Genomic DNA, 46,108 nt, shown 5'->3' with positions numbered 1-46,108 from the left:
CTTACCCCCGAACAGGTACATGCATCAAAAGTGGCGTAAATCATGAAAGAAAAAAAACGATAAGAACAAAAACAACTGTTAGCCTTTTTCAGGACAGGACAGTTTTTTTTCCGGCTGCGGCTTCGTCGAGACAGTAAACGAGGTTTCCGGCCGGCGCGACATGCGTAGCCGGCAACGCGAGGTTCTTCTTGTGTATCACCTCGTCGAGAATCGCCTGCTTGCCCGCTCCGGTGCAGAGGAAAACCACCTCTTTGGCACGATTAATCACGCCACCGGTCAGGGTGATGCGCCGCTGTCCGCTCTGCGGATGAGTAGCCAAAGCCACGACATCCTCCGTATCGAAAAGCGACAAGTTATCGGGGAAGATAGAGGCCGTATGACCGTCTTCGCCGATGCCGAGGATGATCAAGTCGAACTGCGGGAAACCGTCGGCAAAGGGTACTTGGTCACGGATGCTTTGGTCGTACGCGGACAGGGTGCGGTGCTCGTCAGGGTCGTACCAGACAGGGAAAGTCGATGTTTCGGGCACGATGCCCGAAGCGATCAGGATACGATGAAAGACGCCGAAGTTACTCTCGTCGTCGGTTTGCGGCACCATCCGCTCATCGACCCAAAAGAAACGTATCTTCGACCAGTCGGTTTGCGTGTATTTTTCTGCGATGGTACGAAAAAGAAGTTTCGGAGTGGAGCCTCCGGACAACGCGACGTTGGCTCCTTTTTCGGCCATACGTGACAGTAATTCGGCCAGATGCAGACACGTTTCTTCTGCCGTACGATAAATATTCAGTGTCATCAGAGTTCGCAATAAGAGTTATCGGATGTCAGATTTTTGCAGGGGTAGCGCCACTCGTAGCCGTCGGCAGCGAGCAACGCATCGGCCTGTTCGGGACCCCACGAGCCGGCAGGGTAGCCATACACGGGGATGGCCGGATTTTCATGCCAGGCGTCGAGGATAGGCTGCACAAACTGCCACGTAGCTTCTACCGCGTCACCACGCTGATAGAGGGTGGCATCGCCAGTCATGCAGTCGGACAACAGTCGTTCGTAAGCGTCGGGGATGTGGCGTTCGTCGAGCGACGAGTAACGGAAATCCATGCCGACCTGATCAACGTGGAAACCGGCTCCGGGCACCTTCATCCCGAACTTGAGCAGAATGCCTTCGTCGGGCTGGATACGTATCACGAGCTGATTTCCGATGTTCTCGATGCCGTTCTTACGAGCGAAAATCCGGTGCGGATTGGGACGGAAATGCACGACTACCTCCGTGACGCGCGTAGGCAGGCATTTACCGGTGCGGATGTAGAACGGCACTCCGCTCCATCGCCAGTTGTCGATGAAACATTTCATCGCCACGAACGTTTCCGTCTTCGAGGCCGGGTCGACTCCCTGCTCGTCGCGGTAAGCCTTTTGTGCGACGCCCCGAATCGTCGACGAGGTGTACTGGCCGCGCACCACGTATTCGGGCACCTGCTCCGTCGTCATCCGACGCAGGGAGAGGAAGACTTTCAGCATCTCGTTACGGATCGCATTGGCATCGGACGAAACAGGCGGCTCCATCGCGGCGATGGCCAGCAACTGGAGCAAGTGGTTCTGAAGCATATCGCGCAGTGCTCCGGCCGTTTCGTAATACCCCGCACGCGATCCGACTCCCAACGCTTCGGACGAAGTGATTTCGACATATTCGATGTAGTTCCGGTTCCACAGCGGCTCGAAGATACTGTTCGAGAAACGTGTTACCAGCATATTTTGAACCGTCTCCTTACCCAGATAATGATCGATACGGTAAATCTGCTCTTCGTCGAAATAACGAAGCAATTCGCGATTAAGCTGCACCGCGCTCGCGTAATCGTGTCCGAAAGGTTTTTCGATAATCAGTCGTTTCCATCCTCCCGTCTGACAGGCCAGCCCCGCGTGATGCAACGATTCCGCTACGGAGGCATACATAAACGGCGGAATGGCAAAATAATAAAGGTAGTTCGCGTCGCACGCGACCGTTTGCGAGAGCGATTCGAGGCGTGTTTTCAGCCCCTCGTAGTCGGTCGGATTGTTCGTGTCCATCGTATGATAGTGCAGGTTCGCGGCAAAACGTTCCACCGATTCGTCGTTGACGAACGAAGCCGGAGCGAACTGTTTCACTCCGCCGGCCATTTTGTCACGAAATTCGCCGTCGGTCAGCGATGCGCGTCCCACACCGAGTATGCCGAATTGTTCGGGCATCAGTTTCTGATAATACATATCGTAGAGCGCGGGGATCAGCTTGCGCCATGTCAGGTCTCCCGACGCTCCGAAGATGACTAATATAAAGTTTTTCTGTTCTTTTATTTCCATGTTGCTGTTTTCTTATCCTGTTATTTTTGACAAAGGTAGCATAAAATCCATAATTATCTCTCCCGTTGCGGTAGAGAATTACAAAGAGGGTATGCCCCAACCTTGCGTTTTGACATACCCTCATGTATAACGAAGCTGATAAGCGCCGATGCCCCATCGGCAGCCGGTCAGTTGGCTCCTTCGTAAAACTCCATAATCTTTTTACGCAGCAGATATTCGTACTTGGCCTGCGTACGGTTCGACATCGCTTTCGTCATGCTTGTCTTGGATTGATTATACTCATAGACCGTAGCGCGGCCGTTGGCAAACTTCTCATCCATGTAGCCGAACGATTTGCGCGCCGAGACGTAAGCCGCCTCCGAAGCCTTGTATTTCTCTCCGGCAGCCAATGCATTGTAGTAAGCCTGCTGAATGTCTTTATACAAGGCCTTCTTCGTATTCTCAAGCCGCAATTCCTGCATACGCTTGTCGAGCTTGGCACTGCGTACCCCGTTACGCGTAGTCCAACGGCTGAAGATAGGCACACTTACATTGAAACCGAAATACTGATTCCGGTTCTTCTTCAACTGTTCGGAGAACGAAAGATTATCAAAACCATCGGCAAAATAGTAGTTATTGCCATATCCGGCCCCGAACGAAAGGGTCGGATAATACGCGCTCCGGGCAATCCCGATATTCTTTTCGCTGCCTTGCAGGCGCAATGCATCCGCACGTACCGAGGCCCGTGTCGTCAAGGCCGTACGATAGATATCCTCCGGCCTACGTGCCAAGAGGAGTTCCACCTCTCCCGCCGGCTCTTCCACGGCAAATCCTTCGGGGCTGGGCAGTTCGAGCAGTTGGGTCAACCCCAGCAGAGCGATCTGTAAATCAGATTCTGCCTGTACGACCGATAACTCATCATTGGCCACCTGCGCTTCGACTTCGTAAATCTGCGCTTCCGAGGCACGCCCTGCCGCGTGCATGCTCCTGATGCGCTCAAGCTGCTCACGGCTGAGCGCAAGCTGCTCGTTCGAAACACCCAGCAGCTCTTTCTGATAGAGCACCTGCAAATAAGCTGAGGTGATGGAAATCTCCATATTCTCCTTCACCTTCTCCAGTTCAGCTGCCACCGCCTGCAAATTCAACTTAGCCGCCGCCACCTCATTCGTGATCCGAAAACCCGTGAAAACAGGAACGTTCGTAGACAGAGACCAGTTAGTCGAGCGAGCGTTCTGGTTCTTATACGTATTATCATAACCCGAAGGAGAGCGCCCGAAATTCCACCCCTGCGAAGCGCTCGCCGAGAGATCCGGCAGACGCTTGCTCCTGGCCGTGCTCAGTGTCACTTCCTGCTGTTGCACATTAATTTGCTGCATACGCACTTCAAGGTTATGCTCTTTCGCATAGTCGATACATTCCTGCAACGACCATTTCTTTACACTCACAGGTTCCTGTGCCGAGAGTACACCGGCAAACAATAGCAGCGACAGCCTTATCCTTATCGTTCGTTTCATCATTTCGTATCTTCCGTTTTTTCCGTTCTACCTACCTGACACTTCCTTCCGATCATTTCTCTTTATTGACAGCCGCACCACGTATCTTATCCGAAGATGTCAGCCCCTCTTTTACCTCGATCTTGATACCGTCGCTCAGTCCGGTTTTGATCAGATGCCTTTCAAAAACCTGCGTCGGCTCTTCCTGCTTCACCAGTTGCACAAAGGCCGAATCACCATGAAACTCGACGGTGCTTTCCGGAATCGTGAGGACGTTCTCGGCACGCTTCAGCACAATCTCCGCATTCGCGCTGTAGCCGGCACGCACAAAAGCAGTATCGGGCAAGGACACGGCCGCCTTGATCTCAAACTGAATCGCGCCATTCTTCTCCTCTCCCTTCGGCGAAACATATTCCAAGACGGCATTGAACGTCTGACTTTCCAGCGCACCGATCGTCAGTTTGATCGGCATGCCTTCGTTGATTTTCCCAATCTCCGTCTCATCTACATTGCCTCTGAAGATCATATCGTTCATATTGGCGACAGATGCTATCGTCGTACCTTCGTTGAAGTTATTACTTTGGATCACGGAATTGCCGACCTTCACCGGTACATGGAGGATCATTCCCGTAATGGTGCTGCGGATCTGCGTCGTACTGCTCACTTTCGAGTTCTTCGCGATGCCGTCGCGCACGATCTCGAGTGCGTTTTGCGCATTCGTGTATTCTTCTTTCGCCTTCATATAGTTCGCTTTCGAGACATCGTACTCCTCGGCCGTCATAATCCCTTGGTTGAAGAGTTGCTCATCGCGTTTGAACGTGCTCTCGATCTGCTTCAGGCTGATATCCGCCACATTGACACGCGACTCGGCGCTGTTCAACTGCACCATCTCCGGAATCACCTTGACGCGAGCGATAATCTCGCCGGCCGTCACTTTTTGCCCGGCTTCCTTCATCAACTCAGAAATGATGCCCGATATCTGAGGTTTAATCAGGACCTCGTAACGAGGTTCCACATGGCCTGTTGCCACGGTCTTGGTCTCCACAGTCCCCATTTCGGGCGTGACGATCTCATACACCGTTACCGCCGGTTGCGCCTTCTTCCACAAGAAAATAAATGTACTCAACACCAGTAGCCCCACAAACGAAAGCAGGACGATCCTCATAATCTTCTTTACCAATCTGTTTCTCATTTTTTTTATCTTTGCTTTATTTATTCGTCTCTAATCGCATCGATGGCTTTGATCTGCATCGCCCGCCAGGCAGGAATCAATCCAGCCAACATACCGCATACGAGCAGCACGATCGTCGCAGCAACAGCCGTCCCGATATGTACGCCGGGATGCAGGATCGCCGGATTGTCGCCCGGTTGAGCCGAGAGGATGCGATCGACCAGATCGAGCAGGAATACGCCGAAGCTCAACCCCAGCAGCCCGGCAAGAGCCGTCAACACAAGGCTCTCACTCATCACCTGCGAAACGATGTGCCACGGTTTTGCCCCGATGGCGCGACGCACGCCGATCTCGCGCGTACGCTCTTTCACGGTCACCATCATGATATTGCTGATCCCGATGACTCCGGCCAGTAACGTACCCATCCCAACCAGCCAAACTAACGCGTCGATACCTCCAAACAACATGTCGAACATCCGGAACTGCGCGGCCAGATTGATGACGAGTACCGCCTGTTTATCGTCCGGCGCGATACCGTTCTGACGTTTCAAGATTCCGGTAATGTCGTCGATGACTTTCTGAATCGGTTGCTTGGGATAAGCACTTACGCAAAGGAAATGCATGATGTCTCCCTGGTTCAGCGTTTGCTGCATCGTGGTGTACGGGAGAAAAACCGTTTCTTCCGACCGGCCACCAATGTTGATATTTGCAGAGCGCGCCTTCACCACACCGACTACTTGATAATAGATTCCATTGACGCGCACATATTTTCCGCAAGGATTTTCGTTCTTGAACAGCACCTCATTGATTCGTGTACCGATCAGGCAGACCTTGCGCTTCTCGCGGAAGTCGATCTCGTTCAACAAACGACCGAAATGCAACTGTTGCCTCTCGATTTTAAAATAAGAAGGATGAACTCCTTTGACGTTGTACGTGCCGGTAAGCTGGCCGTAGACCACGTTTTTCTCCTGACGGGAGCCCCAAAGCACCGGCGATATGGCTTCGAGGCCGTCCACCTCACGCAGTATCGTTTCCAGATCGCGATTACGCATGTTCCATTGTCGTCCCTTGTTGAAGCCGCGATACGGTTCGCCCGTTCGTTCGGCAATGAAGAATACGGAGTTGGTCGCGAAACCTTTGGTACCTTCGAACATCGCATTCTTCAGACCCGTTCCGGAGCCTAACAAGATGACAAGCATCAGAATTCCCCAGAACACCCCGAAGCACGTCAGCAAACTGCGGGTTTTGTTGCGGGTAATTGTCACCCATATCTCAACCCATCGATCCGTATCAAACATCATCCATCTTTTCATCATTCTACCCTCATCGCTTCGACCGCAGGGATCTTGACGGCCTTTCGCGCCGGAAAATAACCGGCTATCACCCCTGCGATAATCAGTAAAACCGTTGCCGAAACAGCGATACCTAAGTTCACGGTCGGATGGCGGAAAAGCGTAACACCTTCACCCGGAGCTCCATCCGCCGACCCGCTGTTGGCACCTGTCATCGTCATGATATAATCGACTCCCTCCGTCACTCCGATACCCATCACCATCCCGACATAGCCAAAAGCGGCCGTGATGAGAATCGATTCGATGATGATAAGCCGAAGGATCGACGAGGGCTTGGCGCCAATCGCTTTGCGGATGCCAAATTCGCGCGTGCGCTCACGCACCGTCACCAGCATGATGTTACTTACTCCGACAATCCCGGCCATCAAGGTACCGATGCCCACAATCCAGATGAAGAGAAGAATTCCGTTGGTCATCATCGTGAACATCCGGATGTTCTCTCCCATATTCCATATCCCCAAAGCCCCTTTGTCCGTCGGGTCGAACTGATGACGGCGTGCCATCCTTCCGCGAAAGCGCTCTTCAAAGGCTTCATTCTCGGCCTGTGTCGTAACCCCCTTCACCGTAAAGAGCAGTGAACTTAATCCTTCCCCACCCCTGTATAACTGTTGAGCCGTGGTGAACGGGAGATAGGCGGGCATGTTATTGCTCATACCCTTATCGTAATATACCCCGATAACCTGAAACATCATCTGCCCGATGCGGACATATTGCCCCAAAGGATTGGCCTCATGAAAGAGCACTTCGGCCATGCGCGGGCTAAGCACAATCACTTTGCGACGCTCACGCATATCGATCTCATTGATAAAGCGTCCTTTTCCCGAATCAATACGCACGAAATCGATCTTGGCGAAATCAGGAGACACCCCTCTCACCTCGCCTGTCTGGAACTCTTTGCCGTAAGCCAGCGTATCGTCGTGAAAGATAACTCCCGTGTAAAGGTCGACCTCCGGAAAGTCGGTTTTCAGATGAACAAGATCGTCATTCCTCAATCGCAGTCTCCGGTTCTCACGGTTGCCTTTCCACGGCTTGGTGGTATAGCGCGGCCAGACCTCGATACGGTTAGCCGAGAGATCGCGGAAGTTGTACATTACGCCATTATGGAGTCCGTTGCCGGCTCCCAACAGGATGACCAGCATAAAAATCCCCCACGCGACCGAGAAACCGGTCAGGAAGGTGCGGAGTTTGTTCTTCCGCATCGTGCTCCAGATTTCTCGCAAGTTATCGAAATCTAACATGGCCTCTGTTCTATCAGTCCGTCCTTTACATGCACAATCCGATCGGTCGCTTCGGAAACGGAGCGCTCATGCGTCACGATGATCATCGTCATCCCGGTTCGGTTGACTTCGCGCAATAACTCCATGACTTCTACCGTCGTCTTGCTATCGAGCGCCCCCGTCGGTTCGTCGGCAAGAATCACTTGCGGTCGCGCAATCAAGGCGCGGGCAATGGCTACCCGCTGCTTCTGCCCGCCCGACATCTCATTGGGCATGTGTTCCGCCCAATCTTTCAGCCCGACACGGTCTAAATATTCAAGTGCCAAAGCGTTTCTCTTCTTTCGTGAGACACCCTGATAGTACAGCGGCAATGCCACATTCTCCATGGCGTTCTTGAACGAGATCAGATTAAACGACTGAAACACGAAGCCGATCATCCGGTTGCGCAGCTCGGCCGCGCGGCTCTCTCCGAGGTTACGGATCAGCTGGTTATCGAGGTAATATTCACCCGTATCGTATGTATCCAGTATGCCGAGAATATTCAACAACGTACTTTTTCCCGAACCCGATGCTCCCATGATGGAGACCATCTCGCCGCGTTCGATGTCCAAATCAATCCCCTTGAGCACATGCAACGGGGCACCGTTATAATAAGTCTTATGAATCCCTTTCAGTCGAATTATCATCGTTTTTCAGTCTATTTCGATTCTATTTCTTTTCTATTAGACGCAACGCTTTCCTTTTTGTTACAAGAGAGCGTCCGTTTTTTTCTGTTATAAGCCTCGTACATGCGGCACAAGGTACACTCTTCACCATGTTTTTCAGCACCTTTCACCACCTTGTTTCCCATACGGTTATGGGCTGCATTTACTTACAGGAGCACCTCGGCTCTACCACGTTGTTTCCATCGGATCGATTCGGATTGATCGATGAGTATTGATTCGCTATCATCCTTTTAATCTGCCGGAAAAACGGGGGCAATATACAAATGTTTTTCAGAAAAAAGTAAGATGACATCAAATTTTATTCCGCCGATTTGTTTTTCTGATTATCGGAAACAAAGATCGAAGCAATATAAGCCGTAAAAGTACCGAACAATCCGACTCCCGAAACCATTAGAAACAAGGCGATCACTCGTCCTTCGGTGGTGACCGGATATTTATCACCGTACCCTACCGTAGTAATCGTAACAAATGCCCACCAAACAGCGTCTTCGGCCGTCTGTATATTGCTGTTCGGGGCTGTCTCTACCTGAAGGATCGCAACGGACGAAAAAACGATGAGCAGGACGGCTAAAACAGACGCGGAATGAAACGAACCTTGAACCTTATTCTGAAAAACATAGGTCAGAAATTGCTGTGTAGTATGAAACGCTCGGAGGATACGGACAAGCCGTACTAACCGGAAGATGCGTCCCAGCCGCAAGTAGTTGATCATGGGGATGCAGGAAACCAAATCAATCACCCCCCAGCGCATGAACTTCAGTTTATCGTCTGCCTGATGAAACCGGATGCAAAACTCAATGAAAAAGAACGCGCAAATGGCCATGTCGATATAGTTCAGTAACCGGGATGTTTCGGGCGAGAGGTCAAAAGCCGTATCGACGATCAAGGCTCCGAGTACATAGATCGACAGTACGAAAACCATCAGGTTTAAGAAACCGAATTTTTCGGCAGGATTGTTTTCCATCGTTATATCAAAAATTCGAACAGGTTAGAAAAAGCCGCAAGATACAATGTTTTCTCTTTATAAGCAATGACAGGCATAACTTTGTGGAACTTGCCGGCCGGTCACTGCCTCAAAGGCATCCGAGTATATGAAACAGCTCTTCACGTAGACTGTCGGCCCCATACGCTTCCACACAGTTTGAACCAACGGCAAGATAAGGCCTCCAAACGCATCAATCTATATAATCGGCAAGATAAAGCTACGCATGCCATGTTCCATGTTCGAGATCCTCATGTCTTCAAAACCGCCTCCATAAAATTGTAACAAGTACAATTGTGTCTCGGCTATAAAAAATATCTTTTTTTTCTTTTTTATTTGCAGAATTACATTGTAACTTTGCAGAAAAAAATGAACGCAACCGTTTTATACTATAGTCACAAGGGGAAAACAGCCGGCTATGCACGCGAGATAGCCATGTATCTCTGGTCGAAAGGGTTTAACGTGAGCCTTTGCGCGATCTCCGATTTCGACAGAACCAAGTTACAGCAAACCGACTTTCTTTTCTTGGGATGCTGGACCTGCGGATGGTTCGTGATCGGTCAGCACCCGCACCGGAAATGGACCACGTTTGTTCGTTCGGTTCAAGATCAACTGCCGGAAAAGGTGCTGTTTTTTACAACCTATAAGATCCGTACGGGAAGTATGTTCCGACGCATGCAACGGGCGGCCGGCCTCGCGCCTTCGGCAAAGGCGATGCGCCTTAAAAGCCGTACGGGAAAGCTAAGCGAGCAGGATAAAATCATTTTGAACCGCTTCACAGAAACAAGGAAACAATAAGACCCTCATTTAATAACAAAAATATGGAAACGAAGAAATTAACAAGTGCTTCCGGAGCTCCGGTAGCCGACAATCAGAACGTAGCGACGGCCGGCAAACGCGGTCCGATGCTTTTGCAGGATGTTTGGTTTATTGAAAAGTTGGCACATTTCGACCGGGAAGTAATCCCCGAGCGACGCATGCACGCCAAAGGCTCCGGGGCCTTCGGCACATTCACCGTAACGAACGATATTACATCGTACACCAAAGCGGCTTTATTCTCTACCATCGGAAAAAAGACCGATGTCTTTGTTCGATTCTCGACCGTAGCCGGCGAACGCGGCGCGGCAGACGCCGAACGGGACATCCGAGGCTTTGCCATGAAGTTCTATACCGAAGAAGGCAACTGGGACCTCGTAGGAAACAACACGCCCGTGTTCTTCCTTCGCGATCCGCTCAAATTCCCCGACCTGAATCATGCCGTAAAACGCGATCCACGTACCAACATGCGCAGCGCGCAAAACAATTGGGACTTCTGGACCCTCTTGCCCGAAGCGCTGCATCAGGTAACCATCACGATGAGCGACAGAGGTATCCCCTATTCCTATCGGCACATGCACGGATATGGCAGCCATACCTTCTCATTGATCAATGCCGACGGCAAACGTATCTGGGTCAAGTTCCATCTGCATACGCAACAGGGTATTAAGAACCTGACGGATCAGGAAGCCGAAGCCATCGTCGGGAAAGACCGCGAAAGCCATCAGAGAGACCTCTACGAGAGCATCGAAAAAGGCGACTTCCCCAAATGGACGATGAAGATACAGCTGATGACCGAAGAACAGGCAGCCGCCTGCCCCTTCAATCCGTTCGACCTGACCAAGGTCTGGAGCCAGAAGGAATATCCGCTGATCGAAGTCGGCGTACTTGAACTGAATCGCAATCCGGAGAATTATTTTGCCGATGTCGAGCAGGCCGCTTTCAACCCCGCCAATGTGGTACCGGGCATCAGCTTCTCACCCGACAGAATGCTGCAAGGACGCCTCTTCTCCTATGGAGATACGCAGCGCTATCGCTTGGGAGTAAACCATCACCAGATCCCGGTGAATCGTAGTCGCTGTCCTTTCCTGAACATGTATCATCGCGACGGACAGATGAGAGTAGACGGTAATTACGGCTCTACACTCGGATATGAGCCAAACGGCTATGGCCAATGGCAACAGCAACCCGAATATAAAGAACCGCCTCTGGAACTTGACGGAGCAGCTTATCAATGGGATTTTCGCGAAGACGATGCCGACTATTATTCCCAACCCGGAGCCTTGTTCAGACTTATGACCCCTGAACAACAACAAGTATTGTTCGACAATACGGCGCGGGCTATGGGCGATATTCCCGAAACCATCAAACTGCGCCACATCGGCAACTGTATGAAGGCGGACGAAGAATATGGTAAAGGAGTAGCGCGTGCGTTGGGTATCAATATCGAAGGGATGACCTTCTGATTTCAGTCCTTTCGTACAGAGGGATGGGTCAGCACAAAAAGTGTTGACTCATTCCTCATACATTAACAAAAGACATCAGCAGAAAGCCTCCACACAGGAAGCAATATTTCTGTTCATCAACTCTTCGGAGAACGAAGAGAAAAACATCGGAAAAACGCACCCATCCGTACGGTTTTGATAAGCAAAAGAAGTCTATCGACAGATTGCAGATAGAAATCTGAAAAGCAGGGTTAGCGCTTCGTGCTGCTTTGTCGTGTCTAATTGGTTAATGTTTTTTGGACGGCTTATAAGGCACATGCGAATCGTGCAGAATAATCTTAAGCACGCCTTCTTTATCTTTCGTATAAGCAAACGAATATTCTACCTTCACTTCGCCGCCGCCCTCAGCCGGTGTAAAGTAATAATTCCCCATGGCAACAGCCATATTTCCGTCAATCTTAGTACCGATATTTTCCCAACGCACGCTGCTCCACGGCTTAATGGCGAACCCGTGATCTTCGGGATAGCCTTCATTTCCAGCGATAAAGTAAGACAGCGCACCTTCGAAATCGGTACGAAACTGCTTGTCTGCCACCAAAGTCGGTTTAAACAGCACAACACCCTCCTGATAGTTATAGAAACGATTGATATGCTCCGTGGCGGCCGCTTTATAATCTCCTTTTTCCTGATATACTTTACCAATATTCACAATGCCTTCGCCCCATCCTTGCTGGGCATCGAGCACTTCCTGTTCCGTAATTACCGGCGTTACTTCTACCTGCGTAACTACACTGTTGGCTTGCTGTACCTTCTCTTTGCAGGAAGTCATTCCCGACGAGAAAATAAACGCACAAACGACTGCCATCACAGTCCCACTCATTCTCATGTTCATCTTTTTCATTTGCATACTTTTTTTTAAAAAACTTCCCTACTCTCTTTCAAGGATTTTCGGGTAACTCCTCACTTTTCTCAAGCACGAACGCTAACCCCTTGCTTTAGGCATCAAAAATACGATTTTTATCCGAATAAAAACAACCTCTTCGATAAAAGTCAAAGATTCAGAGATTTTTACCGCAAAAACTTCACGATCAGCGAACTTAGCGGTTTAAGATGTAGCGGATGGCCGACCGTAATATCCTCACCTGACAGCACATCTTTTCCTACCGGACGATAATGCCGCAACACTTCATGATAGCGCGGCCAGTCAAGGGTATGTGGCTCGTTCGAAGCATTTACGCAGACAAACACTGCCCCGTCATCATCGTAGCGGAAATAGGCATACATATTTCCCTCGACAGCGAAATGCATCGTTTGTCCATGATGAATAACGCTCTCCGTCTTGCGCCAGTTAAAAAGCCGGCTGTAATGCTCGAATACATCTTGCTGCACCGGAGAACGTTGCGAAACATCGAAAAGGTTTAGCGTATCACCCGGCCATCCTCCCGGGAAATCGACCCGCAGGCCGCCGTGCCCCTGCGTAAGGTCTTTCGATGCAAACATCAGCTCATCGCCACTAAAAATCTGCGGTACTCCGCGTAAAGTGGCCAGTAACGTAGCGACAAGTTTTGCCTTCTCAGGATTCTTACCGATTTCATCGGCCACACGCTCGGTGTCATGATTAGCCGCCATAATCAGCAGGCGACGCGGATCATCAAACAGAAAATCGTGCGAGAGCGAGCGATAAATGAGTTTCATTCCGCTGTCCCAGCCCGTATAATCGTCTGCCAGAGCCTTGCACAACACACTTTGGAGCGGGAAATCCATTACAGAAGGTAGATAAGAGCAAAAACCGTCTTTATTCTTTGTGCCCCCTTCCCAGTAGGCAAGTTGAGCCGACGAACTTGTCCAGCATTCCCCGACGATATTCACAGCCGGATATTCGGCTCGGAGGGCTTTACACCATTCGGCCATCGGCTCTTTCTCGTTGTAGAAATACGTATCGACACGCAGACCGTCCAAATCGGCATATTCCATCCACCAGACAGCCCATTGCTTGAAATATTGAAGCAAGTCGGGATGATTCAGATTCATGTCCGGCATGCTTGTGTCGAACCATCCGCTCTCGTGCACCATCCGGTCACGCGTCGACGCATTCGGATCCATATTCGCGGAAGATAGATGGTTAGACGAAGTATAGCGATCAAACTGATGCACCCAGTCTTGATAGGGCAAGTCACGCATCCACCCATGTGCGGCCCCGCAGTGGTTCGTCACCACGTCCATAATCACCTTCAAGCCCAGCCGGTGACACTCGGCGACAAACGTCCGGTAAAGCGCGTTATCACCCAAACGTGGATCGATACGGTAATAATCGGCACAGGCGTAACCGTGATACGACGACTTCGGTTCGTTGTCGAGCAGCAGCGGAGTAGACCATACAGCCGTAGCACCGACAGAAGCGATGTAGTCAAGCCGCTCGATCATACCCTGCAAATCACCACCGTGACGACCATAATAATCGTTCCGGTCAGGCTTCTCGACCGTGTCATCCGTAGCATCGTTTTTCGGATCACCGTTTGCGAAGCGGTCGGGCATGAGCAGATAAATCATATCGGCCGATGAGAAGCCCATTCGCTCGGCCGATTTCTCTCTGCGGCTCTCCAACTTATATGTATAAGTAAGCTTCTTCTTGCCTCTACGCAGTACCAAAGTGTACTGGCCCGGCCGTGCATCGGGAGCAATATCCATATCGGCAAACAGATAGTTCGGGCTTTCGGCATTGCGCACCTCGCGTACGGACATCCCTTGCTGATCGACCTCGATCGAACAGTCTCGCAAATCCTCCCCATAAAACATCAGGGTAAGTGGCGTATGCATCCCCACCCACCAACTCAGTGGCTCAACCCGCACAATCTTCTGCGCTCCAGCAGTGAATGAAAGAGAGACGGAAACAAATAAAAAGAGTAATGTTTTCATTGTGTATTTTTTGAACAAAAGAAACCCGCAATCCGACTTTTTCAACTTTTTATGAGATAAAATATAAACCAGATAAATAATAATTAGCTGTTAAAAATAAAATTAGACCTACTTCATAAAAAAATAATATAAAGCACAATGAACTTTTCTTGATGCATTTGTGTTTTTAATGTATAAGAATGATGTATTTTTGTAGCGTATTGGTTCGCCTGTCCGTTCGGAGATGGCGATTAATAGGGAATCAGGTGTAAATCCTGAGCAGTCCCGCTGCTGTAAGCTCACATAAAGGTATCGGACAATACTTTTTCCACTGTTCTCCAGGGAACGGGAAGGAGTCCGACAGCCGAGCAAGCCAGAAGACCTGCCATACGCTTAGCGTTTTCATCCACCGGGGTTTGGAGTGAAATCGGGAGACATAGATAATAAGCGATGAGCTGTTTTTAGCGTTTATCGTATCGTGTAAACGGTTTGTTTACAACCCGTCAGGAAGACAGACTCCTCTTCTTGACAGGAAGCATACACATAAACGTACCTAATATCATATAAAGCTTATACTTAATATCTAAAATTGAAGCATATGAAAAGATTTTTGCATTTATGTTGTGCAATCGCACTGTTTATTGGACAAGCGTCCGCTCAGCAACGCTTAGTGCAGGGGCAGGTTCATCCCGTCCCTCTGTCGGATAAGGAGATCGATCAACCGCTCTCGTTAAGGGCAGACCAGAGTTTTACCTTCGACGACATCAAGTATTGGGTAGGAAAAGGCCAAAACCGTGCAGCTTTGGTCATCGAATGGCATGACGGCAATGATCCCGATGCCATCGTATGGGGATACAGATGGAATGGCAATGCATCCGGATTGGATATGATTTCCGCTATTGCCGAGGCTGATCCAAGGCTGATCTTTCTGCGACAACACACCGGCCCGATGGGATCGACAATCAATGGGTTAGGATATAATTGTCCTGTGGGTTCCATCTCTTACGATCTGGAAGGAGCAAAGACGGACCCTCGTGTCAGCTTTAAATTTCAGCCACCGTACAAGATGCCCACACAAACAGGGCATCCCGCTACACCGGAAGAAGATGTGCGCAGAGCTTTAGCAGACGGCTATCAGACAGGTGTCATCGACCATCCGTTTAATGCCCATCTTTACGGTTATCCGGCATACGATTACGATTATTGGAAATGTTCACTGGGCACACATTGGGATGCTGGATGGTACGAGGGTTACTGGAGTTATTGGGTACGCGACTCGCAAACCGACGATTTCACCTACTCAGGCTTGGGAGCTTCCAGCAGACAATTAGTGGACGGCAGTTGGGACGGATGGAGTTATCTGAGAGATATGACTGTTTGGACAGGGGCCGAATTAGGCGATTCTTTTACGGCAGCCGTCGATCCCAATGCCAAGCCAGTCAACGGAGTAGCACTCAGTCAATCAGCGATAACGATACATATCCCCAACACATACCGGTTAACCTATACGATTACCCCAACCGATGCCGACATTCAAACGGTGACATGGGAATCGTCCGAACAAACGGTAGCAACCGTCAACAATCAGGGACTCGTGACGGCTGTAGCACCGGGTAAAGCTAAGATTACCGTAAAAACGGACGACGGAGGATTTACAGCCACTTGCGAAGTCAAAGTAACCCAAGCCCCTGTACCGGTAAAAAGCGTTTCGTTAGATGTTAACTCCCTGACATTAGAGAAAGGAGACAAAAAGAAACTGACAGCCACAGTACTCCCGTCTGAAGCCGACAATAAAGGCATTACATGGCATTCGTCGGAACAAAAGGTAGCCACCGTCAACGAACAAGGGCTCGTTACTGCCGTAGACAAGGGCCAAACGAAGATCACAGTTAAAACAGACGACGGAGGATTTACCGCCATCTGTGAAGTGACTGTAACGGACCCGTTCGCCGTAACGGGAGTGACATTAGATGAGACTGAACTAATATTATCCCAAGGACAAACGAAGAAATTGACAGCAACTGTCACGCCGCCCGAAGCCAAGAACAAAAACGTAACATGGCGTTCTTCAAGCAAAGCGATCGCTTCCGTCAACGATCAAGGACTCGTCACGGCAATCATGCCGGGCAGGGTCAATATTGTGGTAGAAACGGATGAGGGTGGATTCATGGCCTCCTGCAAATTGACCGTAACGAAAACCGAGCCGTTGGCTGTAACAGGAGTAGCATTAAATGAAACCGAACTGACATTGGGCCAAGGGCAAACGCAGAAGCTGACGGCAACGATCACGCCGTCCGAAGCCAAGAACAAAAACGTAACATGGCGTTCGTCGAATAAAACCATAGCCTCTGTCAATGAACAGGGAGTTGTCACCGCCATAGGGCCGGGCACAGCTAAAATTACGGTAGAAACAGAAGAAGGAGGGTTTACGGCATCCTGCAACATCACGGTAGCCGGACAGGGAAAGCAGCCGCAATCAACGTTTGTCAACGATACGACCGTAACGCTCACGTTCGAGAAAACAGCGTCAGCCGTATTCTATAAGATAGAGGTATATCTACTTAAAGCCAACAAAGAAGTATTATTCGGTTCGTTCCGTGTCAATGCAGACGGAACACCGATAGAGCCACGTCGTGGAAGCGCTATCGACGACTTGTCGTTTACCGTAAAAGGGCTGAAGCACTCGTCAAAATATGTGATAAAAATGTATGCACTCAATGCAGCAGATCAGCTTATCTCAGCGTACGCACCGTTAGAATTGACAACCCCGACAAGCAATATGCTGGAGATATCCGACGGCGAAGTATTCATTTCCGGAAACAACTTACGACTCATCGGCATGGCACGTCATACTTGCTCGCTCTACTCCATAAGCGGAGTCTTGATACATCAATTCGAGATCGGGAATCCGATCGAATATCACGTACTCGATCTGCCGGCAGGCGTATACCTATTGCATATCGTCGGGCAGAAACACACTCTTACTCGCAAATTCATTATACACTAATCTAAAACACTTCTACAGATGAAAAAAATTTATTCTATTATTTTATTGGCTTCCTGTCTGTTCTCCATGCAAGCTCAGAGAACGAGGCAACAGGCATTGAATCCTATCGAACAAAAGAAGATCAATCTTCCTGCTTTCGAAAACAATGAGATTTCGTTACGAAATGACCAGAGCCAACCAGTAGATTATACCCAAGGCGTATTTATCCTCAACGAAGACTGGTTCGGACATAATAACAGCACGATGAATTTCATGAAAGCAGGGAGCCACGACTTCGTATATCGCGTTTATCAGCGGGAGAATCCGGGAAAAACCTTCGGATGCACCTCTCAATACGGTACAATCTTCGGAGAGAATCTGTTTATCATGTCAAAACAAGCGAAAGACCCCGGTGATACGCGTACTGGCGGACGCCTGGTTGTTGCTGATGCCAAGACATTGAAATCAAAGCTCGTCCTCGAGGAAATCGGCGGAGGGGACGGACGCGCATTTCTGGGAGTCAATGATTCGATAGGCTATGTGGGTACTTCGGGGGGTATTTATGTCTTCGATAGTAAGAATCTTCAATTAAAGAACATCATCGAAGGAAGCAACAATACAGGCGGCCTTTATAACGGACAAATCGGCTTGATGGTGCGTACCAAAACGTATGTATTTGCTATCCGTCAGGCAAAAGGGGTCTTCGTTATCGATCCCAAAACGCATCAAATCATCAAAACCATACCCGGAAATTACAGTACACTTACCCAAAGTAAAGATGGTATGGTTTGGGTCGGAGCAGGCAAGAAGCTGCTACGCATCGACCCAGAAACATTAGACGAAGAAATCGTAAACCTGCCGAACGATTTAGCCATACCCGACTCATGGTATGCCTGGACTGCCGGCGTGCTTTGTGCCAGCATACAGGAAAACACTTTATATTTCACTACCGGAGCAGGGTTCTTTTCCGGCGGTAAAATATGGCGTTACGAAATTGGCAATCCGGCTTCTCTCGACAACCCCTTATACGAAATTCCCGAAAAAGGACGTAAATTATATACGGGAGCAGGGTTTCGTGTGGGGCCGGACGAAAAATTATACTTGTCTGTTTTTGAAGAATTCGGCTCGGTCAACTATTGGCAATACATCGTTGACGCCAAAACAGGCACCGAACTCGGGAAATACAAACAGGAGCGTGCATATTGGTTCCCGGCCATGCATATTTTCCCCGATGTCGCCTCTCCAGTCGTAAGCGAATTTACACCGGTCAAGAAAGGCATAAACAGCGACCCGCTTGTGCTCTCACTCAAAGGTATGGCGACCGATGCCGATAATTTAGACGAAGCCATTTATAAATCGGTAAAATCCGTATCCGACCCATCGTTAGTCACGGCCTCCATTTTCGGTGATAAGCTGGCGCTGACCTTTGCCCCGAACAAAACAGGTGATGCCATCGTCACGGTTAATTTCGACTCGAACGGGAAGATCGTCACAAAAAACCTTCACATTACAATAGAAAGCAGTGCCTTCTATCTTGACAAACATAGTGCGACGCTGGCCCCGGATGAGACGCTGCAATTAACAGCATCCGGCTCCGATCCCGTTGTGTGGGAGAGCAGAGACAACACCGTTGCAACGGTAGAAAACGGACTCGTTACCGCAAAAGGAAAAGGAAAGACCATGATTGTAGCGACGGCAGGAAATTTAAAAGACTCGTGCGCGATTACGGTAGAAGTTGCGGCCTCTTTAACCTCATTGTCGTTCCCCGAAGCAGAAAAAACGATTCAACGCGACAGCAGCTATCAGCTTGAGGTCAAACACGAACCAGCAGATGTCTCTATTACCGGACTCATCTGGGAATCGGATAATGGAGCCGTAGCCCATGTCAACAAAACCGGAAAAGTAACAGCCCTTAAAGACGGAAAAGCTGTGATCAAAGTCTTTACCCCGGACAATGCTCTCTCAGCCTCGTGCAATATCACCGTACGTGCCGATTTAAAAGGGATCTCGTTACAAGAAACGCTGGTGTTGAATTCTAATCCGAAAGGGTTCAGAACAAGCCAACAGCTAAAACCTGTACTGACTCCCGCACGTCCCACCAACCCGAAAGTGACATGGAAAAGTTCCGATGAAGCAATCGCAACAGTTAACGCTCAAGGTACAGTAAAAGCCGTAAAAGCAGGAGAAGCAACGATAATTGCCACCACGGTAGAAGGTCATTTCTCGGCCGAGTGTAAAGTTACTTGCAGACCTTTATATGACTGGATCAAACCTGAAACGACAGCGATTGCCTTATCTCCCGGAGGGACGGCGCAGATCAAACTCAAAGTCAGTCCGGACACTATCAAGACTCCATTCGTGTATACCTCCGATGATCCCGAAGTCGTTACAGTAGACGCAAGTGGTAAAATCACAGCTGGCAACAAGCATGGAAAAGCGACCATTACGATACAGCCGGATGACGGATCTACAGTAAAGACAGAGTGTAAAGTCAGCGTAGGGATTCCGGTAGAACGTATCGTACTTAATCGCGATACGGTTCGTCAGGTAGCCGAAACAACTTACCAATTAAAATACAACATTTATCCGGATAATGCAACCTTTAAAGACGTCGTTTGGAAATCTACCAAGATGAGTCCTGTTCGCGTTTCGTCTGATGGGGTCGTCTCTTTCGTCAGAAGAGGTGAGTCGAATGTCATTGCGACACCCGAATACGGAGGTATAGCTGATACATGCGTGATTATTGTTGTCGATAAAGCCACTGTCCCCGTAACATCGATTTCGCTAAATCAAACAGAGCTTACGTTAGAGGCAAAATCCGGTACTACCTACGACGGGCTGAAAGCGACATTGGAGCCCGCGAATCCTACTTATCCGGAAATCGTCTGGCATTCGTCCGACGAATCGGTAGCCCGTGTAGACAAACATACCGGAATCATTACTCCGCTCAAAACGGGAACAGCTGAGATATCGGCATCAGTAACGGACGGATTAAATCAAACATGTCTCGTAACCGTTATCAAAAAGATCGAAAAAATTTCACTGAACATGAATAATGCGGAAGTTGAGGAAGGGAAGACGTTACAATTGAAAGCAGTCATTCAACCCGGGGACGCTATTGATCAGACACTTCAATGGACGTCGTCCGACAATGCGGTTGCCCTCGTCAATCAACAAGGATTAGTCAGTGCCCTGAAGAAAGGAGAAGCGAAGATATATGTCACCTCTGTGGCGACCGGCATCAAAGACTCCTGCCTCATTACCGTCCGATACATCGATGTATCGGGGGTGCAACTGAGTCATCAGGAAGCGGAAATGAAGGTCAGAGAAACATTTACCCTTAGGGCAACAGTCAGTCCGGCCAATGCAACAGAGAAAGGCCTCGTATGGAGCAGCTCGGACGAATATGTCGCCTCTGTCACTTCCGAAGGCGTAGTGCATGCTCTTAACGCAGGAAAAACGGTTATCACAGTTTCTACGATATCGGGCGACAAGAAGGCGACATGTGAGCTCACGGTAAAAGAGTGGGTAACGATCTCTGTCCTTCCCAAGCTCGAAGTTTCGGGAACCGACATAAAGCTTATTTTTGAACAAATTGACGAAGCTACGGCCTACGAACTGTCTCTGTATAAATATGTCGGAAACCAACAAGCACTTGTTCGGAAGTATATCACAGATGCAGAAGGAAAGATTACCTCCGAACTGAGGAACGGTTCTTACAACAGCACGCCGAAGATGATTACCATCTCTTTCAACGAATTGGAACCGGAGACGGCCTATGCCGTCAAACTGGTAGCAATAAAAGAAAGCGGTAAAAAGAAAGAAGTGCTTTATACGTTCACGACGGAACCGATGTCAACGACAGTAGGTAATATGATGATGGATGACGCAAACCGTCGTGCTTATTATCATCAGGGGAAATTATACCTCAAGCAGATGAACGGATACCGTTGCAGTATTGTGTGCATGGAAGGACGTATCGCAAACGTCTGGGAGGAAAAACACGATGATACAACACGCACCATCGTGTTGCCCGCAGGCATCTACACCTTCACGGCCATAAAAGGCCATGACCGGTTCATTCACAAGTTCATCGTTAAATAATCAACACAGCAGCAGGGCTGTGTCGGGATACATCGTGTTCCGGCAGCCCTGCCGCTTCATTTTCATTATGAAATCCTCTCTGCGTCAAAAAATACTATGCGGTTTTCTGGGATGTTTCTGCGTCTGTGCCCACACAATGGGACAAAGCCGCTTGGATTCGGTACAACAACTCAAGGAGATCATTGTTACCGCCCCTGCCTTTAAAGAAGTTATTCCTTCTCAGACCCTCTCGGGCAAAGAGTTGGAAAATCTCAACGGGCACTCCGTTGCAGACGCTTTGCGTTACTTCTCCGGCATACAATTAAAAGATTATGGAGGCGTTGGCGGACTGAAGACGGTTAACATACGCAGTATGGGAACAAATCACCTCGGGGTGTTTTACGACGGGATCGAACTAAGTAACGCCCAAAACGGACAAGTTGATCTGGGAATGTATTCATTGGAAAATATGGACGAAATATCGTTATATAACGGACAGAAAAGTGAGATTTTTCAATCGGCCAAAGATTTCGGAGCAGCCGGAACATTGTATTTACGGTCGCGACGTCCGCGCTTTGCCGATGGAAAAAACACGCATCTCCGCGCAACGGCAAAAGCCGGTTCCTTCGACGTAATAAATCCGTCACTCCTCTTTGAACACCGGATATCCCGAAGCGTGTCTGCATCTTTCAGCGCCGAATGGTTGAACGGAAGCGGAAAGTACACATTCAGATACCGGCGTATTAATCCGGCCGGAGACATCGCTTACGATACGACGGCCGTGCGGGAAAACGGAGATATCAATGCCACCCGCATGGAAGCAGGCTTGTATGGTACGATCAATGATGGTACATGGAATGTCAAGCTGTACAATTATAACTCGGAACGAGGTATTCCTGGAGCCATTGTAAACAATGTGTGGCGACGAGGCGAGCGCGTATGGGATACCAACTCGTTTCTGCAAGGCTCATTCGTAAACGAGTTTTCATCCCGATTCAAAATGCGTATCAACACCAAATACGCCTTTTACCGTACACACTATGTGAATAATGACGACAAACTGATTCATGTTGACAATCTTTACAAGCAACGGGAGCTGTATTTCTCTTCCGCCTATCTGTACAGCCTGAGTAAACACTGGGAAGCGTCCCTTGCCTACGATATACAATGGAATAAGATGCATGCAGAGATGTACGGCTTCGTCTATCCCGAACGTTTCACGCATCTTCTTTCTGCTGCTACGGCACTCCATATTCGTAAAATAAAAGTTCAGGCCAGCCTGCTGGGCACATGGGTAAAAGATCATGTTCGCACAGGTCCCATACCTCCTTCGCGCCGGATAGTGACTCCGGCTATTTTCATGTCATACCAACCGTTAGAAAAACACGGTCTGAACATACGCGCGTTCTACAAGCGAATCTTCAGGATGCCAACCTTCAACGACCTGTATTACGCCGATATGGGTAATTCGAAACTGAACCCCGAATACGTTACACAATATAACATCGGCCTGATGTATGGCAAGGATTGGAAAAATACCTTCGTCCGGAATTTCCGTATTCAGACAGACGGCTACTACAATCAGGTGAAAGATAAAATTATTGCCTACCCTAAAGGCCAGCAGTTCCGCTGGACCATGCTGAATCTGGGAAATGTAAAGATAGAAGGTATCGACATGCAGGTAGAAACGACCGTCAGCCCTTTACGCCAATGGGATATCACCGCCAAAATACAATACACCTGGCAAAAAGCACAAGACTTCACCGACCCTTCAGATACGTATTACGGACATCAGATTCCATATATCCCCCGGCATAGCGGATCGGCCATCTTACAAGCAGCCTATAACGGATGGAACCTGAACTATAGCTTTATCTATGTAGGAGAACGCTATAATCAGCAAGAAAACATCCGATACAATTATACTCAACCGTGGTATACGAGCGACGTATCCATTGCAAAATCATTCAAAACAAAATTTGGAGAATGGAAAGCAGCTCTGGAAGTGAACAACTTGTTGAGTCAGGATTATGATGTAATTCTGAATTATCCGATGCCCAAACGTAATTACAGAATATCCCTGACAGTTGAATTATGAAACGATATTCTCCATACCTGATTCCTCTGTTCGTTGCAACACTGACCCTGATCGTGTCGTGCCGCAAGATCGAGATTGTAGTACCCTCGGAATATGAGTTGATCTCGGACGGAATCCGGCCGAATGCCAGACCGACCGGCATGTATCTTGTCAACGAAGGAAATATGGGAAGTAACAAATGTACGCTCGACTATCTCGATTTCCGAAATGGGTATTATATCCGCAATCTGTACTCCGAACGCAATCCCAGCGTCGTCAAAGAATTGGGAGATGTGGGGAACGATATCCAGATTTACGGAAGCAAACTATATATTGTGGTGAACTGCTCACATAAAGTCGAAGTACTTGATGCAGTGAGTGGTATACGTATTACACAAATCAATATTCCCAACTGCCGATACATTCGCTTCTACCGTGGTCATGCATACGTATCGTCCTATGTAGGGCCCGTACAGATTGATCCTAAAGCTCCTTTAGGAGCTGTCTACCGCATCGATACAACTTCGCTGAAAGTAAACGCCAAAGTGACTGTCGGCTATCAGCCCGACGAGTTAGAAGTACTTGGAGAATATCTTTACGTAGCCAATTCCGGTGGATATCGTGCGCCGAATTACGATCATACTATATCAGTAATCGAGATCGAACGGTTCAAACAAGTTCGGAAAATTCCCGTTGGCATCAATCTGCACCGCATCCGGAAAGACCGCTACGGAAAATTGTGGGTAACATCGCGCGGAGATTACGACCGGCAACGTTCGAATCTTTATGTGCTCGAAAAACGTATCGGATACAATGAAATGATCGTCACCGACACATTAGATATCCCATGCTCAAACTTATGCATACAAGGAGATTCCCTCTTCTATTACGCTACCGAATGGAACATACACACACAACAAAATCAGATTTCGTATGGTATCATTCATGTAAAGACAAAGCGAATAATCAGCCAGAATTTTATCACCGACGGAACGGAAAAAGATATCCGCATTCCCTATGGCATCACGATCCATCCCGTAACAGGAGATATTTATGTAACTGATGCCAAGAACTATGTCTCCAGCGGCATGCTCTATTGTTACAATAAACACGGACGACGCAAATGGGGCGTGCGCACAGGAGATATCCCCGCACATATGGTCTTTTTAAACAACCTGTAACACAAACGTATGAATAAAATTGGTTTACTCATCGATCAAATACGTCCGGTATACCTTGTGTCGGCGATTGTATTTATTAACCTTCTGACAAGCTGCCAGAGCGACGTCCCCCCTATGGTTAGCCTCGGGATAGATGATATCTACTACATCCCACGCATGAAAGCACGTGTATTCCGTCCGGCCTTTACGGGAGAAGCTTACCGCTGGAGTATGCACAGGGCAGACGGCACGGATACCATCCTATCGGTCGGAAAAGAATACACTTTTCTCGCCAAAGATACCGGGAGTTATCGTTTGTCTTTTGAAATCATCGATCGTCATACGCCGTACAGACACGAGTTTACTTGCATTGTCGTACACGAGCAAATCGAGTACAGCCCATATATATCAAAGGTCTATGAATACCGGCCGGCACCCGGACAGTTTGTCAACACGATGCCTGAATACCGCAAAGGCGATACGGAAGAAGACATGCGCAAAAAAGCCGAAGAAAATCTTTCGGGCACAAACGATGTCATGGTCACACTCGGAGCTTACGGCGGATATATTGTCTTCGGATTCGATCATACAATCCTGAACATCAAAGGAAAGAAAGACCTAATGATTCTGGCCAATGCTTTTTACTCCGACCTGCCTTCCTATAAAGAACGAAAAGGGGGCAGTTGCGAACCGGGTATTGTCGAAGTAGCATTCGATGCAAACCAGAACGGTATCCCTGACGACCCATGGTACGAGCTGGCCGGCAGCGAATACGCAAATCCCGAAACACTCAAACAGTATGAGATCGTATATCACCGACCGGCAGCCAACAAGCAACCGCAACCCGATATGAGCCAGCAGCTCTCAGATGTGACTTATATCCTCTGGAAAGACAACCGCGGACAGTCCGGCTACGTATCGAAGAATATCTATCATACGCAAAACTATTACCCGGAATGGATTCCAGAAGAGACCCTTCGGTTTCGCGGGACAAGATTAAGAAACAATGCAACAGATGAGAGCGGTATCGGCACGTATTATGTATTGTATTCTTATCCGTGGGGATATGTAGACAATCATCCCAACGAGTATAAAAATCTGAACGCTTTCGATATCGACTGGGCCGTGGACGACAAGGGACGCCCGGTTTACCTGCCGGGCATCGACTTTGTCAAGGTGTATACCGCCGTCAATCAATATTGCGGATGGATCGGCGAAACATCTACCGAAATAATCCGCGCTCAAGACCTGCATATCCCGACCACATCTCTCCCAACTCCATTGGAAGTCGAGATACAGGAACAATATCGGAATGCGATCGCACGACGTACTCATTTTACCATTCAAAAATAACAATTATGACTCAACAAATGCTTACTATGTTATGTTTCGTTTCCGTATCGGTCTTTGGCGTAGCACAGCCTTACGGAAACACGAGTTGGAGAGCAGCCGGCATACCTGTCCAGACACTCTCTCTGCCTGAAGCACCATCGATCCGCAGTCACGAAAAGAAAAGTACGGAAGAAAATACGTATACGCAAGGCGTGTTTATTGTCAACGAAGACTGGTACGGTCATCAGAACAGCACCGTCAACTTCCTTACCGATAAAGGGGAATGGATCTACCGCGTATTCCAGAAAGAGAACAAAAGTCATGAACTCGGATGTACAACACAGTTCGGAACGATTTACGGAGGCAAGTTTTATCTCGTATCCAAGCAACAGCAAGACCCCGGTGCCAAAGTGAAAGGCAGCCGCTTTGCCGTATGCGACGCAAAAACAATGAAGGTGATCAAGGAATTCGAATTTATCGCTACACAAACTGTCAAAACGAAAGACGGACGCGATTCGCTCGTTTCAATCGCCGATGGCCGTTCATATCTGCCCGTCGACGAGCACAAGGGATACATCGGTACAAGCAACGGAATATGGATATACGACACCAGATCGATGACTATCGGCAAGCAGATCGCGGGCTCAGGCAACCCACACTCTTCCGGATACGGACAGCTCTACTATGCCCAAATCGGAACGATGGTACGTGCCAATAATTTTGTATTTGCCGTCCATCAGCAAAACGGTCTTCTTGTGATCGATACGAAAACGGATCAAATCGTACGGGTGATACAGGCACCCATAGAGAAAGAGACGGTCAAAGGAAAAACGAAAGACGTACAGCGAGGCTTCGGATCCATCGTACGTTCGAAGGATGGCAATCTGTGGATCAGTATGGCCCAAAACACGCTCGGGCTCGGAGGTGCACTCTCCTATATGCTGAAGCTCAATCCGTATACGTTTAAAATCGATACGATACCTATACCGTTAAAAGAAAAAAAGATTGGCGTCATTCCCAACTCGTGGTATGCCTGGACTGCCGACGGCTTCTGCGCCAGTACACGCGAGAATAAACTCTACTGGAAAGGACAGGACGAACGTGGAAGTTGGTTTACAGGTTACGACATTTTTTGCTACGATATCGACAAACAAACGTTTTCCAAAGTGTTCGACATCCAGGCTTACCCCGGCAAATGGAGATTGTACGGTACCGGTTTCCGCATCCACCCTGTGACAGACGATATCTATGCCTTTTTTTATCACGACTTTCAAGATCCGACACATATGCTCGTACGCATCAACAGTAAAGGAGAGATGCAAGCCGAATATCCGATGATTACGAATTACTGGTTTCCGGCCATCCCCGTATTTCCGGACAACCATCCACCGGTATGGAGTGCCGAAATGCCTTCGAGCGTCGAACTGACCGATCAACTGCCCCAATATAAGCTTTATTTAGGCGACAAAGCTACGGATGCGGACAACATGGAGGCTGCCATCGTCAAATCGATTGTCGACATCACTGAAGGAAAAGGTTTCGAAGCAGCAGTTCGTAACGATTCGTTAGTTCTCACGCTACGCAACGGCGCAGGCCATACGCAAGGAAACGTTACACTTCAGTTTAATTCGAACGGAGAATGCATCACGCACAACATACATGTAAACGTGCTATCGACAAGTAATCAGCGTATCGAAACAGTAATCCAGCCCTTTTACAATAGACAGACGGGATGTATACATATACATAACGGGAGCGAAATTTCACGTATGCAAGTATACGACATTCAAGGGCAGATGATGCTATCCCTCAAACCCAAGCATTCCGATCAAGTCAATGTACAATCGCTACCTGCAGGCATATATATTATTGTCGTAACCGATCAGTCCGGACAAACATCCAGCACTCGATTTGTTAAGTAGCAAAAAAGAAGGAGGTTATGTCGAAACAAGAAAGCACATCATGACAAACACCTTATTCTTCTAAAAAACAAAATCTTACCCTTCAACCCAAATGCTTGCGGAGAGGGTGTGTCCCTGCTCATCGACGACAGTCATCGTATGTTGTCCGGGCTGAGGAGAGACGGAGATTTTATGGAAATCGCGAGTGGCCGTGAGGTATTCGCCGTCCAGATGCCAGAAAACGGTCGCTTCGCTGTTACTGTGCGCCAATTCGAACGTGAGGACTCCCCGGGTTCCGTCGAGCTGCTTGGGCAACGTCACACGGGTATAATAATTTTGCGGATAGATAAACTGCATCGGCTGCTCGGAATCACCTCCGCATCCGGCCAGAAAAGGCGGGAGCGGCTTATATTCGGGATGACGACGCCTGTAATACCATTCCCACGCAGGCGGCAAAACAAACCAGTTCTCCGGAATCGTCGTTCCGTTGTTCAGACAATGCTCATAGACGCGATAACGTCTGTCGGCACTCAGATTTACACGGATATGGTAAGGACACGCCACGGTTCTCTGTCCGTTCGGACAAATCACAACCGTTTCCGTTTCGTCACAAAAACGACCTTTCAAATGTCCCGACCGGCGGCACACTTCGGCCTCCACCAATACGCCTTCGGGACGAGCGAACCATTCGGACGAAGGCAAAATATTGAAAATATCGAACATCACCGGCCCGGCCGTACGCGCTCCAACCAGTTCGGGCCTACCCTCGCCCGAAGCATTGCCCACCCATACGCCCACGGCATAGCGGGGCGTCACCCCCACGGCCCACGCATCGCGAAAGCCATAACTCGTCCCCGTCTTCCAGGCGATAGGCTGTATTGAGGGGATCGTCCGCCAGTCGATATCTTCGGGGCGGTTCACCTCCTTGATGGCATCGAACGTCTGCCATACGGCTCCGGGTTGAAAGACTTCGGGCAGAGACAAGGCGGCTTCGTCGTCCAATATGCGGCACACTGTGCGTTCCTTCCCTTGCAGCGCCCGTGCCATATCGGCATAGACCGTAGTGACATCCCAAAGCGTGGCTTCGGCACCGCCCAGAATAAGCGAAAGACCGTAATGCGACGACGGGCGGGTCAAAGTCGTCAACCCTGCTTTTTTCAGGAAATCGTAGAACTTGGGCACGCCATAGCGACGCAGCAGCAGCACGGAAGGGATATTCAACGACCGGGCAATGACTTCGGACGCCGGTACAGCCCCGTCGAACTGCATGTTAAAATTCTGCGGAGCAAATCCGTTTACATTCATCGGCACATCGGGTAGCAACGTATGCGGGAGAATCTCTCCATCCTGCAAAGCCGCATAGTAAAGCAAAGGCTTGAGGATGCTGCCTGTACTGCGCGGTGCGCGGATCACATCGACCTGATTGCCGGACTTCGTGTCTTGAAAATGAACATTGCCGCAATAAGCCAGCACCCGATTAGTCCGCACATCGATCACCATCGCGGCCATGTTGCGGATATCGTGCCGGACGAACTCGGCATGCCAACGAGCCAATAGCCTTTCAAGCTGCAGTTGCAACCCTTTGTCGATCGTCGAAGTCACCTGCTGTCCTTGACGGCTTCCATAAACATACGTTACGAGATGCGGCGCAATTTGCGGCAACGGCAACGGTTCCGGCGGAAGCGCTTCGCTCAAGGCCAGCTCATAGTCGATTTCGTCGATGACGCCCTGGCGATAAAGCTGCTCCAAGAGTTTGTTTCGCTTTTTGATCAATGCCGGACGGTTTTTGGCCAAATGAATCATCGAAGGAGCATTAGGCAGCACGGCCAACGTCGCTGCCTCAGCCCAGGAGAGATGAGCGGACGAATGGCCGAAATAACGCCAAGATGCGGCATCAAGTCCCACGACATTTCCCCCGAAAGGGGCATGCGAAGCATAAAGAGCAAGGATTTTCGCTTTCGAATATCGACATTCGAGACGCGTAGCCAGTATCATCTCGATCAACTTTTCTCCGATCGTTCTCCGTTCTCCGCGCGAGAGGCGAATCGTCTGCATCGTCAGCGTACTGCCCCCACTCACCACCCGGCGGGCCTTGAGGTTCTGCAACAGCGCTCTCCCCGTCGCCAGCGGATTAACGCCCCAGTGTCGGTAATAATAACGATCTTCAAAAGCGATCAGGCACTTCGCGAACTTCTCCGGCACCGTATCGTTTACCGGAAAACGCCATTGTCCGTCGGCCGCGATCCGCGCACCCAGCAGCTCGCCATGGCGATCGGTCACCACCGTGGCATAAGGAGTATGAAACAAGGTACGGGGAAGACAGAAGAAATAGCAAACAAGCAAAAGAGCTATCCCGTATCGGATAGCCCTTTTGCGAAATAACGTTTTTTTCGTGCTCCGGTCGATCATCGTTCTACCGTGACACGTCCGGCACGCGTCCGCGCCTGTGCTCCCGCATTGTACATCGCTCCGCAATGCACGGCCGGCAACACGAACGTACCCGCATAAGACGCTTGCAACCGCACCTTAAACACTTTCGTCTCACCTTGTCTCAAATCGAAATAGGTCAACACCCCATCGTCTCGAATATCACGATAGATATAAGGCGCAGCCTTTTCCGTATCATCCTCTTCCGGATTGATCATACGCTCATTATACACCTCCCATCCGGACGGGATAAGCTGTGTCAAAGCAACATCCGTATAATCATGGATTCCACTGATATTCGACACCCGAATGACGGCCACAAAATCCGCGCCTTGCTTCAACCGTTGCACATCGACCGGCGTGCCTTTCAGATCGGTATACGTGACTGTCATACGCAAATTCTGCTCGATGGACGGCAGCGAATCGCGCAGAGGCTTCGTTTTCGAAACGAGACTCACGTACAACAATCCGTTGCCGTTGTTTTTGACGGTTGCCGCACCGGTCGTCGGACGTGTCGGGATATCTTTCTGGAAAACAGCACGAGCCGAATTGACCTTGGGTTGAGCCTTTCCGTTCAACGTCCAGTCGAACAGCAACGAACCGGATACCTTCTCCGCCAGACGTCCCATAGCCACCAACGAATAAGCGGTAGATTGCGTGGTGAACGATTGTTCACGTGAAAGGTTTGCTGAGACTTTCCGAGCCTGATCGAAAGCTTCCTTCTCCTTGCCCATCAGCACCATCGTCTCAAGTATCATCGCCATATCGCGCTCGGACGAACCAAACGTCGAGTTATTTAACGTATAGGGAGTAACTTCCGTTGAGACATTAAAGACAAGCTCGTTCGCCGCCTTCGTCTTACCGGACAAAGCATAAGCTGCAGCCAGACACCAGCGCGCTTGCAGTGACAAATCTTTCTGTTCCTTCAGCCGGTTCATCGCCCCCAGTTCCGGAGCACCGGCCAATGCCAATGTATAAAGACGGTAAGCCTGCGAGAAATCCGACTGATAATATGCATACCGACGACTTCCCCGTGCATTTGCCCGCCAATTCTGCGCGGCACTGCGCTGGTAGTTTTTCCATCGATTCAGCACACCCGAATTGACGTCATAGCCTTTCTCCTTAGCTAAAACAAGGAAGCTGCCGGCGTACGAGGTTACCCATTCATTTTCATACCCGTCGCCCGGCCAATACACAATGGCTCCATTCGGCAACTGACGACCGTACAGATTCAGAATCGCTTCGCGCACATTCTTTTTCACGGATTCGGTCTCTTTTTCTTCCATGTCCTTAAACTGAGCGATAAACAACAGCGGCAAAGCCCTCGAAGTAAGCTGCTCGGAACAATAATGCGGATAGTCATACAGATAATCGAACCGTCGACTGATATCGACCGAAGGAATACGGGAGACTTCAAGCTTCACCCAGTTCCCGTCAAAATCTCCATCCAAGGTGTAGGTAAAGTCAGCCGATTCTCCGGCATTAAGCAGTTTATTGTCGGTACGAATAATCGGCGGATTAGGATTCCGGACATCGATTTCAATCGTTTCTTTCGAGGTATGTCCATTGCCCGTGGCGGTTACCGTTACCCGTTCGATTCCCGTCGATGCGCCCGATTTCAAGGCAAAGTATACCATCTTGTCCCCGGGAGCAGCAAACGTCAGAGACTGACTTCCTCCGTTCGCGATTTTTAACTTACCCGTCGTTTCGACTTTGATCGATACGTTTTTCACCGTATTCTCCATGGCAAATACATTGACCGGCAAATAAATTTCTTCGTCCGTGCTGACTACACGAGGCAATGACGATAAGATCATCAACGGCGTACGCACCGGCACGGTCTTCTCCGCATTGCCGTAAGCGCCATCCTGCCCGGCAACGACCATCACCCGTACCGATCCGATATACGGCGGGAGCTTCAACTTATGGCTCTGCTCCTCTCCTTTTTTCAACGCAAACGGACCGATAAATTTCACGACCGGTTTGAAACGGTTGGCTTTCGAGTTCGCCGGCTTGGTATCTTCATCGCCGCCGATACTGAACAGTGAACCATACTTCCCTGCATAGGCGCCCATCACAAAGTCATACATATCCCAGGTACGTATTCCCAACGCCTCGCGCGCATAAAAGACATTCCACGGGTCAGGCGTCTTGAAGTTCGTCAGGTCAAGTAATCCGTCATCTACCACAGCCAGTGTATACGTCATGGCCTTACCGGATGTTTCTTTCACTTTGACGGTGAACTCCGTCTCGGGACGTAACACATCGGGCATCGTAATTTGCGGTGTAAGTTCCGAACCTTTATTCGTCACGAAAACCGGCAGCACGCCGTACATCCGGATAGGCAAATCATTGACGGTTTGCGCGTGAGGTTGCAACAGACTGACATGCACATAGACGTTCGGCGCCATCCGCTCCGTAATTTTAAACGTATATTTCGTATCACCGGACGAAGCCATATCGACCCACTGACGGCTTATGACCTCCGAGCCGTTCTCAATAGAAACCAACGCCCGGCCACCTGCCGACGCAGGAATAATCACCGTCGCTTCCTGGCCTGCTTCATACGAAGATTTATCCAGCGAGAATGCCAACATTTTAATCCCGTTCGGATCAGATTTATTCGAGCGTCCGCGCCACGAAGGCCAGTCGATATAAACGAGCCCGCCCGTCGCATGGCCGCTTTCACGATCTTTGACATACACCAGATAACGCCCCCACTCCGGATAGTCCACCCGGAAACCGATCCGCGCCTTGCCGCCCGAAGTGCTTAACGTTCCTGATGCAACAGGCGAAATTGAAGCGTTATTGAGGTACGAGACGAACGACTCGTCATCATGTTCCCACCACCAGCTCCAACCGACCTTGTAAATCTTATATTCCAGACCGGAACGATTCGTCGGCTGACCGTCCGCACTGAGCGTCACGACTTCGAACTGATGATCCACATCCGTCTCGATGTAATCTGTCTTGTCCTTCTCTCCGAAATGGATTCCTACATACGAGTCGAAAGGAGAGAAAGGAATCGTCTGCGTATAAATACTCGCATCACCCCCCGGTTCAAACACCCGGCATGTGATGTTGGCGCGCAACATGCCCGGCGCATCTTTAGCAGCCGGTAACAACATACGGAAGAGCGACTTGCCCTCTTCATTCAAAGTACCGGAATAAACATCGACCGTACTCGAAGAAAAGTCCGTAGCCGGATTATGGAAAATGTATTTTTCATACCCTTTGAATTGCGTCGTCGTTTTAGACAACGACAACTCGACCTTCGTCTTGAGATGTTTAGCAGTGGCACCGGTCAACCACGCCGATTGAATAGTTGCCTGAACAGGCGATGCCGAAGCCTTTAACTGTTTACCGGGCAATGTCAAATTAATTTTCAAACGATTGGGTTTCACGGTCTCAATACGTAATGACTTATGGAACGAAGTCCCACCAACCTTTATATAGGCATTCCAAAGCCCTGTCGGATCATCGGCTTTAGTCGGGATGGTAAATGTGTACAGTCCGTTCACCCCCTTTGCAGATACCTGTTTCTGATAAAACTGCCCGCGCGGATTATAAAGTTCGATCGACACCGGATGGTTGGCCGGAATCCGCTTCTCACGGTCTTCCAGCATAAACGAAACATGCAGGGTATCTCCCGGACGCCACACACCACGCTCACCGTACACAAAGCCTCTCAGCCCTTTTTGAACCTTCTTGCCGCCGACATCGAACCGACTCAACAGATTATCCTCTCCATCGACGAGACGGAGGTAGGTTTTTTGCTTATCTTCGGACGAAGCAACGAGTACGAACGGTTTGTTTTTCGCTTTAATCAGTGCAAATCCGTTTCCGTCCGTCCGGGCCTTTCCGACAGGTTGCAGCTGGAAGTTATAAGCCGTTACTTCAACATTCGACATCGGCTTTGTATCCAACAGATTCGAGACTGCGACCCATAGCGTATTGTTCGTATTACCTTTCACAATCACGCCCATATTCGAAGCCATCACATTCGTCGTTGCCTTACGGTCCGAGACCATATAATAACTCGGATGGCAGGGGTTATCCCGTTCGTCCCACTCGTAGATGTCCCAGTCTATGTCCGAATTATCATAATAATATGTTCGCGGCTGGTCCCATACGGCCTCGTCCTCTTCTGTCATCTCGCCGGCCTCAACACGTGTCAAAGCATTCGACGCTTGCAGATTACGTGCGACAGGCTCGTTTCCGCAGGGGTAAGCCGAATAATCCTGCTTAAACGAGAGTTCTACTCGGTAAATGGCTCCTGGCTCCTGCTTCATCACCCCACTGAGATCGATAAAATAGTTGTCCCAGTCGTGTATGTTCTTCGTCGGATCACTATCGAGACGCAGCATCTTCTTATATATCAGCCGCCCGGAACGTCTCAATTCCGAAGAGGACGATGCAGACAACGAATTATCCTGCAAGAACATCAGCACATTGCTTTCAAATATCCGGATCACTTTCAGGTCGACGGCATACAGATTAACCGCCCGGAAAGGCAGCACCAAATCTTTGGAATCGGGCATAATCGTCCCGGACGACAAAAATTCCACCTGCGGCTGCAGACTTTGTGAACTCATCTGGAGTGTAACAGACGAGGAGGTATTTAACGATTCATCAGAAACGTTCTTTAGCCCTTGATCGACATGAATATTAAGCGATCTGTTTTCGCTCTTCCGTTCGAAAAAGATTTTCACTTTATTATCCTCCACCTGAAACGTATACGAAGAGATCGGTTCCAGCGTAATCAATCCATTCAAATCCTGCGTATTGGAAACCGGTGAAGAAAAAGTCAGGCAAGCGCCATGCTCAGGCGTTTCAATCATCTCAGCCGATAGCAGCTTAAAGGCCGGAGTAAGTGCCGGAATCCGCACCAGCTCTTTTATTCGCTTATCGGAGTTGAAAGGTGCTCCATCCACGATAACCTCAAGATCGGTTTCTTGCTCTCTCTTGGCAATTTTTGAAATGATGAAATGAAACGTACGCGGATCACCGGTAGGTGTTATGACCGGAGAAAACGATTCGTTAGCCCTCATGGCCGTTATCATATCTTGTACAGTCGTGACGGACGGCGCTTCACTAAAACGGATCTTTCCCTGAACGGAAACCTGATTCATAGCGGACTCCACCACATCGATCGACGTAAATTTCAATATAAAGCTGCGTTCTTCGACACGGAACGAAAATTCAAATTCCGCCAGTTTCTTCTCCACTTTCATCACTTTACCCAGTGCAAAGGTGACATTGTAGAGTTCTCCGGGCTTCAATGCGCCGGAGTCGGGGATAAATTGGAGCGTTTTGTTGTTGGCCCAAAAAGTTTTTCCCTTTAACGACGGTGAGAAACGAAGAAGTTTCTCTTTCACTTCAGAACCTATCTCCACGATTTGCTGTTCTTCGGTCAGCTCAATGAAGATAGAGGCATCGGACGAGATAATCCCTCCGGTATATGCACTCACATAAGGAGCATATTCGGACGAAGGCACAATATCCCGATTTCTTTTACAAGACATGCAAGACAAGCCTGCGACGATTGCGACAATGGCAAGTGTAAGAAATTGTTTCATGGGTTCTTTCTATTTAAAATCATTATATTCTTGTTGTTTTTAGCTCATTTCCAAATATCAAAAGACAAAATCAAGTAGAAATCCGAATAAAAAATGCGGATTGGCCCGCCTCCATTTTCTACAATATTCATTAAAGTTATTAAAACGCAAATATATACTATTCTTCATACATATGCAAACAAAAGAAGATTTTTCCGCTACGGAAAAGTGAGGCAATACGGTGTACCCAACCATTTAGACGATTTCGTTCAGCAATCTGTTCAAAATAATTGTTCCGTAAATTATGTACATTCATTCTCTTTTTCTACTTTTGTCCCTTCGAATTTGGACATATTATGAAAGCATTAGAACGAATCGTAGCAGAAAAATTACTAAAGATCAAGGCCGTAAAATTACAGCCGGCCAATCCGTTCACATGGGCATCCGGATGGAAATCTCCCATTTATTGCGACAACAGGAAAACGCTCTCTTATCCCGCTATACGCACCTTCATCAAATTGGAACTGGCCCGTATCATTTCCGAAAAATACGAGGAGGTTGATGCCATCGCCGGTGTGGCTACGGGAGCAATTGCTCAGGGCGCTTTGGTGGCCGACCTGCTCGGCTTACCGTTCGTCTATATCCGTTCGGCACCGAAAGATCACGGACTGGAAAATCTGATCGAGGGAGAATTGAAACCCGGATCAAAAGTAGTTGTTGTAGAAGATCTTGTTTCGACAGGCGGAAGCAGTCTGAAAGCGGTTAATGCCGTACGCAACTTCGGATGCCAGGTTATCGGAATGGTAGCGATCTTCACCCACGGTTTCCCGATAGCGGAACAACAGTTCAAAGAGACGAAAGTATCGCTGACGACCCTTTCGAACTATGACGCCGTCATCGAAGAAGCCGTTAAAATCAATTACATTGACGAAACGGAAGTAGCCATCCTTCAAGAATGGCGCAAGGACCCTGCGAATTGGGACCCGGACGCTTAACATCATGTACATAAACGAATGACAGAATTTACGAGTCAAATCAGAACGATTCCGCATAACGACGGGCCCATCTTTTCGATGCTCTCCGATCTCTCCAATCTGGAGCGTGTCAAAGCCCGGATTCCGGAAGACAAAATCAAACGTTTCTCTTTCTCGAACGACCGTTGTTGCATCGAAGTAGATCCGGTAGGCAAGGTCGAGTTCCAAATCGTCGATCGCGAACCGAACAAAACGATCAAATTCGAGACGATTCAATCTCCGGTTCCTTTGTCCATGTGGATTCAGCTCAAACAAGTGGCAGAAAAAGACACGAAGATGAAGATGACCGTACGCGCCGAATTGAACCCTTTTATCAAAGCGGTGGTTTCGAAGGTGATGCAGGAGGCCGTCGACAAAATATCGGAAGTGATCGCTTCGCTTCCGTACGAATCGTCTGATAACAAAAACACCTGATGCTTATGCCCCGGAAACTTTGGGAGAAAAACGTACAAGTCGATCAGGAAGTAGAACGGTTTACGATCGGGAAAGATCGTGAGCTGGACGTTTATCTGGCTCCTTACGATATGCTCGGGTCGATGGCGCACATCACTATGCTCGAGTCGATCGGATTATTGACAAAAGACGAGCTCAAAAGTCTGCATGCGGAACTAAAAAACATGTATGCGGAAGCAGAGCAGGGGCATTTCGTGATCGAAGACGGCGTGGAGGATGTGCATTCGCAAGTAGAGCTTATGCTCACACGCAAGCTCGGCGACATCGGAAAAAAAATCCACAGCGGACGCTCCCGAAACGACCAGGTATTACTTGACTTGAAGCTGTTTACACGCGCCCGAATCCGAGAATTGGTCGGGCTCACCAGCGATTTATTCGAGGTGTTGATCGAGCAGAGTAACCGCTACAAAAACATCCTGATGCCGGGCTATACCCATCTGCAAATCGCGATGCCTTCCTCTTTCGGACTTTGGTTCGCAGCTTATGCCGAAAGTTTGGCCGACGATCTGCTGCTGATGCAGGCGGCATATAAGATATGTAATCGCAATCCGTTGGGCTCTGCGGCAGGATACGGCTCTTCGTTCCCGCTGAACCGCTCCATGACGACGGAGCTGTTGGGATTCGATTCGATGAACTATAACGTCGTTTACGCTCAAATGGGACGAGGCAAAATGGAACGCACGGTTGCCTATGCCGTAGCGGGAATAGCCGCAACCCTCTCGAAGCTGGCGATGGATGCCTGTCTCTTTAACAGCCAAAACTTCGGATTCATCCGATTACCCGACTCGTTCACGACCGGCTCCAGCATCATGCCTCACAAAAAGAACCCGGACGTCTTCGAGCTGACGCGCGCCAAATGCAATAAGCTTCAAGGGCTGCCCCAACAAATCGGACTCATCTGCAACAACCTGACATCTGGATACTTCCGCGATCTACAAATCATCAAAGAGCTTTTTCTTCCGTCGTTCGATGAATTGAACGATTGTCTCCGGATGGTCACCCTGATGATGCGCGAAATAAAGATTAACGAACAGATCTTGGACGACGCAAAATATTCGCTGCTTTTCAGCGTTGAAGAGGTAAACCGCCTGGTGATGGCCGGCATGCCTTTTCGGGATGCGTATAAAAAAGTAGGTATGGACATCGAAGCTGGAACGTTTACAGCCGACCCGACCATCCGTCATACGCACGAAGGCAGCATGGGGCATCTCTGCAATGAGCACATCGAACAAATGATGCAACAGACGATCGAAGGTTTTCAGTTCGAAAAGGTCGACCGGGCCGAAAAAGCATTACTGGCATGAAAAAGAAAATCTGTCTGATCTTATTCGTACTGTTCGGATGGCTGGCTTGTACGAAAGAGCATCCGATACTCAATTATCCGGTAGACTTATTGTTAGACACCCGGTATACCGACAAAAATATCCGCAGAGGAAATATCCTCGGATACCAGACTTATACAATCGAAGATATGCGGGAAAGACCCTTCGAAATAAGGGCGATCGGTTATGGCGGCGTATTGGCCGTACGCGGACTGGATGGAGAGTGTTACGCCTTCGACTTGGCCTGTCCGAACGAAAATGACCGCGCGACTCTTATTTCCGTCGATCAGGATCGTACTACGGCCACTTGTCCGAAATGCAAGACCGTTTATGATATAAGTGCCGCAACGGTTCCGGGTATTCCCATCAAAGGAGTCAGTAAATCTCAATTAAAAAAATACTCCGTTTACGAAAATGGCAGCAAAATCATCATACGAAACCATTAACCGACAAGCCGCAGAATTTGGCGGATTGTAAAATCGTTCGTTTATCCTTTCCAAAAGGCACATTTACGCATCGAATGCAGTATACCTTGTAACGAGACGAACGGCAGGGATGTGGCGTTTTTAAAAATATCATGTAAATTTGCCGCCAAATAAATTGGCGAATGGACACAAAAACGAATTTCCTCGACCGTAACGAATTTAATTTCGATCCGGCTCCCGAAGCAATAGAAGCCATTAAGAGCTTCGACGTAAAAAAACTGTGTTTTTATACCCGTATTTTCAACCAAGGGAAGAAAAGCATTTTTTCGGAGTATCTCTCGGCGACGTACGGCATCGATGAAGCACAGGTACTTATCGGTTACGGCGGCGAAGACATCCTGAAGCAAGTCGTACATTTTTTTCTTACCGAAGACGATCGGAAGACCATCCTGATCCCGAACTTCTCGTGGTGGTACTATAAATCCATCGCCGAAGAAGTAAACGGTCGCAGTATCATGTACCCCATCTACGAAGAAGGCGACACGTTTACTTATGCCTTGGACGAGTTGAGACAAACCATCGAACGTGAAAACCCGAAGATCGTACTGCTCGCTTCGCCCAACAATCCGACGGGCAATATGCTTACGCCGGAAGAGCTGAAAACGATCTGTTCATTTGTTCCCGCTTCATCGGTCGTATTGGTGGACGAATCATACGCCTCATTCGTAAGCCACGATAACAGCTATGTAAAAGCGTTGATCGAAGCTTTTCCGAACATCATTATTACACGTACCCTTTCCAAATTTTACGGACTCCCCGGCCTGCGTCTGGGCTTCGGATTTATGAGCCGGCAACTCGAACGATTCACCAGATACAGCACAAAGTACCTCGGATATAACCGCCTCTCGGAAGAAGTCGGTATCGCAGTACTGAAAGCAGAGGGTTACTACCGGAAAATCGCCGAGTCGATGAATGCCGACCGACGTCTCTACGAACAGGAGATCGGCCTTCTGCCCGGCTTCAAAGTCTACCGGTCGAATGCCAATTTCATCCTGATCAAGTATCCGCCGGCATTGAAAGCCGGCCTTCAGGAAGCCTTGGGCACAGCCGATTACAAAATCAAGTTTATGGACGAACCGGAACTCGATTCGCACGTGCGCATTACGATCGGAAGGCCCGAGCAGAATCGCACCGTAATCGACATCATTAAAAAAGTCGCTGCTGCATGAAAGCGTTGATTCTGGCAGCCGGCATGGCTTCGCGATTGCGTCCGCTGACCGACCATACCCCTAAATGTCTGCTTCGGATCGGGCAACAGTGTTTACTCGAACGTACTATCGGTGCATTGCAAGCCAACGGAATCGACGACGTGACGATCGTCACCGGCTATCTTGCCGAACAAATCGAGACGTTCGTCAATGAGCGATTTCCACAACTACGATGCACATTCATCCGGAACGAAAACTATGCCTCGACAAATAACATCTACTCCCTCTGGTTAGCTCGAGACGTGATGAGAGGTAGCGATTTTCTCCTTCTGGACAGCGATATCTTCTTTGCTCCGGAGCTGATCGCCGCTTTGCTCCAAAGCCCATCGGCCGACTGTCTGGCGCTCAACTGCCACCCGCTCGGCGAAGAAGAAATCAAAGTCATCGCCGATGCGAAGGGTAAAGTTGTTGAAATCAGTAAAACGTGCCGCATCGAAGCGGCTATCGGGGAATCGATCGGAATCGAAAAAATTTCATCGGCTTATGCACACGATCTGTTCGACGAACTCGACCGAATGATCGTGCATGAACATCTCGGACATGTCTTTTACGAACAAGCCTTCGAACGGCTGATCGCCAAAGGCAGAACATTTGATATCGTCGACACTACGGCGATCTTTTCGATGGAAATCGATACGGTCGACGACTTCCTTCTGGCGGAAAAAAATTATATGCTACTGAAACAAAAGCGATCCTCATGACGGATATACGAAAAGGACTGCGCGTCGTGCTGTTTTGCGAGCATCAGTACGCAATCAATATCCTGCAACCGATCGAGACAGAAATACGCAACAATCTGAATGGTTGCGGATACGAGGTGTTATGGTTTGTCGATCGACGCCACATCCCGGAGTTCCCGCTGAAGAACGATACCCGCTGGACGCATTCCATGCAGGAAGTCTACGATTTCTCGCCCGAGGTTATCTTTGTGCCCGGCAACATCGTACCTTATTATTTGCCCGGAGTCAAAGCCGAAATTTTTCACGGTTACGCGGCCGAGAAAAAAGACCATTGGATCATCCGTCGATATATCGACATTTATCTGACACAGGGGCCCTTCTTCACGCGGGGATTCGAGGCGCTGGCGCGTAAATACAAAGACTTCGAAGTCAAAGAGACGGGTTGGTCACGGCAGGACTGGATTCATCAAAACCTGCATACCTTCGACGAGGAGAAGCAACAATGGTTAGCCAAGCATAAGCGGGAGTATCTGGTACTTTACGCACCTACGTTTTCGCCGTCACTGACCTCCGTGCCGCATCTGCGCGAAGGACTGAAACAGCTGGCAAACCAACGCAACATTCTGCTCCTTCTCAAACTACATCCGCTGACGAAGCCCGAATGGGTGGCAAACTACCGGTCGTTGGCCGACGAGCATACGAACATCGTATGGATCAACGACCATAACATCACGAAATACCAACTGATGGCAGACGTGATGATCAGCGATACTTCATCAACCATATACGAATTCCTGTTACTCGATAAGCCGGTCATCACCTACAAAGCCGTCGCGAAAGACAAATTCTGGCTCGACATCGACCATGCCGACCTGCTGCCTGAAGCTTTCGATGAAGTACTCGACAGTCCTATGTTCAACGAGAAGCGCCGGTGGGTGATCGATAACTACGACCCGCATAACCACGGTAAGGTATGCCGCAATATGTTACTTGCCGTACACGATTATATCGACCGTCACGGGGTACCGCGTGAACGCAAACTGAACCTCTGGCGCAAATATAAAAGCATCAAAACCTTCGGAAAAATCGTACGCAAGTAACTATTTCCGTCCGAAGTCGGCAGGTATTTCACCCCACGCTGCCGTATCCCATTTCAGAATTTGTGTCGTGTAGGTATTTTCACGCAACCATTTCTCCGCTCGGCGAATCAGTTCGAAAATCGGGGCATTAGCCGCGTTCTGTTCTAACTTCGTCCGGCATTTTTTACGTTGTACCCATTGCATGGCATTACGACTGTCGGAATAGATGGGCATCACACAATTGCTTTTCTTGAACAGTGCCAGCCCATGTACCAGCGCCAGAAACTCGCCGATATTATTCGTCCCCTGCGGCATAGGCCCGATGTGAAAAACCTCCTGTCCCGTCTCGACATACACCCCCCGATATTCCATATCGCCGGGGTTTCCGCTGCAAGCAGCATCGACCGCAAGACTTTGCACGATATAGGGTATTTCGCCCTCTCGACGAAGGGACTTGGCAGACGATGCCGTATGCTTCCCGATATACTCGTAAGGCGATTGGCGCAGAGCTTCTTCGGCCTCAGCACGCGAAGCAAACGATTTGTACAACGCCCCGTCGAACCCTGCGGTCTGCAGTTTACACTCCGTCCAGTTCTCATAAATCCCGGGACAAACACCCCGCCATACCACATAATATTTCTGTTTCGACTTTCCCATTCACTTTTCCGTTTTGGTAGTTTCAGGCAAGCGGCAAAATGCCGATACCGCACCATCTCTTCCGGATTCTCCGCGCAAAAGTAAACATTTTTTTTCGTAGTGGCTAAGCGCCTTTCCCCCGCATGTTTGAAGAGCCTCTGCACAAGCACACAAAACCGCTTCTGTTATTTTTTGTTGTTTTTCTTTTATAATCTCAAAAAAAATAATTACCTTTGACACGAAATTTTCAGGAAACATGAATCTGAAAAAACTATTATTCATCGGATGTATCTTCTGTCTGTTCGCGGCATGTACAAAAAATGCAGCCTATCAGATAGATGTAAAGCTTTCCAATCTGGAAGCGCAAGACATCTATGCCGTATTCGAAGCTTTCGACAGCAAACACGTAGATACGATCGTCTGCCGACCGTCCGAAACCATCTCGATCATACGGCAGGAAGGAGCGTATACGACCCTCACCATTTATTTCGAAAATCATAAGGATTGGATCACCGTCTATCTCGAACCACATAAGAAAATTACCGTCAGCGGCGACGCGCTCTATCCGCAACTCGCTCAGATCAAAGGTACGCGCACCAACGAACTGCTGTCCGATTTCCGCAAGAAAGCGGCACCGTTGTTGAAGGAGAAGACCCAACTGTCGGGAGCTATCGATACGGCCGAACACAGCAGTACCGATCATGCCAGAGCCGAACATACACCTCGTCTGGCCAATATTGATCATGAGTTAACGACACAAGCCGAACATTTCATCCGCAAACATCCCGACGACGAGGCTTCGGCCGTTCTGATACAGGAATACTTCCTCGATCCCGAAAATCCGCTTCCCGCCGAGACACTGATTAACATTCTCGATGCGAAACTGAACGATTCGTATATCGTCAAGAACCTCAAGGCTTACTGTCAGAAAGCGAAACAGACGATCGTCGGAGCACAGGCTCCCGATTTCGAGATAATCAACATCTACGGAACTCCCTATACGCGGCATTCGTTTACCGGCAAGTATTGCGTGCTTGCTTTCACCGCTACGTGGTGCGACTTGTGCCAAATCGAAAACATGCTGCTGGACAAGATAGCCCAAGCCTCCCGTCCCGAATCACTCGATATCATGCTCATCAGTCTCGACGAAGACCCACAGAAGGTTCGCGATTTTATCAAAAGCCATACGATACGCTGGAATGTCTGTACCGACTCGGCCGGGCAAGCCATCCACCTGCTGGAGGCTTACAACATCCGTTCGCTGCCTCGTTGCTTCGTACTCGATAAGAACGGAACGATTGTGCTGAAAACGGACAATGGCATCGAGCTGAAACAAAGCCTCGAAGCGTTGGGAGCTATTCCCAAAGACGAGAAATAAATACAAAATAAGGCACTGCGAGCTATGAAACGAATTATTCTCATCACCGGCGGTCAGCGTTCGGGAAAAAGCAGTTACGCCGAACAGATGGCGCTGTCATGGTCTGAAAATCCGATTTATATGGCTACCGCGCGTGTATGGGACGACGAGTTCCGCCAACGTGTCGAACGACATCAGGCCTCACGCGGCACGCAATGGACGAATATCGAAGAAGAAAAAACATTGAGCCGGCATGATGTGACAGGACGCGTCGTGGTGATCGACTGTGTTACGCTGTGGTGTACGAATTTCTTCTTCGACCTCCATGCCGACGTACAGCAAGCCTTGCAAGCCGTCAAAGACGAATTCGACCGATTTACGGCACAAGACGCCACGTTCCTCTTCGTCACCAATGAAATCGGGCTGGGAGGCGTTTCCGAGCATGCTTTGCAACGCCAATTTACCGACCTCGAAGGATGGACGAATCAGTACATCGCAGCCCGTGCCGACGAAGTCGTTCTGATGATCAGCGGCATCCCGATAAAAATCAAATAAGAGAGAGACAGCCCGAGAAGCCGGAGATTCATCCCGAAAAGACGCTAAATTCGACTCTTTCTTAAAAGATTTTGCAAAGCCTTCTCTAATGTTTCATATTGAAAAAGATATCCTGAACGGATCATTTTCTCCGAAGACACTCTACTGCCTTCCAACAAGATCGAAGCCCGCTGTCCGAAAAGCATGTTGATCAGGCATCGCGGAACAGGAGGCAACCACAAAGGTCGGCCAAGTACGCGGGCAAGCGCTCTGTTAAAAGATCCGTTATTAACATGCTCCGGAGACACGGCATTGTAAACGCCTTGCATCGAAGAGTGACGCAGGATGTGCAAGATGATTCCGCACAAATCATCCACATGAATCCACGGCATATATTGTTTTTCATTTCCCAGCGAAGCACCGAGGTAATTTTTGACCGGGCGAATCATCTTGGCTAAAGCACCACCTTGTGCGGACAGTACCACCCCGATTCGTAAAACAACCGTCCGATCCGATACTCCTTGTACGGAAAATGCCTGAGCCGCTTGTTCCCAATCCTCGCATACCTCGCTCAGAAAATCGCGAGCTCCTTTTTTATCGTCTTCGGAAAAAACGCTTTCAGACGTTACCGTACCGTAAAATCCGACGGCTGAGGCCGAAATAAAAGATTTGATTCGAATATCGTACTTCTTCAACGCATCCAATATAAGCCTTGCCGAATCGACCCGACTCGATCGAATGGTATGCTTATACTGATCCGTCCACGGCTTATCTGCTATACCCGCACCGGCCAAATGAACGATATGTGACACCTCTTCAAAAGCCTCGGCGTCGATCCGTTTGCCGGCAATATCCCATTCATACTCATGATCGCTCCGTTTACAACGTGTTAAAAAGCGAACAGAATAACCTTCCTGTACAAGCTTCTCTCCCAATACGCGTGCAATCATTCCGTTTGCTCCCGTAATCAAAACGATTTCCTGTCGCATAACAAAGTCATAACAAGTTAATCGGCCGGATACCAAAAGCAACAAATACTATCAACCCATTTTGGTAATCCTAAAAGCCTGTGAGTCGCTCTACATGCACGCATACACCAATCCATACTTGTCGCTGCGTGCAGATGGATCGTATCTGTAGAATAGTAAAGAATCATGCTACTGTTGACCATACTTTTTTTCATTTCTGTTTTATTTTAACTGGATACCAAAATTACATTTTTTATTGATTCAAGAAAAGATACTGGCACAAGAATCATTTCATGATCAGGTAAAGCACTCAATCGAAGCAGGATGATCAATGATTGAAAAACTTTTATCGCACTACAATCAAATAAAAACATTCTTTCTCCCTCTATCGTAAGGAAACGATCCTTCATCTTAAGGAAGCATTC

33 protein-coding genes and 1 riboswitch are annotated in these 46,108 nt (G+C 48.9%); of the genes, 17 read left to right on the top strand and 16 right to left on the bottom strand.

All coding sequences use genetic code 11. From position 1 onward, the window contains the following. Positions 1 to 88: 88 nt before the first annotated feature. From pgl to Q4A89_RS04105, 8 genes are all read right to left on the bottom strand, one after another. Complete coding sequence (gene pgl, locus Q4A89_RS04140; protein ID WP_303183990.1) at positions 89 to 793, bottom strand: 6-phosphogluconolactonase; 705 nt, start codon at positions 791 to 793, stop codon at positions 89 to 91. Further along, positions 793 to 2,328, bottom strand: a complete 1,536-nt coding sequence (gene zwf, locus Q4A89_RS04135; RefSeq protein WP_303183989.1) for a glucose-6-phosphate dehydrogenase — start codon at positions 2,326 to 2,328, stop codon at positions 793 to 795. The genes pgl and zwf overlap by 1 nt, the downstream gene beginning before the upstream one ends. Before the next feature lie 167 nt (positions 2,329 to 2,495). Further along, the gene (locus tag Q4A89_RS04130) at positions 2,496 to 3,824 is read right to left on the bottom strand and encodes a TolC family protein (RefSeq protein ID WP_303183988.1); all 1,329 of its coding nucleotides are present in this window, start codon (positions 3,822 to 3,824) and stop codon (positions 2,496 to 2,498) included. Between the two features lie 49 nt (positions 3,825 to 3,873). Continuing rightward, a complete protein-coding gene (locus tag Q4A89_RS04125) occupies positions 3,874 to 4,992 on the bottom strand; it encodes an efflux RND transporter periplasmic adaptor subunit (RefSeq protein ID WP_303183987.1) in 1,119 nt (372 codons plus the stop codon). A gap of 20 nt (positions 4,993 to 5,012) precedes the next feature. Continuing rightward, positions 5,013 to 6,269, bottom strand: a complete 1,257-nt coding sequence (locus Q4A89_RS04120) for an ABC transporter permease (protein ID WP_303183992.1) — start codon at positions 6,267 to 6,269, stop codon at positions 5,013 to 5,015. A gap of 14 nt (positions 6,270 to 6,283) precedes the next feature. After that, the gene (locus Q4A89_RS04115) at positions 6,284 to 7,561 is read right to left on the bottom strand and encodes an ABC transporter permease (RefSeq protein WP_303183986.1); all 1,278 of its coding nucleotides are present in this window, start codon (positions 7,559 to 7,561) and stop codon (positions 6,284 to 6,286) included. Beyond that, on the bottom strand, positions 7,555 to 8,226 hold the full coding sequence (locus Q4A89_RS04110; RefSeq protein ID WP_303183985.1) for an ABC transporter ATP-binding protein: 672 nt from the start codon (positions 8,224 to 8,226) through the stop codon (positions 7,555 to 7,557). Before Q4A89_RS04110 ends, Q4A89_RS04115 begins: the two co-directional genes overlap by 7 nt. A 337-nt stretch (positions 8,227 to 8,563) precedes the next feature. Continuing rightward, complete coding sequence (locus tag Q4A89_RS04105) at positions 8,564 to 9,229, bottom strand: ion transporter (RefSeq protein ID WP_124789073.1); 666 nt, start codon at positions 9,227 to 9,229, stop codon at positions 8,564 to 8,566. A 387-nt stretch (positions 9,230 to 9,616) separates the two neighbouring features. Between Q4A89_RS04105 and Q4A89_RS04100 the strand changes: the two genes are divergently transcribed. Both Q4A89_RS04100 and Q4A89_RS04095 read left to right on the top strand, forming a co-directional pair. Then, positions 9,617 to 10,045, top strand: a complete 429-nt coding sequence (locus tag Q4A89_RS04100; protein ID WP_303183984.1) for a flavodoxin domain-containing protein — start codon at positions 9,617 to 9,619, stop codon at positions 10,043 to 10,045. Positions 10,046 to 10,068: 23 nt separating this feature from the next. Then, positions 10,069 to 11,529, top strand: coding sequence for a catalase (locus Q4A89_RS04095; RefSeq protein ID WP_303183983.1), 1,461 nt, complete (start codon positions 10,069 to 10,071; stop codon positions 11,527 to 11,529). Between the two features lie 265 nt (positions 11,530 to 11,794). Here the strand turns inward: Q4A89_RS04095 and Q4A89_RS04090 are convergent, their stop codons facing one another. Together Q4A89_RS04090 and Q4A89_RS04085 are read right to left on the bottom strand one after the other, a co-directional pair. Further along, the gene (locus Q4A89_RS04090) at positions 11,795 to 12,409 is read right to left on the bottom strand and encodes a hypothetical protein (protein ID WP_303183982.1); all 615 of its coding nucleotides are present in this window, start codon (positions 12,407 to 12,409) and stop codon (positions 11,795 to 11,797) included. A gap of 167 nt (positions 12,410 to 12,576) precedes the next feature. Beyond that, a complete protein-coding gene (locus Q4A89_RS04085; protein WP_303183981.1) occupies positions 12,577 to 14,424 on the bottom strand; it encodes a glycoside hydrolase family 13 protein in 1,848 nt (615 codons plus the stop codon). 184 nt (positions 14,425 to 14,608) lie between these two features. After that, positions 14,609 to 14,808, top strand: a riboswitch (cobalamin riboswitch). A 193-nt stretch (positions 14,809 to 15,001) separates the two neighbouring features. Between Q4A89_RS04085 and Q4A89_RS04080 the strand changes: the two genes are divergently transcribed. From Q4A89_RS04080 to Q4A89_RS04055, 6 genes are all read left to right on the top strand, one after another. Further along, positions 15,002 to 17,410 (top strand): Ig-like domain-containing protein, encoded by a 2,409-nt coding sequence (locus Q4A89_RS04080; RefSeq protein ID WP_303183980.1) that lies wholly within the window; start codon positions 15,002 to 15,004, stop codon positions 17,408 to 17,410. An 18-nt stretch (positions 17,411 to 17,428) separates the two neighbouring features. Then, on the top strand, positions 17,429 to 21,493 hold the full coding sequence (locus tag Q4A89_RS04075) for a DUF5074 domain-containing protein (protein WP_303183979.1): 4,065 nt from the start codon (positions 17,429 to 17,431) through the stop codon (positions 21,491 to 21,493). A gap of 136 nt (positions 21,494 to 21,629) precedes the next feature. Continuing rightward, positions 21,630 to 23,570: a TonB-dependent receptor gene (locus tag Q4A89_RS04070; RefSeq protein ID WP_303183978.1), complete on the top strand. Its 1,941-nt coding sequence runs from the start codon at positions 21,630 to 21,632 to the stop codon at positions 23,568 to 23,570. Then, complete coding sequence (locus Q4A89_RS04065) at positions 23,567 to 24,730, top strand: YncE family protein (protein WP_303183977.1); 1,164 nt, start codon at positions 23,567 to 23,569, stop codon at positions 24,728 to 24,730. The genes Q4A89_RS04070 and Q4A89_RS04065 overlap by 4 nt, the downstream gene beginning before the upstream one ends. A 9-nt stretch (positions 24,731 to 24,739) precedes the next feature. Continuing rightward, positions 24,740 to 26,062, top strand: coding sequence for a cell surface protein (locus tag Q4A89_RS04060; protein ID WP_303183976.1), 1,323 nt, complete (start codon positions 24,740 to 24,742; stop codon positions 26,060 to 26,062). Positions 26,063 to 26,067: 5 nt separating this feature from the next. Next, positions 26,068 to 27,963 carry a DUF5074 domain-containing protein gene (locus Q4A89_RS04055; RefSeq protein ID WP_303183975.1) on the top strand — a complete coding sequence of 632 codons (1,896 nt, stop codon included), beginning with the start codon at positions 26,068 to 26,070 and terminating at the stop codon, positions 27,961 to 27,963. Positions 27,964 to 28,038: 75 nt separating this feature from the next. Here the strand turns inward: Q4A89_RS04055 and pbpC are convergent, their stop codons facing one another. Together pbpC and Q4A89_RS04045 are read right to left on the bottom strand one after the other, a co-directional pair. Continuing rightward, entirely contained in the window at positions 28,039 to 30,351 is a 2,313-nt protein-coding gene (gene pbpC, locus Q4A89_RS04050; protein WP_303183974.1) for a penicillin-binding protein 1C, read from the bottom strand. Further along, a complete protein-coding gene (locus tag Q4A89_RS04045; protein ID WP_303183973.1) occupies positions 30,348 to 35,948 on the bottom strand; it encodes an alpha-2-macroglobulin in 5,601 nt (1,866 codons plus the stop codon). Before Q4A89_RS04045 ends, pbpC begins: the two co-directional genes overlap by 4 nt. A 335-nt stretch (positions 35,949 to 36,283) precedes the next feature. Between Q4A89_RS04045 and pyrE the strand changes: the two genes are divergently transcribed. The 7 genes from pyrE to Q4A89_RS04010 all read left to right on the top strand — a co-directional run bounded on the left by pyrE (position 36,284) and on the right by Q4A89_RS04010 (position 42,209). After that, on the top strand, positions 36,284 to 36,922 hold the full coding sequence (gene pyrE, locus Q4A89_RS04040) for an orotate phosphoribosyltransferase (RefSeq protein ID WP_303183972.1): 639 nt from the start codon (positions 36,284 to 36,286) through the stop codon (positions 36,920 to 36,922). Between the two features lie 18 nt (positions 36,923 to 36,940). Next, on the top strand, positions 36,941 to 37,375 hold the full coding sequence (locus tag Q4A89_RS04035) for an SRPBCC family protein (RefSeq protein ID WP_303183971.1): 435 nt from the start codon (positions 36,941 to 36,943) through the stop codon (positions 37,373 to 37,375). Positions 37,376 to 37,380: 5 nt separating this feature from the next. After that, positions 37,381 to 38,718 (top strand): argininosuccinate lyase, encoded by a 1,338-nt coding sequence (gene argH, locus Q4A89_RS04030; protein WP_303183970.1) that lies wholly within the window; start codon positions 37,381 to 37,383, stop codon positions 38,716 to 38,718. Beyond that, positions 38,715 to 39,182, top strand: coding sequence for a hypothetical protein (locus Q4A89_RS04025; RefSeq protein ID WP_303183969.1), 468 nt, complete (start codon positions 38,715 to 38,717; stop codon positions 39,180 to 39,182). Before argH ends, Q4A89_RS04025 begins: the two co-directional genes overlap by 4 nt. 161 nt (positions 39,183 to 39,343) lie before the next feature. Continuing rightward, positions 39,344 to 40,390 carry a histidinol-phosphate transaminase gene (locus Q4A89_RS04020; protein ID WP_303183968.1) on the top strand — a complete coding sequence of 349 codons (1,047 nt, stop codon included), beginning with the start codon at positions 39,344 to 39,346 and terminating at the stop codon, positions 40,388 to 40,390. Beyond that, entirely contained in the window at positions 40,387 to 41,130 is a 744-nt protein-coding gene (locus Q4A89_RS04015; RefSeq protein ID WP_303183967.1) for a phosphocholine cytidylyltransferase family protein, read from the top strand. Before Q4A89_RS04020 ends, Q4A89_RS04015 begins: the two co-directional genes overlap by 4 nt. A 17-nt stretch (positions 41,131 to 41,147) precedes the next feature. Beyond that, the gene (locus Q4A89_RS04010) at positions 41,148 to 42,209 is read left to right on the top strand and encodes a CDP-glycerol glycerophosphotransferase family protein (protein ID WP_303183991.1); all 1,062 of its coding nucleotides are present in this window, start codon (positions 41,148 to 41,150) and stop codon (positions 42,207 to 42,209) included. Here Q4A89_RS04010 and Q4A89_RS04005 read toward each other — a convergent pair whose 3' ends face one another. Then, positions 42,210 to 42,845, bottom strand: a complete 636-nt coding sequence (locus Q4A89_RS04005) for a ribonuclease H family protein (RefSeq protein ID WP_303183966.1) — start codon at positions 42,843 to 42,845, stop codon at positions 42,210 to 42,212. After that, positions 42,846 to 43,106 (bottom strand): hypothetical protein, encoded by a 261-nt coding sequence (locus tag Q4A89_RS04000; RefSeq protein WP_303183965.1) that lies wholly within the window; start codon positions 43,104 to 43,106, stop codon positions 42,846 to 42,848. On the opposite strand from Q4A89_RS04000, the gene Q4A89_RS03995 reads away from it, so the two are divergent. Both Q4A89_RS03995 and cobU read left to right on the top strand, forming a co-directional pair. Then, complete coding sequence (locus Q4A89_RS03995) at positions 43,081 to 44,202, top strand: TlpA disulfide reductase family protein (protein WP_303183964.1); 1,122 nt, start codon at positions 43,081 to 43,083, stop codon at positions 44,200 to 44,202. The genes Q4A89_RS04000 and Q4A89_RS03995 overlap by 26 nt on opposite strands. Positions 44,203 to 44,226: 24 nt before the next feature. After that, positions 44,227 to 44,736, top strand: a complete 510-nt coding sequence (gene cobU, locus Q4A89_RS03990; RefSeq protein WP_303183963.1) for a bifunctional adenosylcobinamide kinase/adenosylcobinamide-phosphate guanylyltransferase — start codon at positions 44,227 to 44,229, stop codon at positions 44,734 to 44,736. Positions 44,737 to 44,780: 44 nt separating this feature from the next. Here cobU and Q4A89_RS03985 read toward each other — a convergent pair whose 3' ends face one another. Next, positions 44,781 to 45,704, bottom strand: a complete 924-nt coding sequence (locus Q4A89_RS03985; protein WP_303183962.1) for a TIGR01777 family oxidoreductase — start codon at positions 45,702 to 45,704, stop codon at positions 44,781 to 44,783. 206 nt (positions 45,705 to 45,910) lie between these two features. Beyond that, the coding region (locus Q4A89_RS03980; protein ID WP_303183961.1) for a hypothetical protein at positions 45,911 to 46,108 on the bottom strand (198 nt) is incomplete at its 5' end.

The sequence above is a fragment of the Tannerella sp. genome, from assembly GCF_030528505.1.
In the GTDB taxonomy this organism is placed as follows: Bacteria; Bacteroidota; Bacteroidia; order Bacteroidales; family Tannerellaceae; genus Tannerella.
Note: the sequence above shows the minus strand (reverse complement) of the source record. Positions and strands in the feature narration are given on the sequence as shown.

Excerpts from the sequence above, each read along its gene's own strand:
- pgl (WP_303183990.1), bottom strand. The coding sequence starts at position 793 with ATGACACTGAATATTTATCGTACGGCAGAAGAAACGTGTCTGCATCTG.
- zwf (WP_303183989.1), bottom strand. The coding sequence starts at position 2,328 with ATGGAAATAAAAGAACAGAAAAACTTTATATTAGTCATCTTCGGAGCG.
- Q4A89_RS04130 (WP_303183988.1), bottom strand. The coding sequence starts at position 3,824 with ATGATGAAACGAACGATAAGGATAAGGCTGTCGCTGCTATTGTTTGCC.
- Q4A89_RS04125 (WP_303183987.1), bottom strand. The coding sequence starts at position 4,992 with ATGAGAAACAGATTGGTAAAGAAGATTATGAGGATCGTCCTGCTTTCG.
- Q4A89_RS04120 (WP_303183992.1), bottom strand. The coding sequence starts at position 6,269 with ATGTTTGATACGGATCGATGGGTTGAGATATGGGTGACAATTACCCGC.
- Q4A89_RS04115 (WP_303183986.1), bottom strand. The coding sequence starts at position 7,561 with ATGTTAGATTTCGATAACTTGCGAGAAATCTGGAGCACGATGCGGAAG.
- Q4A89_RS04110 (WP_303183985.1), bottom strand. The coding sequence starts at position 8,226 with ATGATAATTCGACTGAAAGGGATTCATAAGACTTATTATAACGGTGCC.
- Q4A89_RS04105 (WP_124789073.1), bottom strand. The coding sequence starts at position 9,229 with ATGGAAAACAATCCTGCCGAAAAATTCGGTTTCTTAAACCTGATGGTT.
- Q4A89_RS04100 (WP_303183984.1), top strand. The coding sequence starts at position 9,617 with ATGAACGCAACCGTTTTATACTATAGTCACAAGGGGAAAACAGCCGGC.
- Q4A89_RS04095 (WP_303183983.1), top strand. The coding sequence starts at position 10,069 with ATGGAAACGAAGAAATTAACAAGTGCTTCCGGAGCTCCGGTAGCCGAC.
- Q4A89_RS04090 (WP_303183982.1), bottom strand. The coding sequence starts at position 12,409 with ATGAAAAAGATGAACATGAGAATGAGTGGGACTGTGATGGCAGTCGTT.
- Q4A89_RS04085 (WP_303183981.1), bottom strand. The coding sequence starts at position 14,424 with ATGAAAACATTACTCTTTTTATTTGTTTCCGTCTCTCTTTCATTCACT.
- Q4A89_RS04080 (WP_303183980.1), top strand. The coding sequence starts at position 15,002 with ATGAAAAGATTTTTGCATTTATGTTGTGCAATCGCACTGTTTATTGGA.
- Q4A89_RS04075 (WP_303183979.1), top strand. The coding sequence starts at position 17,429 with ATGAAAAAAATTTATTCTATTATTTTATTGGCTTCCTGTCTGTTCTCC.
- Q4A89_RS04070 (WP_303183978.1), top strand. The coding sequence starts at position 21,630 with ATGGGACAAAGCCGCTTGGATTCGGTACAACAACTCAAGGAGATCATT.
- Q4A89_RS04065 (WP_303183977.1), top strand. The coding sequence starts at position 23,567 with ATGAAACGATATTCTCCATACCTGATTCCTCTGTTCGTTGCAACACTG.
- Q4A89_RS04060 (WP_303183976.1), top strand. The coding sequence starts at position 24,740 with ATGAATAAAATTGGTTTACTCATCGATCAAATACGTCCGGTATACCTT.
- Q4A89_RS04055 (WP_303183975.1), top strand. The coding sequence starts at position 26,068 with ATGACTCAACAAATGCTTACTATGTTATGTTTCGTTTCCGTATCGGTC.
- pbpC (WP_303183974.1), bottom strand. The coding sequence starts at position 30,351 with ATGATCGACCGGAGCACGAAAAAAACGTTATTTCGCAAAAGGGCTATC.
- Q4A89_RS04045 (WP_303183973.1), bottom strand. The coding sequence starts at position 35,948 with ATGAAACAATTTCTTACACTTGCCATTGTCGCAATCGTCGCAGGCTTG.
- pyrE (WP_303183972.1), top strand. The coding sequence starts at position 36,284 with ATGAAAGCATTAGAACGAATCGTAGCAGAAAAATTACTAAAGATCAAG.
- Q4A89_RS04035 (WP_303183971.1), top strand. The coding sequence starts at position 36,941 with ATGACAGAATTTACGAGTCAAATCAGAACGATTCCGCATAACGACGGG.
- argH (WP_303183970.1), top strand. The coding sequence starts at position 37,381 with ATGCCCCGGAAACTTTGGGAGAAAAACGTACAAGTCGATCAGGAAGTA.
- Q4A89_RS04025 (WP_303183969.1), top strand. The coding sequence starts at position 38,715 with ATGAAAAAGAAAATCTGTCTGATCTTATTCGTACTGTTCGGATGGCTG.
- Q4A89_RS04020 (WP_303183968.1), top strand. The coding sequence starts at position 39,344 with ATGGACACAAAAACGAATTTCCTCGACCGTAACGAATTTAATTTCGAT.
- Q4A89_RS04015 (WP_303183967.1), top strand. The coding sequence starts at position 40,387 with ATGAAAGCGTTGATTCTGGCAGCCGGCATGGCTTCGCGATTGCGTCCG.
- Q4A89_RS04005 (WP_303183966.1), bottom strand. The coding sequence starts at position 42,845 with ATGGGAAAGTCGAAACAGAAATATTATGTGGTATGGCGGGGTGTTTGT.
- Q4A89_RS03995 (WP_303183964.1), top strand. The coding sequence starts at position 43,081 with ATGAATCTGAAAAAACTATTATTCATCGGATGTATCTTCTGTCTGTTC.
- Q4A89_RS04000 (WP_303183965.1), bottom strand. The coding sequence starts at position 43,106 with ATGAATAATAGTTTTTTCAGATTCATGTTTCCTGAAAATTTCGTGTCA.
- cobU (WP_303183963.1), top strand. The coding sequence starts at position 44,227 with ATGAAACGAATTATTCTCATCACCGGCGGTCAGCGTTCGGGAAAAAGC.
- Q4A89_RS03985 (WP_303183962.1), bottom strand. The coding sequence starts at position 45,704 with ATGCGACAGGAAATCGTTTTGATTACGGGAGCAAACGGAATGATTGCA.